Here is a 54062-nt window from a genome sequence, read left to right as displayed (position 1 = left end):
TTTCAATATTTATTTGTCCATGACCCCACAAATTTCCGTGAAGAACCAAAAAAAGTGCCCCTATCTTCCAGGCACAAAAAATCCCTCAAAAGGGAAACACCCCTTTTAAGGGAAATACCATCTCTTCAATTATTTTTTTCTGCCAGTTTTGCATATTTCATGGCCGTATAGACGCCGTGCTGAAGCGTGGCAAGAATGCCCATACTTCCTTCAAGAAAGCCGCCTTGGAGAAGATAGACCTTGAGCATGCCCAAAAGGGCGTGGCTGGCTGCTTTGCCGTAGCTCGCCTTTTTTCCTCGGGCGTAGGCGTCATCTGCCCAAATGGTCGTATACTGATCGGATTTGCGCCACCAATCGGCAAAGGCCGCATAGGTGTAATGATCCAGACTTTCTGAAAGGGCCACAAGAGGCACGCTGCAGACGGCATGTTCGTGGACCTTTCCCTCCCAGTGGACCGCTGTTTTCGGGAAAAGACGTACAACCCGATCCGGTCCAAAGGCACCATGATGGAAATGATGACCGAAGGCAATATTTTCCCTGCGGAAGGAGTAATGATGATTGGGGACTTCCTTTTTGATGGCAAGGACCTTTTGGATGGCTCCAGCTGTGAGCCGTTCGTCGGCATCAAGATAGAGTACCCAGTCACCATGGGCACCTGTCAGGGCAAAATTACGCTGGGCGGCAAAGTCCCCGTCCCAGGCCCGGTAAATCACAGAAGCACCGCTTTTTTTTGCGATTTCCACGGTCCCATCGTCACTTCCAGAATCAACGACAAGGAGTTCATCGGACCAGGACGCTGCATTTTGAAGGGCGCCAGGGAGATTTTTTTCTTCATTTTTAGTGAGGATGATGCAGGTTATGCTGCCCATGACTATTCTTCCTTTCCTAAAAGTTCCGGATGGCGGACAAGGTAGCCCGTAAGATCCATATACCCTTCCCTTTCCTCACGGTACGGCTGGGGGCCTTCCCGGAGGGCTTCCGGGCCAAAGCCGTCTCCCAAGGGCTGATAAAAATCGTTGCTGTAGGTCCCGTAAGCATTCTTTCGCAGCCAGTGATAGGGCGACACGACATGATCGATGGGATCCATGAGGCTTGTCATGAGGGAATAGTACGTAAAGCCCTTTGGCGCAATGAGTTCAAAAATCGTCGGCAGGATGTTCATATGACCGCCAATGGTATTTTCCCCAAAAAGGGACTGGTCGATTTCAGGATGATGGAAAAACAGGACCGGACTATGGCGTTCCCGCAGGTTCGCGTCCCGCTTCATGAGGCTTGTTTTCCCAAGAACGGCACTCATATCGTAGGAGTGGTCGCCTGTCACGATGAAGAGGCTGTCTGGATAGGCTTCCTTCATGGTGCGCAGGAACTTTCCAATCGCCTGGTCCGAGAACCAGAAGGTCCCCAGATTCTTTTGCAGGCTCTTGTTGTTTTTGATGTCTTCCGGGGCATCCGGCATGACACGCTCCGTATCATAGCCATATTTTTCAAGAGGAATCTTGAAAGGTCCGTGATAGCTTGTCGTATAAAGAAAATGGAACTGATATTCCCCACGCGCTTCGTCCCCAGAAAGAATCATGTCCGCTGCTTTTTCCAGAAAGAGGTTGTCATAGACGCCGACCCAGGTCTTTGGCGCATCAGGGCCGCAAAAATCCGTCGCCGTTTCCACTTCGTCAAAACCGCAGCTGGGGGCAAACTGGTTAAAGTTTCCGTATGTGACATTGCCGCCATACCAATAGGTGGCGTGATAGCCCAGTTTCTTCAGCTGCCGCGGCAGGGCCGTAGGGAGTTTGTTCGTCCAAAAGCTTTCTTTTTCGTTGAGCTCAAGACCAGCGTCAAAGATACCGCTCATGAGGCTCACAATGGACGGTCGGGAAATGATGCCTGCTGAAAGGGCACTCGTAAGCTGCGCGGTGTGGGGATCATCCTTGAGAAACCGCCCGCCCGAGACAAGGTTCAGTGAGGCAAAGGCTGGATCAAAGAACTGCTGCAGGTAGGTCTCCCCCACGAGAAGGAAGATATGGCGGGGTTTTGTGATGCGTGCGCCCTTTGCCGTACGGCAGAAGGCGCAGACAGGATTGGAGAAAGCGGAAAGGGGCGCTTTTACCGGCACTAGCGGTTGAATGGCGGCAAGATCCTCTTCATCCGTATGCTCATAGGCTTCATTGAGGTCATGCTTCATCACCTGTTCCAAGGCCACAAGGTCATCCACGGTAGCCTTGGCAAAAAAGATATCCTTTTTCACAAGGCTCGGGATCGTATCCCATTCAGGCTTATCGTCATGCCAGAAGGTTCCGCCATACCGGAACCAGTAGAACGCAGCGATGCACAAAAGAAAAATAGCTGTGTTGAAGGCGCAGCGAAGAAAAGGCGAAGCAATGTCCGGATAGGAAAGACTGGGAAGCCCCAAAAACGCCAAGAGGGCAAGGCGGCACAAATACAGATAGGGCGCAATGCCAAGAAGGATCCATGCGCCGTGGTCCTGATGGAAGAAGATATCTACGAGGTTGTGCTTTTCCGCATGGGCGCCAAGCTTCATCGTCTGGTTGTAGATGTCATGAAAATGGCTGTAATAGATCATCTTTCCCATAAAGGCAAGATAAAGGACAAGGGCATAAAGAAGGCCGCCTGCAAGACGCAGCGTATCGCCCAAGGCAAAATAGGCGGGGAAAAAGGCACCGGGCAGGCTCACAAGGACCAGAGGAATCAGGAATACATAGGCATTAAAGTCCATGCCCCACCAAAAGCCGTACCGGAAGGTGTGCCAGAGAATCTTTCCCTTCCCCGCAAAAGTGGGATAAGGACTGTAGACCTTGATAAAGATGGCCCGAAAGAGGGCGCAGAGGATGGGGAAAAACAAAAAGAGTTTAGCATCCTGCTGCAAGGATACAAAAAATTGACTGAACATAATGAGCTCCTTTGCTTCTATCTGCTCTTAGTTTATCGATTCTTTGCGTGAACTGCAAGAAAAAGCACAAAAATCTTGTTTTTGCGCAAAAGAAAAAGCCCCTCCCCTGCCGCAAAAAAGCAGGAAAAGGGCTGTCCTTCCAAAATCAGAAGGGGCCGATCTGGACGGCCGTTGCGTAAAACAGGACCACAAAGGCAACAACCCACCAAATGCCCAGCATGGGAATAGCAAATTTCCACCAGCGGCGCAGGGGAATGCCGGCAATGCTGAGGATGGTCATGGTCGTACCGCTTGCAGGAGTGACGCTGTTGGTGAAGGCATCACCCATTTGGAAGGCAAGCACAGCCGTCTGACGGGTAATACCGATGAGATCTGCCAGCGGCGCCATAATCGGCATCGTAATGGCAGCCTGACCGGAACCGGAAGGAACCACCATGTTGAAGATATCCTGGACAATGAACATCCCAATGCCAAGCATGGATTTTGGCACGGCGTTCAGGGAGTTTGCCAGATAGTAGATGATGGTATCAAGGATATGGCCATTATCCAGCAAAATGGTTACGCCTTTGCACATACCGACCATCATGCAGGGAAGCGCCATACCGGCAACACCCTTGATGAAAGCATTGGCGACCTTGTTCGCATTCATGCGGGCTACAATACCGGTGTAAACGATAAGGGCAATGAAGAGAGCCGCAATCTCATCCATATAGAAATCAAATTTTAGGACACCAATAAGGATGCCAGCTACGACAAGACAGAAACCAAATAGAACAAGTTTATGGGTTTGGGTCATATTGCCCGTTTCACCCATGATGGATTCGATGTTCATCTTTTCTTTATAAATCTGGTCATAGTCATACATGAAGCTTTTTTCCGGATGCTTCTTGACCATACGGGCATAAAGGTAGAGTGGGATGACCGTGACAATAATGAGGACTACAAGCATCACAAGACGAATCTGGATGCCAGAGAACATGGGCAGCCCGGAAATGCTCTGAGCCACACCAACCGTGAAAGGATTCGTCACACCGGCACCGTAGCCCGCGCCAACAGCACAAAGGAACATACCGGCCGCTACGATGGAGTCAAACCCTAAGGCATAGCACACGGCTGTCATAAGGGGAATGAAAGCAATATATTCCTCACTGCAGCCAGCTGTCGCGCTAAGGCAGATGAAAATAGGCAGAAGGACGGGGATGATCAGCGTTTCGTGGCCTTCCATCTTTTTGACAACGTGGCCCATGAAAGCGTGGATGGCGCCTGTTTCTGCCATGACATTCAGGGCACCGCCGATGATCATGAGGAAGCCAACAATGCTGGCCGCGCCTTTGATGCCTTTTGGAATGGACATCAAGAAGTCAAGGAGCTTCGTTGGTTTCTGGGCAATGAAATGGAACGAGTTCGGATCAACAATCATTCGGCCGCTGGCTGCATCCTTGATGCGGGCAAATTCACCAGCCGGTACGATATACGTAGCGATGGCACTTAAAACGAGAATGACCGCAATGATCATAATGGGACTCGGAACCGAGACTTTTTTGTTCTGGACAGGCTTCGCCGCCTGCTGAGGATTTTCGCTCATCGTGAGTTCTCCTTTTTTTCTTATAGGGTGACATCCGTAAGTTTCAGGATGGTACGGACCAACATAGCCGTACGGGTAAAGAGGCTTTCAAGAACGGCATATTCCTGCATAGTGTGGGCATGATCGCCTTCGGGGCCCAAAGAATCAAGGATGGGGATTCCCGCCTTTGCAAGGTACGAGGCATCAGAGCAGCCGCCCGGATGGTAAGGGCCAAAGGGCTCAATGCCAAATTCCGCCGCAGATTCATTGTAAAGAGCAAGAAGTTTGAGGTTTCCTTCCGTCTTTTCAAAAACGGGCATCTCCGTTGGGAACTCCACCTCTGCTCTTGTGTTCGGCACGTCAAGATGCTCACAAATGGCTCGAATGGCCGCTTTAAGTTCTTCCAGATCCTTATTGAAGTCGACACGGCAATCCGCTTCGATGCGGCAAAAATCAGGGACGGCGTTTGAAGCCATGCCGCCGGAAATGACATCGGTACTGACGATGCGCCCTTTTTCAAGGTCCGTCAAGGCCCGCATTTTGGTGATAATGCCGGCCATGGCTTCAATGGCGTTGGCCGACGTTGTGTAGGCATTGCCGACGTGACCGCTTTTGCCGTGGACCTTGACCCACACATCCATGCACCCTTTACGGGCGACCGTGAGTACGTGGTTCATACGGCCTGTTTCCATATTGAAGGCACAGAGACAGCCTTCCGCTTCTTCGGTGAGCATCTGATCGGCCCGGGATCCTACATGGGTCGTTTCCTCATCTCCGACAAGGACAACCTTGAAAGGATGGTCCTTGTATCCCAGATCCGTCAAGATCTTGATGACATATAAAAGCATGACGACGCCGCCCTTCATGTCGGCGCAGCCCGGTCCATAGACCTTTCCGTCTTCGATACGGAAAGGATGATCTGGATAGGACCCACTGGGAAATACCGTATCGACATGACCACAGAAGAGGATCGGTTTTCCCGGTCGATCATCGCCCAAAGTTGCCCGCAGCATGGGGATGGTGCAGCCCGTATCAAGGATTGTCGCCGTAAAGCCCTCCTTAGTGAAACGGTCTGCCACTTTTTTTAGGAGGGCGGTAATGAGATCCCCTTCCTTGCTGCCCGCCTGATCATTAACAAGGTCTTTCCAATATTCAATCATATCCTCACGGTATGAGGCCACTTTATTTTTGATGGTTTCCTGAAGATCTCCCATAAAACCTCCTCATAGATTTGTGTCTTCTTTGTGAAAAAATGAATATAAATACATTTTACTCCACAATTATACAGCACGCAATACTTTTTTCTAAAATTCCAGGTTGTACAGTCGTTAAACTTCCCTGAAAAACAAAATCGTTCCAGTCCGGTTAATTATTCATCTCCAATGAAAAAAAGCACCCCACCCAAAGGTGAAGTGCTGCCTCAAGATAAAATCGTTACCTTTTTATGCCCCAGCCAAATAATGAAGGGCAAAATATGCATATACACCAGCCCCATAGGGGAGCGTTTCCTCATCAATGCAAAAATCAGGATGATGGTGAGGATAGATTGCTCCCTTTGCTTCGTTACGAGTTCCCAAAAAGCCAAAGACCCCAGCCGTTTTTCCCATATAAACAGAAAAGTCCTCCGCCCCCATCTGCTTGCGCATAGGAACAAGGGCATCGTCCCCAAGCATATAGCGATACGCTGCCCGGCCGATTTCATTGAGCTCGTGATGACTGTTATCGAGAGGATCAGGGCCAAAGAAATAGGTCAAATCTGCCGTACAACCATAGGCTTTGACAAGATTCTTTGAAAGGGTCTCAATGAGACCGGGGATCTTTTTACGGAAGTCGTTAACAAGAGCCCTCGTAGTCCCCACAAGTACCGTTTTATCAGCAATGATGTTGCTTTGGGTTCCCCCATTCATCATTCCTACAGTAAGGACAAAGGTATTCTTCGGATCATTGACACGGCTTACAAGGGTCTGAAGGCCCATGACAGTGGCTGCTGCAGCGACGATGGTATCATGGCCATTTTGCGGTGCGCTCCCATGCGCGGCCTTTCCGTGAATCGTAATGGTAAAACGGTCACTGGACGCCATGCGGGGACCGTCTTCGAGATTGGCAGTCCCAACGGGAAGAAGTGTCCAAATATGCTGACCAAAAATGGCGTCCACATCATCCAAGGCGCCCGCTTCTACATAATGGCGCGATTCGGTGCCGATTTCCTCTCCCATCTGAAAAAGCAGTTTGACGGTACCACAGATTTCTTCCCGCCGCTCTACAAGGAGACGGGCGGCACCAAGGAGCATGGCCGTATGGGCATCGTGTCCGCAGGCATGCATGACCCCAGGGTTCTGCGAAGCATAGGCCCTTCCGCTGGCATGTTCCGTAATGGGGAGCGCATCAATATCAGCGCGGAGCATAACTGTCTTTCCAGACTGTTTGCCCCGGATGATGCCGACACAGCCCGTCATTCCGGAGAAAGTTTGCACTTCAACGCCAATAGTCTCCAAGGCTTCTTTGATGTGCGCCGTCGTTCCCAGTTCGTGACAGCCCAGTTCCGGATGGCTATGGAAATAACGGCGTTCCTTGATGATATAGTCCTTCAATGCAAGGGCATCTTTTTTCAGTTCATCCATAAGTCAGCCTTCCTTTCCCAATACATTCAGTGCAAAACCGGCATAAATTCCAGCCCCGCGAGGAAGGACCGCATCATCAATACGGAACGTATTGCTGTGAAGTGGGGACTTATCGGTGTCTGTACCCGTTCCCAAATAGGCGATTACGCTGGGAACTTTATCCATGATAAAAGCAAAGTCTTCTGACGCCATCATAGCCGGCATGGTGATAAGGGCTTCCTCACCCCAGAGGGAAACAGCAGCTTTGGAAGCTGCGTCGAGGAGCGCTGGATCATCATTGCTGCACAGTGGCTCGTGGGTGACAACGTCCATCTTTGCATGGCAGTCCATGGCTTCCGCCGTGCCTTGCGCCAAGGCTTCCAACTTTTTGGGAATCCCTTCAAAAAGGTCCCGGTCATAAGTCCGAATGGTGCCTTCCAGTTTCACCTCGTCACAGATGATATTGAACTGTTTTCCAGCCGTCACCTTTCCGATTGTCACAACAAGAGGATCCAAGGGATTGCTGATGCGACTCACAAGGGTTTGGATATCCATGACGACCGCGCTTGCCGCCACGATTGCATCGTGACCGAGATGAGGCGTTGACCCATGGGCCGAAGTTCCCGTAATGGTCAGGTCAAAGTTGGTGCAGGACGTGGAGCGGAGACCTGCATCAAGGGAGATGGTTCCAAGGGGCAGACCAGGCTGCACATGGATTGCAAAAGCTGCATCGACATCCTTTAAGATGCCGTTCTTAATGTAAAAGGGCGCCCCATCCCCCGATTCCTCAGCCGACTGAAAAAGGAGCTTCACGGTCCCCAAAAAATTTTTAGATTCCTCTTTAAGGACCTTTGCTGCGCCAAGAAGCATCGCCGTATGGGCATCATGACCGCAGGCATGCATAACACCTATATTTTGGGAAGCAAAGGAGACGCCGCTTTCTTCTTTTATGGGAAGGGCATCAATATCGGCCCGCAAAAGAACGGTCTTGCCCTGTGCTTTGCCCTCAATGGTCCCGACTAAACCATAATAGGAGGGATAGCGCGTCACAGGAATTCCCATGCTTTCCAGTCTTTTAGCAATATATTCCGTTGTTTTCGCTTCTTTAAAGGAAAGTTCCGGATGCTCATGAAGTTCATGTCTGTCTCTTGTGAGCATTTCTGAAAGCTCACAGACTGCCTTATGTAAATCCATAAAATCACCTTTTCTTTAACTTTTATAAACAGCAAAAGAGGGTCCTGCCAAAATCGGCAGGACCATTGCTTCAACTCAATGAGAAAGGAGAATCGGACCGCCAGGGCCAAGGGGAATATTGAAGATGACCCAAATGGCGATGAGGACAATCCAGCTAATGGCAAAGGACAGGGAATAAGGGATCATATTGGCAATGATGGTCCCCATGCCTGCATCTTTTTGATACTTCCGGACAAAACCAAGGATCAAGGGGAAGTAGTAGAAGAGCGGAGAAAGGGGGTTCGTAATGGAATCCCCAATACGATAGGCCGCCTGGGTTAGAGCAGGATCGTAGCCTAAGAGCATCATCATGGGTACCATGACTGGGGCTAAAATTGCCCATTTTGCTGACGCGGAACCAATGAAAATATTGACGATGCAGGACACAATAATAAGACCGATGATGAGCGGCACACCTGTAAAGTTCCAAGTCTTCAAAAGATTTGCCCCATTGATAGCAAGGACTACGCCAAGATTCGACCAAGCAAAGAACTTCGTAAACTGTGCACAGAAGAAGCAAAGTAGAATGTAGGATGATACGTCTTTGAAGCCCATGGAAATATCGGCGAACATATCCTTATCATTCTTGTATTTCCCACTGGCAAAACCAAAGACAGCACCAGGAACGAAAAGAACCAACGTAACCATGAGGATGATACCCGTCATGAAAGGCGATTTAGGGTCAAGGACGGAATGGGTCTTTGGGTTTCCTAAAATCGGATCCTCACCGATGCACATGAGACCAATGACGATAATCGTAAGGAGCGCACCAATACAGGCTTTTTTGACAGCTGACACCTTTTCTGGCGTGATGTTTGTCAGGTCCTTATCAAGTTCGTACTGACTCAGATCTTCCCCAGCAAAGCGGGGAATCATGAAACGCTCCGTTACAATAGTTCCAACTAGACTAAGAACAATACAGGATACAACCATGAAATAATAGTTGATGGCAGGAGAAGCTTGATAATTTGGATCGATGAGGCGGGCGGCCGCTTCCGTAAAGCCATACGCCAAGGAATCAGACATACCGAGCATCATGTTAGCACAAAAACCAGCAGCAACACTGGCAAAAGCGCAGAATACGCCAACCAAGGGATTCCTTCCCAAACTAAGGAACACAACACCCGCTACAGGCGGCAGGACAACAAAAGCAGAGTCGCCGGCCACATTGCCATTAATTCCGATAAAAATAATGGCAAAGGTAACAACAGCCGGAGCGGCTTTGCCAAGGGCTACCTGCATAAAGGTGGCCAAAAAGCCACTTCGTTCAGCAAGGCCTGCGCCGATGACACAGACAAGAACCATGGCCAAGGGTGCAAAACTTGCAAAGTTATTGACAGCTTGGCTCCAAATCATCCGGAAGCCATCAAGAGTCATAAGATTGAGGACTTTGATGGTCTTTCCCGTACCAGGGTGAACGGCAGAAGCTCCCATACTTCCAAAGATCGCCGATAGAACCAAGGTAATAAGTGCGAGGATAATAAAAAGAGAAGCTGGATCGGGAAGGGCATTTCCTACAGTTTCTACAAAATTAAGAAACCGATCCATAAAAGTCTTTTTCTTTGTTTCCATAATCATTCTTCCTTTCTTTATGTGGATTAGATACAGACGACTAAAAAATACTCCCCCTTTCTTTCTGTTGAAGCATCGGGAACTAGTAAGCATACGGATCCAGATTCGATAAAAATCGGGCATCCCTTTATTTTCCGCATGTAATTAACATTAAGTTTTCTATTATTCGAGATAACTCGAATATTACTCCTTTCATTCGCCTTTATTGTTTTAGTTTTACCACATTCGTCATGGCTTGTAAATTCATTCACCATCCAACTGCTAATTTGGATGAAAACTGTAATAATTGAAAAACTTTTATTGATTTCATTTAGTAAATTCGTATAAAAATTCATCACGAATGCTGATTTTATTGCATGCAAAAACACCCTCCCGAGGGAAGGTGTTTGGATAAATAATTATGTTTGAACCTCTCCCGCTTATAGAAGTGGGAGATTCTTGAGAAGTTTGACATATGGACTAACGCCTGACACCATACCCCGAAGGAGTTCGTTGTCAGGATACCCTTATTCTCAAAGGGCTGTCCAAAAGCCCTCTACACAGTTCCTCGAAATCGAAGTTCTGCTTACTTTTTCTGAGTATGTTGGCTGCACCGTTTACGTCGGCATTAATCGTCCTCCCATCGGCAGACTGATACAGCCCGCGATGGACTCGTTTTCCACGGAAGGCTCCCGTATACGGTTGTCCAGGATGGTAGACAGGAATATCGTCCAAATCCAAACAGCTTGCCTTGGAGTGTAAGATTCTTCCTGCTCGATGTACGTCATGCCGTAACGCTCGCAAAGCCCTTCCAATGTCTTACGCAGACTGCCGAAGCTGATTTGCGTGAACTGCTGATTGGTCATCTTACCAAGATCCATGCTACGTTTGAAGTCGCCATTGTAGCCGCAAACGATGGTTCCGATACGGTGTGCAATGCAGTAGTTGATGATGTAGCGGGTAACCTTGCGGATATAGTCCTGTGTCCGATGGTTACGTTTCTTAGCCAAGGCATGGAGTCTGTGCGTTTTCTTCTGCCCCTGCTTGTCGGCGATACTCTGGTAGTAGGCTTTCTGCTTGTTCCAATACTGGTTCATTGATTTCAGTTTACGTCCGTCCATGATGAACGCCGTCCCGGTACTAGTCACGCAGGTCGCCAGATTTTCAAGGCCGATGTCGATGGCAAGCACATTGTCGGCAGAAACGTCCTGAGGTTCTGCCTCTTGAAGATAGCAATACTGTATTTTGAAGTACATGCCACTATGTATGGGGCAGATACGGACTTCCTTGATTGTCTTACCTTCAAGCCTTTCAGGAAATGGAATTTTGATTGGTCTACCTCCGTGCAACTTGGAGAACTCCCTGCTCATAGGAATCGTCAGAAATCCATCCTTGATGTTTATGGCATTGGTGGACAGAATCAGGTTGAACATGCCGCCTTTTTCTCGATAGCGGGGCATCTTAATGTCCTTGAAGCGATATTCACCTGATTTTGCTTTCTTTATGAGATTGAAGAATGATTTGAAGCTGCGGTCCGCAACCTTCAACGTCTGCTGGGAAACGCCAGCCTGCAACAGGCTATAATTTTCATTTTCTTTGCAGACATGATAGTTCTCCTCGTATTTCAGAAACTTTTTCTCTTGGAAATAGTATTGTCTGATATTATAGAGAGCCACGTTATAGAGATTGTTGCTATACCGGCACATTTCCCGCAGAATTGAGTATTCTTCTTTGGAAAGACCTCTGATGATATTGGATTGGGTTCGATACATCTTGTTCACCTCCTCTTACTATATAATAATAGTATACCAAAAGAAGAACATTGGCAGGATTATCCACGTGGATTTGTGGCTTCTATGGGCATCGAGTCCACTCAGCCACCCGCCATTCATCTCATACCTAAGAGGAAAGAGTCTTCTGGCGGATTAAGATAAAACGAACCCCCTGTCCAAAGACAGAGGGTTCGCACAGAGTGAAGTTGGTGGGCCCACTAGGATTCGAACCTAGGACCAACCGGTTATGAGCCGGGGGCTCTACCGCTGAGCTATAGGCCCAATGCAAAAATTATACTCCAGAAAAAGATTCGCTGTCAACGTTTCTTACTCAAGGAATTCCTTGAGCGGTTTGCTCCGTTTCGGGCTTCTCAACTTGCGCAGGGCCTTGGCTTCGATTTGACGAATCCGTTCACGGGTCACGCCAAAGTACTGGCCAACTTCTTCGAGGGTACGCGTACGTCCATCAAGGAGGCCAAAGCGCAATTCGAGGACACGCCGTTCACGGGGGCTCAAATGTTCCTGAAGGACTTTTCCCAGCTGCTCCTGAAGCAACGTATAGGAAGCAGCTTCTGCTGGTGAGGGAGCTTCCTGATCCTCAATGAAGTCGCCCAAATGGGAATCTTCTTCTTCGCCAATCGGCGTTTCAAGGGAAACCGGTTCTTGGGCAATCTTTTGGATTTCCCGAACCCTTTCAACAGGCACATCCATTTCCTGGGCAATTTCTTCTGGAGTCGGTTCACGCCCCAGTTCCTGCAGGAGCTGGCGGGAAACGCGCACCAGTTTGTTGATGGTTTCAACCATATGAACAGGAATACGAATTGTACGGGCCTGGTCAGCAATGGCACGGGTAATGGCCTGACGGATCCACCAAGTTGCATAGGTACTGAACTTGAATCCCTTATTATAGTCAAATTTTTCAACAGCCTTAATGAGGCCCAAGTTGCCCTCTTGGATCAGATCAAGAAAGAGCATGCCCCGGCCTACATACCGTTTGGCAATGGAAACAACAAGCCGTAGGTTGGCTTCAGAAAGGGACTTCTTTGCCTTTTCACCGCACATAGCGGCCCGATGCAGAACACGGGTGAAACGCTTGCGGTCCTCTTCAAGGCGGGTACTCAGGGATTCGTCCGGTTTTATTTCAAGTTTTTCAGAAACAGCGGCAAACAGATCATAGAGCTCAGGCAGATAGGACTTGTCGTCCACGTCCTCATCTCCGCTGCCAGCCTTGGGCGAACGGGTCAGATGATATCCTTTTTCAAGAAGCAGCCGCTGCAGGCGCTTGCGTTCATCGATCGTAAAGGCCGGACTGTAGGCTTCAATAGCCGCTTCATCAAGGCTTGGATTATCCTGCGTTTCCGCCAGGATAAAGCGATAGACGATGGATACGTTCCTGCTGTCACACCAAATTTCCTCTTCCTTGAGGTGCTGCTCGATCGTATCGAGGAGCTTTGCCGCGCTCAGGCGCTTATTGACAGGTTCCCGTTCAACTTCCGGGGACTGACCGTCCAAAATGACGGCGGCCTGATTGCCTTTATCGGTCCGTTTGGCCAGCTTGATTTCGTCATTTCCTGAAAGCAGGGGTACGCGGCCGATTTCCTTAAGATACATACGGACAGGATCATCGACGATGACCCCCTCTGGGACGGACAGATTGGACAGCTCCGACTCTTCAATGGTCAGATCCTCGTCGTCCATGTTTTCCGGTTCTTCCTCTTCGGCATGGTCATCAACGACTTCAATATTCTTTTCTGCCAGTTTGGAATAAATTTCATCCATTTCATCAACGGAAATGGAATCTGTATTCTGCATGCGATCCTGGATTTCCTTATAAGTGAGAACGCCTGAATTCTTTTTTGCCAAGGCTTCGAATTCAGTAATCCACTCAGCGGTGGTCTTTTGCGGCGCTGCATCTTTCTTGGGAGCAGCTTTCTTACCACTGGTCTTTGTTTTAGCCGTGGCTGATTTAGCGGACGATTCAGCCGCCGTTTTCTTCTTTGCAGCCGGTTTCTTTTCGGTTGTTTTGGTTCCCTTCACCTTTTTCGTTTCCAGCTCCTTTGTTTTTTGATCAGTCATTTGAGCGTTCCCTCCTTCCCCTCATCATCAAAAGTGCTACGGTCACCGGATGGGTCCCGCACTTCTTAAATTTCGTATCTCCATTCTTATTCGTCGGCATTCCTGTAATTCCTCTAAAAATTTTTCATTACCTTCTTTTTCATAGCGCTGGGCCAGTTCACTGTGCCGTTCATATTCTTTTTCAAGCGTTGCTGTCTGCAGCCGGAAAAGACAGTCTCGGAGCACTTCCGCAAGGGTTTCTTTAGGGATTGTCGAAGCAAGGATGGTCGATAGTTCCGCGGCTCCTTCTTCATTGACATCCTCAAAAAGATCCCGGCCCTCATGAAAAGTACCGGCTCCCTTGCGGGCACAATAAGAGGTAAAGATGGCTCGCCTTGCAGCAGTTGAAAAAGCGTCCGTGTGAGCAAAACCAGCTTGATCGGGAGCGATTTCCTCCCCCATGAGAAGTGCATAGAGTACGCCCCGCTCAGCCTGTTGGGTCGGACTTTCAATTGCGACCTTCTTTTGCAGCAGCCATTCAGGATTAAAGGACCGTCCACTCCCATTGGGGCGGACAAGCTTTTGGTACTCACTTCTGATTTCACCCTCATCAAGGACAAGGCGCCTTGAAAGATCGCGGATGCGTTCACCCACTTCCACATCGGAGCGGCAATCCTTAAAAAAGGGCAGGATTTCCGAAACGGCCCCCACTTTTCCTGAAAGCGTCGTTACATCGCTCCGGGAGAGCACCGTATCGACTTCATAATCAATGCCGCCCTTGGCCTGGTTCATGAGGGCAAGGAAGGCATCCTGTCCCTCCTTGCGGATGAATTCATCCGGGTCCTTGCCGTCTGTAACGTGCATGACACGGCATTCAAGCCCCACAGCAAGGGCAATGGGAATGGATCGCATGGCTGCGCTGCGCCCAGCATTATCACTGTCAAAACAAAAGATGACTTCCGGCGTGACGCGCTTTAGGAGCTTTGCCTGGTATTCCGTAAAGGCCGTGCCCATGGACGCCACAGCCCAAGTAACGCCTGCCGCATGGAGACTGATGGCATCCATATGACCTTCGACGATGAGGGCCTGGCGCCGCTTCCTGATGCTGGGAAGGGCCCGGTCCATGCCAAAGAGCAGACGCCCTTTATGGAACCAGCTTGTCTCCGGTGTATTCATGTATTTGGCCGGTGAAGCATCCTTGCGCAGGATGCGGCCCGTAAAGCCAACAACTTTTCCTCGTGGGTTCTTGATAGGAATCATGACCCGCTCACGGAATTTGTCATAAATCCGACCTGAATCGGACCGACCTACGAGCCCGGCCTTAAGAAGCGTCTTTTCAGGGATTCCCCGCTTTTCAAGGGCCTTGTGAAAAGTCTGGGCATCCGGTGGGGCAAGTCCCAGTTCAAAGGACTCGACAATATCCATGCCAATGCCGCGGCCGGCAAGATAGGTCAATCCTTCCTTCCCGTATTGGGTCTTTGTCAGACACGCATGGAAGAACCGGGCCGCCAGCTCATTGGTACCGAAGATTTCCTTTTCCTCCTGCTCCCGGCGGATTTCCTCAGCCGTCTTTTCCGGTTCCGGAATGGGGATTCCATATTTATTGGCTAGGATCCGTTCCGCCTCAACAAAGGAAACGTGATCCCGTTTCATGACGAAGGTGAAGACGTCACCGCCGGCGCCGCAGCCAAAGCAGTGAAAGAACCCTTTTTCCGGATTCACGGTAAAAGAAGGTGTTTTTTCCGAATGGAAAGGACAGCATCCCCAAAAACGGCGTCCTTTTTTCTTGAGGTCCACCGTTTCGGAAACGACGCTCACAATGTCAGCGGCCTGACGGACCTGTTCCTTGAAGCTCTCATATTTTTCCTTGAGATCTTCCATACCGTCACCGCCTTTCCTAAAAAAGTCCATCGTCCATCATAAAAATAAGGGAAAACCTCCGCAGACGCCTTCCCTCTGTTTTCCTTCGCTATTTATCTTATTCTACACAGGTGACGATTTTCCTTTCTAAGCGTAAAATGTTTCTCGGTAGGGAAAAATAGTCCTTGCAAAATAAAGGGGAGACCCCTATTGTTAAGATAGTGTTGACGACACGAATATCAAAACAAAGGAAGGTCTCCCATGGAAAAGATTGTATCAGATGTCATCAAAATAATAAAGGGGTCTAAGAACGAAATTGAGATGGAGAAGGTCCTCTGGACCTTCCTCTTTTGTAATGATATTTTCTTCAAGATAGCGTATAATTAATTGTTATTTAGTATGGAAGAACCAAGGAAAGGCCCTTTGTTTTTTCTGCTGTTTTTTTCTTAAGGAGGCGTCGCCGATGCTGAAAAAAATTCTTTTATGCTGCTGTCTTCTCATGACTTTTCTTTCCCCTTCTTTGGTATCAGCGGCACCAGAAATCACATATGATCATCAGGAATTTGATCCTGATACGCTGACTTACCGTCTTTCCGGCCATGTTGCCGTAAAAACAGGGAAACGCACCATTACGGCTGACCGAGCAGAAGTTTCGCTTCTCACCAACGAAGTACGGGCTTGGGGAAACATCAGCCTCATCGACGGAGACATTACGTTTCGGGGAACATCCACCATCGTCCGTCACAGCGATCATTCGGCCGATGTAAAAGGACCTGTCATCTTTGAAGAGGCAGATACGGACATCCGGGCCCAGCAAGGACATTTTGACTGGGAGACCAAACTTGCCACCTTTACGGGAGACGCAATTTATGTAAACCGTAAGACCGGCGAGCGCATCGAAAAAGACTCTCTGACCTATAATGTGAAGACGAAGAAAGTTGTCGATTTTTAGGTCGGAGCAGAAATCGCTCCGATTCGATGCAGTTCCGTACCACAATTTCATTTCAAATGGGCCAATCTGGAGCCATATTCGAAAAAGGGGAATGGGGAAAAAGATGACAAGGTAAAAGACCGTTACGCCAGCGCCAAAGTATCCCGACCGGAGGGCGCCGAATAAATTTTTCGATTACACGGTCCGTGAGCCGAATCACGTTGGCAGCGTCTTGCGATGAGCGGTTTTGGCCCATCAAAAAATGCTCCTTGCTAGCCGCTCGTAAGGAGACGTCGGCCACAAACCGGCCTCCTCATCCACCACCCACTCCTGCAAGCAAGCCTTTTTGGTAGATACCCACGCCTTGTAAGGCGGAACGGCATTCGCCGTCTCTAAGGCAAAAAGCAGGCACTGCTGTGAATTAAAGAAACGTTGCTAAGTGATACAATCGTGCGCAAACCTATGAAAAAAGAACATCATCCACAGGGCATAACAAAAAGCCTTAACTCGAAAACGCGCTTTGATTCGTGAAATGTACCCTCTTTACTGGACACCCAGTAAAGAGGGTACATTTCACATTTCTTCACAGTCTTTTTTTAATAGTCAAAATTAAAATTCTTGCGCAGATACTCCAAAATGAGGCTGGCCGTTTCTTCAATGGCTCGGTTCGAAACATTGATGATCATGCAGTGGAGCCGCTGCATGATGGCTCGGGCATAATCGAGTTCCTCTTCAATACGGCGCAGGTCCGCATAGTTTGCTGTATCTCCAAGCCCCATCGCCTTAAGGCGGGCAATCCGGATCTCATTGAGTTTGTGTGGATCGATGAGGAGCCCAATGATGCGGTTATTCGGGACCTTGAAAAGCTCCTCAGGCGGTGGAATCTCCGGCACAAGGGGAACGTTGGCCACTTTGAGCTGCTTATTGGCAAGGTACATGGAAAGGGGCGTCTTCGAGGTACGGGATACCCCGATAATGACAAGGTCCGCTTTCGTAAGTCCCCAAGGATTTTTTCCGTCATCATACTTGATGGCAAATTCCACGGCGGCAACGCGTTTGAAATATTCATGATCCAAGGCATGGATGAGGCCGGGCTGGTTTTTGGGCGTAAGGCCGCTGGTCTTTTCAATGGCCGTCATGACTGGTCCCAAGATATCAACCGCGGTCACATTCAGTTCCTGGGTCTTATGAGCAACTTCAGCCCTGATTTCCGGAGATACGATGGTATAGCAGATGACCGCATTGGACTCCTTTGCTTCTTGGACGATCTTATCAATCTGTTCAATGCTGTTGACATAGGGCACACGGATGATATCAAACTTTTCCTGCACAAACTGGCTCGTTGTAGCACGGACAACCGATTCACTGGTCTCCCCAATGGAGTCAGAAATGGCATAGATGATGGGTTGATTAGCTATGATAGGTCCCTCCCTTTCCTTCGGCAAGTTCTGCCAAAAGTCTCGTCATATTGGTCTTGGAGACGCGGCCAACAAGTTTCCATTTGCCCGTTTTTTCGCCAAAAGGAAGAACCACGGGCAGACAGTCCACTTCCCTTTCGATAAGGCGTCTGGCGGCAGCAGCCGCTGGTTCATGGGGCTTAGAAAGGACAATCTTGGATAGTCCCGTCATGACCATCGCAAGGGGCAGATTACGCAGGTCTGCGCCCTGGCTGAGCGACGCCTTGAGAAGATCCTTGCGGGAAATGACCCCAAAAAGGCATCCCTTCCCATCCACCACAAAGAGGGTCCCTACATCTTCCAAAAACATGGTGATGACAGCATCATAGGCGCTTTTGCTGGCACTTACGACAATGGGGACACTCATGATATCTTCGACGGTAATAGAAGACAGTTCCTCCACCAGCATACCCAAAGTACTTTTCCCTGTATAGAAATAACCCACGCGAGGCCGGGCGTCAAGGATTCCGCCCATGGTGAGGATAGCAAGGTCACTGCGCAGGGCAGCCCGCGTAAGACCTAGTTCCCCGGCAATTTCCGTTCCCGTAATAGGGCCGCTCCGGCGAACAATTTCAGCAATTTTTTTCTGTCTATCACTTAGTGGAATGGGATCCACCCCCTTTCTTCCACATTACAAAAAAAGCGTACCTAATTTTCGTGCATCCGTCAAGAACATTTCCCTGTATTCTCCCCTCTTACAGGAAAAGGCTGCTGCCGCGCGGCAGCAGCCTTTCATGCAGGAAATGTTACCAAGCCAGTTCTTCGTCGTTCTTATTGCGGCCGCGGCCTGTCAGTTTATCAAGGATGATCCGCTGCTCGACCTGGGCTACCATCTTTTTGGTGAATTTCACGGCGTCAGGGTTGACGGACATACTGTCAATGCCGCTTTCCACAAGGAATTCAGCAAATTCCGGATAGACGCTGGCAGCCTGCCCGCAGAGAGAAACGGTCTTGCCATCCCTGTGGGCCACTTCGATAAGGTGGCGCACCGCGCGGCGCACGGCCAGATTGCGTTCATCAAAAAGATGGGAAATGACATCATTGTCACGGTCACAGCCCAGCGTCAGCATCGTAAGGTCGTTGGAACCGATGGAATAGCCATCGACATATTGATTGAATTTGTCGGCAAGGATGATGTTTGCCGGGATTTCCGCCATGAGCCAGACCTTGAAGTCCGGTCCGCGATGAAGTCCTTCTTCTGCCATGATGGAAACGACCTTGGCACATTCGTCCACGGTGCGGCAGAAAGGAATCATGACGTTGAGATTCTTGAGACCATATTCTTCACGAACCTTGCGGACTGCCTGGACTTCCAGACGGAAAGCAGCCGTATATTTCGGGTCGTAGTAACGGGAAGCCCCTCTCCAGCCAAGAAGGGCACTCGGTTCATGGGGTTCAAATTCTTCCCCGCCCTTAAGGTCGCGGTATTCGCTGGATTTGAAATCACTGAAGCGCAGGGTAACAGGGCGCGGAGCCATGGCCTGGGCCACCTTGCGGAAACCTTCGGCAAGGGCTTCGACAACCTTTTCCGGATGACCCGTCTTCAGAAGGTAAAGCGGATGTTCATGGATATAGGTCGTCCAGATGAATTCCTCGCGCATGAGGCCAATGCCGTCACAGGGCAGGCTGGCGTATTTATCGGCAAGGGACGGATCGCCTAGATTCATGTAGATCTTGGTCCCCGTTACAGGGAAGGTTTCTATAGCGGCAGCCGCTTGCGCCGGCGCGGCGGCAGCTTCCGCCTTCTTTACCTGAAGATTGCCTGCAAAAACGACGCCGTTCGATGCATCAACCGTGATTTCCTCGCCGCCTTTAAGGACTTCCGTAGCTGCTTCACCGCGGGATTTGGTGCCAACGATGCAGGGAATGCCCAGTTCGCGGCTGACGATGGAAGCATGGCAGGTCATGCCGCCGCTGTCCGTGACGATAGCCTGTGCCTTTTTCATGGCAGGTACCCAGTCCGGAGCGGTCATTTCCGTAACGAGGATTTCCCCGTCCTTGAATTCGTCAATATCCTTCGGGTCGCGGATGGCATGGGCCTTGCCATAGCCCTGACCCGGACTTGCGGGAAGGCCCTTCAAAAGGACCTTGGCCCCTTCCATGGACCCGACTATCTGTTTTTCTTCGTTTTTCTTTTCCTTGTTGCGGCGGGACCAAACAGTTTCCGGGCGAGCCTGAAGGATCCAGATCTTGCCATCCCGTTCATCAATGCCCCATTCCATATCCATATAACAGCCATAGTGGGCTTCGATCTTCTTGGCGTATCCTGCAAGTTCCATGATCTGTGCATTTGTCAAGGTCTGCTTCCTGCGGTCTGCTTCAGGAACTGGCACTTCCATGGTATCGCCGCCAGGCTTACGGATGAGCATCTTATCCTGTTCATTGACCGATACCGAAATGAGCTTCATTCCGTCTTTGGAAACGACGTAGCTGTCTGGCGTAACAATGCCGCCAACCACATATTCACCAAGGCCATAGGCCCCTTCAATCATGATATTCTTGTCATCACCGTTTGCCACATTCACCGTGAACATAACGCCGGCAGCTTTGGAAAAGACCATCATCTGGACAACCGCAGAAAGGGCAAGGGACAGATGGTCATAGCCCTGTTTTTCCCGATAGTAGACAGCACGGTCCGTAAAGCAGGAAGCGTAGCATTCCTTGACCTTACGGATGACCTGATCGGCACCGTGGACATTAAGGTACGTATCCTGCTGGCCGGCAAAGCTGGCATCAGGCAGGTCTTCAGCCGTGGCACTGGAGCGGACGGCTACATAAGGTTCGTCTTCATTCATCTTGTGAGCCAGCTCTTCATAGGCACTGCGGATGGCATCCTGAAGATCCTGGGGCATTTCCTGTTCCATGATGGCCCCACGCAGGCGCACGCAGACCGAAGAGAGAAGTTCGCTGTTTTCTACATCCGTCAGTTCGGCAAGGATGCTGCGCATCTTTTCGCGCAGGCCCGTCTGGTCAATGAAATACCGATAGGCATGGGCCGTCGTAGCAAAGCCATACGGCACGGGAACATCGGTCTTGGAAGTCATTTCCCCAAGAGAAGAAGATTTGCCGCCAACAATGTCGACGTCTTTTCTTTCCAGTTGTTCAAACCACAGCAAATAAGCATTTGATTTATCCATGTTGGGCTCCTTTTCAGCAAGACTTGAAAACATCATCTCAATTTAGTATACACTATATCACCATTACGACGCATATTCAACCCTCTTTTTCAAAAAACCAACATAGGGACGTTTAGGCGAGCGCCGCCTTGTCTCCGAATAAAAACAGGCCCCATCCTTTCCATCAAAAGAAAGGAACAGGGCCTTTAATTAGTGTATACTATTAGTCGGGCAGTCCCAAGAACATGGCAATGGGAATCGTAATGAGGATGGAAAAGACAACCCGTTCAAACCAGATGATGACGATATCCCGCATATTAAGAGGAATATCGGTCCCCATGATACAAGGGATACTGGCAGAAAAGAAAAGAATTTCAGAAATGCTTACAACGGCAATGACAAACTTTAAGAGCATTGTACCCGATTCCTTGATGAGGATGGACGGCAGAAACATTTCCGGAAGACTCAAAGCTGCCGCTTTGCCGGCAAGGACGGCTTGGGACACACCGAAAAGTTTGAAGAAAGGGACAAAAAGATAGCCAAAATAATCAAAGATAGGTGTAAACTCAGCTAGAAACAAACCCAGGAGCCCAATGGACGTAATGGAGGGAATGACGCCAAAAGCCATCTTGAGACCGCTCATGAGATTTTCCGTACAGAGCTTCAGGACAGGGGGCTGGGCCGCAGCTGTTTCAAGACCGAGCTTCCAAGCCCGTTCGAAGCGGCTTCCCTCTTCTTTTTGCACAGCGGCGTTTTCGCCCGTAAAGTACGTATCAGGAATGGCCGAAAGAGGCCAAAGCCGCGCCGTAATTGCTGTTACAATAAAGGTTACAAGCATGGAAACAAAAAAATAGGTCGTCCATAGGTCCATCAGCCCCAGTGTACGTGCCACAACCAGCAGGAAAGTAACAGAAACCGTCGAAAAACCAGTAGCAATGATGGCGGCTTCTCGTGCCGTATAGCGACCGGCGCGGTAGACACCATTCGTGATGATAAGGGCAATAGAATAGCTTCCAACAAAGGAAGCCACGGCATCAATGGCTGAGCGGCCCGGAGTACGAAAGATAGGACGCATAAACCCATCAACAAGGACACCGATGAATTCCATGAGGCCAAAACTGGCAAGGAAGGCTAGAAAAAACGATCCGATTGGGATCACAAGGCCTACAGGGATAGCGAGCTTATTGAAAAGGAAAGGCCCGATATCGCCTCGCCACAGCCAGATATGATCCTTCATAAGACCAAAATAGAGGATAGTTCCAATCAAGGCGCCGCAAATTCTCGCAAGGGACATGAATCGATCCATGAGGGACTTGTTCCATGTCTTTGTGAGAAAAGGCCGAATGGCTCCGACATACATGACGCCTAGGATAAACAGACGCACGGCGGGCATGGCGTATTTCTGGAGACTTGTGACGATGAAGTCTACAGGAACGCTTTTCATTGCCGGACTGATCCACTGGAGGTCAAAGAAGAACATAAAAACACCAAAAAGACTGTACACAATAAACCGAGTAAGCGCATCCTTGCGTCCCTTTGCTGCTTGACCGTTCATGAGAGTCACCTGCTTTCCAAATATAGATTGGTTCCGTACTAAAGTCGGTCCACCTTCAGTATAATATGAGAAGCGGTGAATGAAAAAGAAAAAGAAGGACCCCCGCTCATCAAGGGGCAAAGATGTAAAAAAGGTTGCAAAAGGGGCCGTCTTCCTTTTAACTCGGAACACAAATCACTCGGGCAATATATCGCCCCCCCGTCTCACCTATCAAGGAGAACGTCTTTTCAGGCATTCCATAACAATCTTTAAGGCCGGACCCAAACCGCCCCCCAGCGGGGGAACGGATCCGAAATGATTCGCCCTTGAACATGTTTCTCGGACTTTTGCATTTGCTTCCAAAGTGTCCTTCGAAACTCCGAGCAAATGGTCCTCACTGCCGCTTGCAGGAAAACGGCACTGTGCGGCCTCATCCACCACCAAAACCGGGAAATCCTAATTGAATAAAATGAGATTGTGGTACGTAATTTCTTACGAATCGTCATACCATCCTTGCTCTCAAAAGGATCATTTCTCAAGCAAGGATGGCAAGTAACTGCATTGAATCGGCGCGATTTCTGCGCCGAGTAAAAATAAAAAGAACGCCCAGGCGTAAGCTACCCCCAAACGTGGGACGGTCCATCCTACGATAGGCCATGAGGTCATTGTTTCCTCAAAACCTTTTTAAGAAGTGGCCTCACGCCCTTCATCAAATCAGCCCGATTGTTGGGCTGACTCAAAAAGGACCGACGAAGGCATATTTCGGGCGTCTTTAACATGAGATTGTGTATCGCAACATTTTACGATGCGCCATGCCTTCATTGCCATCTCAATAAATCTTTTCAAAGGCAATGAAGGCACTTCGTGCAGAAAATCGGCGCGATTTGTGCGCCGAGTAAAAAGAAAGGGGAGAAGCGCCCAGGCGTAAGGTATCCCCTAATCAGAAATGCAACATTGTATGAATCGTCATGCCTCCATTGCATCTTCTAAATAGAAAATTAAGCAATGGGGCACGCTGCTCTGGAGAAGCGGGGCGATTTTTGCTTCGGCCAAAATCTTTTCTTGACATCCATCTTCTAATAATGCTATAATTCAAAATTTGACATTATTTAAATATTATGTTAAACTACTAGCATGGGTATTTGACCATGTGGTCAAATTGGTTGATTTTTGTTAGGAGGAGGTGGCTTACATGTTTACCGTAGGGGACAAGGTGCTCTATCCGATGCACGGTGCGGCCGTGATTCGAGACGTTGAACAAAAAGTAATCGATGGCCGTCAGATTGACTATTTCGTGTTTGATATGCTCCTTAGCAACATGAAAGTCATGGTTCCTGCCGGTAATGTTGAAAAGGTGGGCATCCGTCCTATTGTTGATAAGTCCGTCATGCCCAAGGTGGAAGAGGTTCTCAAGTCCCGTCCGGAAAATAAGATGAAGCGGATTACCTGGAACCGCAGGTACAATATGTACATCGATAAGATGAAAACAGGCAGCATCTTTGAAGTGGCCGATGTGGTCCGTACGCTGGCCGTTCAGGAAGAGGACAAGAAGCTTTCCACGGGGGAACGGCGTCTTCTTTCGACGGCTAAGCAGATCCTTTTGAGTGAGGTCATGCTTGTTGAATCCGTTGACGAAGAAAAAAGTGAAGCTTGGCTTGAAAAATTCATCTGACACTGCTTGACCATAAGCACCCTTTCGCCTTGTGCGAAAAGGGTGTTTTTCCTTTATGGTTCTAATTGTTCAGCCGGTCCTGACCTCATTTTTTATCTTTTCATTCAGAGTAGAGTATAGTACAATAAAGGGATGAAATTTACAAAAGGAGGTGATTTTATGCTTGAAAAGATTTCCCGGTTCCTCATTATCCTTGTCTTTGCTATTTCAGGCCTGCTCATTATGGAAGTTGCAGCACCCTTTTTATCCCAATTTGTGAGCAATGAGTACCTCAAGGTCGGCTTCCTCGGTGTTACGCCGCTGCGCCTTGTCCTGGGACTATTGGGTCTTGTTGTCTTTGGCTCCTTGGGAAAATGGGCCGCTCCCTTTCTCATGAACCTCACCATGCGTTTTTCTGAACGGATGGCCATGTACCTTGCGGATCTTCCTACCAGTGATATTTTTGTCCTTGCCATTGGTGTAATCTTGGGTCTCATTGTAGCAGCCTTGCTAGGAACCAGTTTTTCCCGTCTGCCCATCATCGGACCGTATATTTCCCTCATCTTCAGCATCCTTGGCGCTATTGTGGGGGCTAAAGTGGCACTGAACAAGCGGACTGATATCGTATCCTTTTTTAATCGGATCTGGTTTTCTTCGCGTGTAAAGGAAAGCTCGAAAAAGACCGCATTCCATGTTTCCCGCACTCATAAACTTCTTGATACCAGTGTGCTCATTGATGGCCGGATCCTTGAAATCATTCGCTTGGGGTTTCTTGAAGGGACCATCATCATTCCCAAATTCGTCCTGGAGGAACTGCAGAAAATTGCCGATTCAGCTGATACCCTGAAACGCAATCGAGGCCGCAGGGGTCTTGATATTGTGCAGGAAATCAAGGACCTTAAAAATATTTCTATCGAAATCGTCGATAAGGATTTCGATGACTTGACGGAAGTTGATGCAAAGCTGGTCCGCCTTGCGGCCCAGATGAAGGGTGTCCTTGCGACAAATGATTTCAACCTCAGCAAAGTGGCCAAGATCCAAGGCGTGCCGGTCCTGAATGTCAATGACCTTGCCAATGCCCTCAAACAGGCCGTGCTGCCTGGGGAAGAGCTGCGGATCTTCCTTGCTAAGGAAGGCAAGGAACAAGGCCAGGCCATCGGCTATCTTGATGATGGCACCATGGTCGTTGTCGAAAATGGCAAACGATCTGTCAACCAAACCGTGCCCGTCACTGTGACAAGCGTACTGCAGACATCGGCGGGACGGATGATCTTTGCAAAAATGAAATGATGGGAGAGACGGATGGAAGAACAGCTTTATGGAATCATTGCCGCGGCTGGCATGGGAAAACGAGCCCAGTTGGGGTATAATAAGAATTATGCACCCCTTGGCCATGTGCCAATCTTGGTACGCAACCTTCATGCGTTGAGCGGCATTGCCTTTCTTACCCATGTTGTCATTGCCGTTGCCCCAAAGGAACTGATAGAAGCCCGGGCCCTGCTTCAGGAATATGAAGCGGCTTTTTTCCCCACCTTATCCTGGTCCCTTGTACCAGGCGGCAGGGAGCGGCAGGATTCCGTAGCCTGTGCTTTACAGACTTTGCCCGAAACCGCTTCTTGGGTAGCCGTTCATGACGGGGCAAGGCCCTTTGCGGATGCAGCCTTATTTGAACGCGTCTTTTTGGCGGCTAAGCAAAGCGGGGCTGCCGTTGCCGCACTTCCCGTCAAGGACACCATCAAGGTTTCCGCTAATGGGAAGGAAACCCTACAGACCTTGAAACGCAGCGAACTTTACCGCGTTCAGACGCCGCAGATCTTTGACGCGGCACTCTTGCGGCGGGCTTTTTCCTATGTGAAGGCCCATGATCTTGCCGTAACCGATGACGCCAGTATGGTGGAGGCCTTGGGGCATCCCGTTTCCCTTGTTGAGGGTCTGGAGGAAAACTTTAAGATTACAACGCCGGAAGACTTGATTCGCGCCGAAGGCGTTCTTAAAAAGGAGCAGATTGCCATGGATTTTCATGTAGGATCAGGCTATGATGTTCATCGCCTTGTCCCTTGTCGGCCGCTCATCCTCTGCGGGGTCACTATTCCGTATGAACTGGGCCTTGAAGGTCATTCCGATGCCGATGTTGCCCTTCATGCCCTGATGGACGCAATCTTAGGCGCCGCTGGCATGGGGGATATTGGCCGCCTCTTTCCAGATTCCGATGATGCTTATCTGGGGGCCGACAGCAGGAAGCTGCTGCGGGAGGTCATCGGCCGCGTCGGAGAAAAGGGCTGGCATGTTCATAATGCCGATGTAACCATCATCTGTCAGCGGCCTAAACTGATTTCCTACGAAAGGGCCATGCTGAACAATCTTCAAGAAGACCTAGGTCTTTGCGGTGACACAGTGAATGTCAAAGCTACGACAACGGAAAAACTTGGCTTTACAGGAAGAGGCGAGGGGATTGCCGCAGAAGCGGTTGTCCTCCTTAAGAAATGAGATCAATCAAGATTTTTGTTAATCAATTTGGAGGCGTATATCAATGGAAAAAGAAATGAGAGTACGTTTTGCACCGAGCCCGACTGGCCCGTTCCACATCGGCGGCGCCCGTTCCGCACTTTTTAACTGGCTTCTGGCTAAACGCATGGGCGGTAAATTCGTACTGCGCATTGAAGATACGGATCGGAAACGTTCCACGCCGGAATCAGAAGAAAACATCAAGGCCGCTTTGAAATGGCTCGGTATTACGTGGGATGAAGGGGCGGACGTGGGCGGCCCTTACGGCCCCTACCATCAAATGGAACGGCTCGATATCTATAAGAAATACACAGACCAGCTGCTCAAGGAAGGCAAGGCCTACTATTGTTACTGTACGCCGGAAGAGCTGGAAGAAGAACGGCAGACCCTCCTCAAGGACGGCAAGATGCCCCGCTATATGGGCAAATGCCGCCACCTGACGGAAGAACAGAAGGCCCAGTATGAAAAAGAGGGCCGCAAGCCTTCCATCCGTCTCAAAGTTCCGGAAAATGAAACCATTGTCGTCCATGATATGGTCCGCGGCGATGTTGAATTTGATTCAAATGGCATTGGTGACTTCGTCATTGTAAAAAGTGATGGGATTCCTACCTATAACTACGCCGTGGTCATCGACGACTATCTGATGCATATCACCCATGTCATCCGCGCGGAAGAACACCTGTCCAATACGCCGCGTCAGCTCCTTGTCTACGAAGCCCTTGGCTTTGAAAAACCGGTCTTTGCCCATATTTCCCTGATTCTTGGCACAGACCACACGAAGATGAGCAAGCGTCACGGTGCGACGAGTGTTGACGCCTATCGGCAGCAGGGATATCTGCCGGAAGGCATTGATAACTTCCTGGCCCTCCTTGGCTGGGCTCCCCAAGGTGAAGAAGAAATCTTCAGCATGGAAGAAGCCTGCAAGGTCTTTTCCATGGACCGTGTGGCTAAGAACCCTGCAGTCTTTGACATCAAGAAACTTAACTGGATCAACAGCCAGCACATCCGTAAACTGACGGCGGACGCCTTTTTTGAACTTGCCAAACCCTTTATGGTGAAAGCCGGCTACATGACGGGCGACGAAACAGGAGAAAAGCTTGACTGGCTGAAACGCGTTGTCGCAACGGCCCAGACCCAGGTCGACTATGGTGCCCAGGTGCCGGAAAAGGTTGCCCTTTACTTCACGGATGACTTTGACTTCGAAAATGAAGAAGTTGCTGCCGTCCTCAAGGAAGAAACGGTGCCCCTTGTCATGAAAGCCCTTATCGAAGGCTTCCATAGCTTGGACGAACTGAACCATGACAGCGTCAAAGGGGTCTTTAAAGCTGTCCAGAAAGGCAACAAACTGAAAGGCCAGCAGGTCTACATGCCATTCCGCGTGGCTCTCACGGGGAACCAGCATGGACCGGAACTGGCTGAAATGATTCCTCTTCTTGGCGCTGACCGTGTTGAAAAACGCATCATGAAGAGCCTCGAAAAGGCCCATGTGAGCCTCTAAGAAAGGAGCATGACATGAGTACCATCCGTGTATATAATACAATGACCCGCAAAAAAGAGGAATTCGTTCCTCTTCATCCGGGGAAGGTGGGCATCTACGTCTGCGGCGTCACGCCTTACAACCATCCCCATATTGGCAATGCCCGTCCTTTCGTTGTGTGGGACGTTATCCATCGTTTCCTTGAACATGAAGGCTACGATGTGACCCATGTACAGAACTTCACCGATGTGGATGACAAAATCATCCGTGAAGCCAATAAAGAAGGCGTGACGTGGGACGTCATTGCTAACCGCTATATCAAAGCCTATTTCGAAGTCATGGACAAGCTCCATGTGCGCCGCGCCCACGTTTATCCCCGCGTCTCCGACCATATTCCGGACATCATCCATACGGTGCAGCAGCTCATTGATCATGGGTACGGCTACGTCGTTGACGGCGATGTCTACTACCGCGTGGAAAAGTTTGAACATTACGGTGAACTGTCCGGCCGCACGCTGGACGATATGATGGCCGGTGCCCGTGTTGACGTGGACGAACGCAAGGAAAACCCCATGGACTTTGCCCTTTGGAAATCGGCCAAACCGGGCGAACCGTCCTGGGACAGCCCTTGGGGTAAGGGCCGCCCGGGCTGGCACATTGAGTGCTCGACCATGAGCACGAAATATTTGGGGAGCTCCTTTGATTTCCACGGCGGCGGCAGTGACCTGATTTTCCCGCACCATGAAAACGAAATTGCCCAATCTGAAGGCGCTACGTGCTGTCATCCTTTCGTGCGCTACTGGGTCCATAACGGCTTCATCACCATCAATGAAGAAAAGATGTCAAAATCCCTGGGTAACTTCTTCACTGTTCTTGACATCCTGAAGGAATATGAACCGGAAGTACTCCGCTACTTTATCCTTCAGACCCATTACCGCAGCCCCTTGGACTTTTCCGATGTGCGCCTCAAAGAAGCTAGCCGCAGCTTGGAACGGCTCCGCACGGCGGCGCAGAACCTCACCGAACTAAAGGGCGTCATCAGCGTTGGTCCTGATGAGGATAGTCTTGCCCTGCGGGAAAAGGTGACGGGCTTTGTGGAAAGCTTCCTCGAAGCTATGCGGGACGACTTCAATACCTCACTTGCCATCAGCTATCTCTTTGCCCTCGGCAAGGAAATCAACATTCTTCATCAGGCTGTCTTGACCGGCGGCCAAAAGCCGGATGGTAAGCTTGTCGATCTGATGGATAAAGCTTGGAAGGAAATGACCTCTATCATCGGTATCCTCGAAGAGGAGCCTGGCGCCAAGACCGAAGCCGTAAAAGAAGCAGACGGAGATGCAGCGGTCATTGAAGCCCTTATTGCGGAGCGTCAGGAGGCGCGGAAGGCAAAGGATTTCAAGAAAGCCGATGCTATCCGTGACGAACTTGCTCAAAAGGGCATCATCCTGGAAGATACGCCCCAAGGCGTACGGTGGAAAAGACAGTGAGATTTGAAACGTACAAAAAGATGCGGGACCACGCCCTTGCCGTCTGTGACGGACCTCTGCCGGACGTGGACCCCCATCTGATAAACCCCATTGAGCTGGCCTATATTGGCGACGCCGTTTTTTCCCTGTATGTGAGAAAGCGTCTCTTGCCCGTGTCCGGTCACGTCCAGGTCCTTCATGACCTGGCGGCCCGTATGGTTTCTGCTGTCATGCAGGCAAAAGCCATGGACGGCATTGAACCGCAGCTTACGGAAATAGAAGCCCAGGTCGTGCGCCGCGGACGCAATACGAAATCGACAGTTCCCAAAAGCGCGACTGTCCGCGAGTATCGGCAGGGGACGGCCTTTGAAGCCCTCATGGGATGGCTGTACCTTACAGGGGAAACGGCGCGCCTTGAAACGTTGATGAAGGCGTCTTTTACCCTGATTCAGCATGCCATGATGAACGAAAAGAGAGGATAACCTTATGATCAGCTGTAAATTGATCCGCCATACACCGGATCCGGACCGTACCGTTGCCATGAGTGCCCATCTGTGCTATTCCCCCATTGGGGCAGCTCAGATTGAAGAAGACATGACGGATGACCAGGTACGCCGTCTGGTGCGTCAGCTTGCCCGCATGGGGCATACATCCACGTTTGAACACGTAACGTTTACTTTTGCCATTGAAGGCGTATCCCGGGTGCTGACCCATCAGCTTGTCCGTCACCGGATTGCGTCCTATTCGCAGCAGAGTCAGCGCTACGTGAAGGAACATGACTTCGAAACCATCGTTCCGCCGACCATTGCTAAAGATCCGGCCCTGAAAGAAAAATTCGATGCGCTCTGCGGCAAGATCCAAATCCTTTACAATGAGCTGACAGAAGCGGGTATTCCCGCCGAGGATGCCCGCTATATCCTGCCCAACGCGACGGAAACCAAGATTGTCGTCACCATGAATGCCCGCAGCCTGCTGCACTTTTTTGAGCTGCGCTGCTGCAATCGTGCTCAATGGGAAATCCGGAACCTGGCCAACATGATGCTTGAAGAAGTGAAAAAAGTGGCCCCTATTCTCTTTGGAAATGCTGGACCGACCTGCATTACCCAGCGTGTGTGCCATGAAGGCAAGATGAGCTGCGGCCGTCTTGAGAAACTGTTGGAAATGGACCGTCAGAAGGCCCAGGATAAATAAGGAAATGCATCGCTTTTTCTGATCATAAAAAAGAAAGGACCGTGAACGTGTTCGCGGTTCTTTTTTGAAGGAGCAATGAGATGGGATACGATTCAATCGAAGAAATCCAGAAACAGACCCATGAATGGGCTTTTATCAAGGAACTGCCGGAGACCATGGGCGTTTTCAAGAAGAAAATAACGGATTACATAGAAGGTCAGATCCTGTTTATCTGCCGTTATGAAGCCCCTGAGCTTAGGGCGAGTGTCGATTTAACGTATTCGGCAGAAACCTTTGATTATATCTTGGTGCGGACCATGGGGCTCAATTCCTTCCGTGATGTCCGCCTGATCTATAAGGAACGGAACGTCTTTGAAGAAAAGACCAAGAAATACCTGCCCCTCGTCATCAGCAATATGGAACATCCGGAACAGGTGAACCTGGGTGAACTGTATGAAGCAAAAAAGGTCGATGATTGGGAGTACGGCAAAGCGCTGCCTCAAAAAATCGGGTCTTTTGAGCTTTACATCAAACCTAGCCGCGCCATTGAGCATATCAACGGGTCCATTATCCTCATCGACTATTCCGACTTTGTGCGACGGGATCAACTCATCATCATGTATAACCGCCTGCGTGACGAGTTTTTCGGTGAACTCAAGGTGAACAGTGTTTTCCGTACAACAACGAGCTTTGATGGACGGAACGTGAAGGAACTGGAAGAAAAACTCAAGAAGAATCTGGAACCGACCCTCAAGTGGATCAGTGAAACAGATCATACGATTTAGGAAAAGATAGAAAAGAAAGAGCGGAGCGCAAGCTCCGTTTCTTTTCATGCTAGGGCTTTACTAAGTCGAGTCAAAGGCATTTTTGAGGCATATAGAAAAAGAATAGAGAAGGAGAGCCCCCAACGGAACAATTGATATGTATTCGCTTTGGGGGCTCTTAAGAATTTTTGGGATTCAACTTTATGCTAAATGTAGAACGGAGTACTGAGAACAGACCCGATTGCCTTACCGTCGTCTTCGTCTCAACAAGAAAAGGAACTTAGAGAACAATATGAGCGCTTTGCACTGCGGAATTTTCCCCATGTCCTTTTTCATATTTGGCTCATTTGGATGTAGATGGGTCCAGATAGGAGAAACTTCTGGCCTCGTGCAGAAAATCGGCGCGATCTGTGTGCCGTTCAAAACGCCCCTTCCTAAAATTCTGTATCCATGGTACACTATAGACTGAATTCTCTGCGAAAACGATGGAGGCTTTTCCCTTGAACAGACATCTGAAGCGCTATCTTACGATTACAGCCGGTACCTGCGTTTCCGGTATTGCCATGAACGCGTTTTTCCTGCCGAACCATCTTCTGAGCGGCGGCATTACAGGGCTTGGCATGATCTTATACTATCTTTTTGGTTGGACCGTAGACGTGACGAACATCGTCTTTAACATTCCGCTCTTCATCCTTGCCTATAAACTGATGAGCCGGGAATATTTCGTCAGCGGTATCTACGGAACCTTCGCCCTTTCTTTCTGGATTCGCGTCTTTTCTTTCCTAAATGGCGCCGTTCCCGTCACTGACCCGATGCTCTGCAGCATTGCTGCCGGTGTCCTTCACGGCATCGGCCTTGGCACCCTTTACCGCGTTGGCGGCAGTACGGGTGGGACGGATATCATTGGCGGCATCATGCAGAAGTTTTATTCCATCAGCATTGGTACGACAGGATTCATCATTAATCTCATCCTACTATCCATTGGTGCCTACTGCTTTGGGCTGGCTCCGGCCATGTACACCATTGTTGCCTATTTTGGCGTGGCCAAGATGAGCAATGTCGTCAATGACGGGTTCAATCACAAGAAAAATGTTTTTATTATCAGCAATCAGAGCAAGGAAATTGCCGAAGCCATCATCAATCGGCTGGGCCGCGGGGCGACCTATATCGATGGGGAAGGCGCTTATACCCACGAAACGCGGAAGGTCATTTTCTGCGTTGTGAAACTTACTCAGGTGGCGCGCCTCAAAGATCTAGTCTCTCAGCTTGATCCTGACGCCTTTATGATTGTTCAAGATGCGCGGGACGTTATGGGGCGGGGCTTTACCAGGGAAAAGAACCACAACATCAAGCGGCCCATCGATTTGCAGTAAAGGAACGAAAACGCTTTGCTTCTTTACGGGATTTGTGCCAACAAGATTGGTTTCCTGTGAGGATTAAAAAAAACAAAGGGAATGAGGCCCTGCCGCAAAGAGCATAGCCATGAACGACGAATAGAGACTGTGAGCATAACGACTCACAGTCTTTTTCATAGGCTGCCCCCTCTTGAAAAATGTCAAAAAGTCAAATATAATAAGAGAAGATCATCAGCGGAGAGGGCTCTTTGGGTCCTTTTCCTTTTTCCAACCTTTATCAAGGAGGCATCAACATGAGAAATATCGCCGATGTCATAGAACAATTTATTATCAGTGAGCTTTTTGCCAATGAAGAGGATTCCATCAATGTCAAAAGAAGCCAGCTTGCGGAAAAGCTTTCCTGCGCGCCCAGTCAAATCACCTATACCCTGACAACGCGTTTTACCCCGGATAAGGGCTTTGAAGTGGAATCCAAACGGGGCAATGGGGGATTCATCCGTATTGTCCGTCTGCCTCAGGAGCGAAGAGCTAAAAAAATATCCCTGCCGTCTCAGAGCGAGTCGGCCGAAGGCATGGTGGACGCCCTCGTGGAGCATCGCATGATTACGATGCGGGAAGGCCGCCTTCTATCTTATTTCCTTTCATTCCTTGGGGATCACGTGACGGAAAAGGATAAGGAAAAGATGATTGCGTCTGCTTACCAGTCCCTGACCAAAGGAGCCTGACCGTGGCTAAATCCGTAACCAAGTACGTCTGCCAAAAATGCGGCTACGCGTCCGTCAAATGGCTGGGAAAATGTCCGGAATGCGGGGCCTGGGATTCCCTTGTAGAAGAAGTGGATGCACCCGTTGACCGCCATCGCCCGAGCTATCTCAAAACAGCAGAACACGTGGCGCCCAAGACGCTGCGTGAAGTAGATAAGGTCAAGGTCAGCCGCATACCCACGGGCATCAGCGAATTTGACCGGGTTCTTGGAGGCGGCATCGTCCCGGGATCCCTCATCTTGTTAGGGGGCGCACCGGGCATCGGGAAATCAACCATTACCCTTGATGTATCGATGAAAGCAGCCAATCGCGGGATTCCCGTCCTTTATGTATCCGGCGAGGAATCAGAGGCCCAGACGGCGATGCGGGCTGAACGCCTTGGCACGGCGTCCGATGCCTTAAAAGTCATGACCGCAACGGAGCTTGGCACCATTTTGGTCGAAGCAAGAAAGGATGCGCCCAAACTGTTGGTCATCGACTCCATCCAGACCATGTACAACAGCGAGCTTGAAACGGCCGCCGGAAGTGTGGGGCAGGTACGGGAGTGTACGGCTAAGCTCCTTAATTTTGCCAAGGAATCAAATATCGCCATCATCATTATCGGTCACGTGACAAAAGAAGGCAACATTGCCGGTCCCCGCCTTCTGGAACATATGGTGGACGTCGTCCTTCAATTTGAAGGGGATCGTTCCTATACATATCGCGTCCTGCGTGCCCTCAAGAATCGCTTTGGCTCGACAAGTGAATGCGGCATCTTTTCCATGGAAGCAGAAGGCCTCCAGGAAGTGAGCAATCCGTCGGGACTGTTCCTTGAGACAAAGGAAGCACCCGTACCGGGGTCCGTCATTACCGCCACAATCGAAGGCAACCGGCCCATTCTTGCTGAAATCCAGGCCCTGGCCGCCCATACGCCCTTTGGCATGCCGCGGCGGACCGCTGTAGGCGTTGATTATAATCGGGTCAACATGCTCATTGCCATTCTTGAAAAACGCATGGGTATGAACTTTGGGGACCAAGATGCTTATGTAAGTGCCGTTGGGGGCATGAAAATCACGGAACCGGCAGTAGATCTTGCCATTGTGGGTGCCCTTGTTTCAAGCTACCGCAATGTGCCCGTTGGGCCAGGCATCCTCTGCTTGGGGGAAGTGGGGCTTACAGGCGAACTGCGCCGTGTAGGGCTTACGGACCGGCGCATCAAGGAAGCAGCCCAGCTGGGCTTCAAGCGCTTCATCGTGCCGCGGGGTAGCTTTATGAAAGGCAAAAAGGCACCCGCTGGTGTGGTCGAATGCCGGACTGTTGAAGAAGCCATTGGGGCCATGTTCCAATGAGCAACAAAATAAGGACGGAGGCTCATCGCACAAACGCGTGGCTTCCGTCCTTTTTTCACTTACTCACCAAAAAATTCCACAATCTCGTGGATGGCAAGAGCCATCTGCTTGGGGTTCTGGAACGGGTGGTTGGCTCCTTCGACAGGGATAAAGGTAATGACGTTATTTTCGGCAAAGGTCTTTGCTTCTTCAAAAGGAATCATTTCATCCTTTGTGCCATGAAGAATGATGAGATCATCGGCGAAGTCAAAGAATTCGCTTTTCCGTACATCATGGGTCTTAAGATCATCCAGAAAAGCCTGATCGATTTTCATCTTGCGGTCAAAGCCAACCAGGATTTCCTTGCCTTTTTTGAGGGCTGATCGGTCCGCTTCCGTAAGGTAGCGGTTCATGCTTTCATCAATCGTGACAGCTGGCGCACGCAGGGCAATGCGGGAAAAAGGATTGCCTTTACTGAGGAGAAACCGCAGCGTCACATAGGCCCCGAAACTAGTGGAATAGTTATAGACTTTTTCCGCGCCCAAGGTCTTTTTGGCATAGTCCGTGACGATGGCAAGGTATTTCAGGCATTCGTCCATGAGGAGCTTTTTGCGTGCGTCCTCGCCATGACAGGGAAAATCAAAGGCAATGACCGCATCGTCCTTATATTTGCTGGTCAGGTGCTGCGCAAAATTCGTGATGCCTGCCGTGTCCTTGCTGCTGCCAAAACCGTGGGTCACAACGGCAGCCCGCTTAAAGCTGCGCTCGTTCTTGCGGCTGTCATGGCAGAAAAAGCGGCAGCGGATACTGCAGCCTTCCTCGTTGATCTGTAGTTTCTTTTCGATCATGATGATCCTTCTTTCCTTGTTGGTTCAAGGGACATTATACTCGCCGCCAGCTGATTCGGCAAGGAAGGCGCGCTGCAAAAGAGCACGCTTATTTTGTGTCGTTGACAACACTGCGGCCGTATAGTATATTTATTTTATATGAGTGTGAAAGATAATCGCGGCAGCGCAAGCTGATGAGGAAAGTCCGAGCTCCATAGGGCAGGATGCTGGATAACGTCCAGTGAGGGTGACCTTAAGGAAAGTGCCACAGAAAACAAACCGCCGGCTCGCCGGTAAGGATGAAACGGTGCGGTAAGAGCGCACCAGCGGCCAAGTGATTGGCCGGCTTGGTAAACCCCATCCGGAGCAAGACCAAATAGGGAAGGGATGAAGCGGCCCGCTGATCCTTCCGGGTTGTGTCGCTTGAGTCCATAGGCAACTATGGAACTAGATAAATGATTATCGTAACAGAACTCGGCTTACTGATCACTCATATCCATTTTCGAATTGTACAGGAGGAATCTTTATGGAAATCATCAATATCTCTGATAAAGCAGCCTTTGATCAACTTGTTAAGGAAAGCACGAAACCGGTCATGGTTGATTTTTGGGCGACCTGGTGCGGCCCTTGCAAGATGGTGGCGCCCGTGATTGCGCAGATTGCAGCAGAACGGGATGATGTGCAGGTTGCCAAGGTTGATGTGGATCAAGTTCCTGATGTAGCCAGCGAATTTGGTATTGCAGCCATTCCGACGGTTGTTTACTTCAAGGATGGCAAGGAGGCTCATCGCTTTGTCGGCGTCCAGTCGAAAGCCGCCTATTTGGATCCTCTTCAAAGCCTGTGATTTGTATGATGAAAAAACTATCCATTGTAGTTCCTGTCTTTAATGAACAAGAAAATATCCATGAGTTTTACAGGCGCGTTACGGAAGTAATGGCGCCTTTATCTTATGATTATGAGCTTCTTTTCATCGATGATGGTTCCCGTGACCAAAGCGCGGCCATGATCCGTGAACTGGCAGATAAAGATCCTCACGTGGAAGGCTATCTGTTTTCCCGTAACTATGGCCATCAGCTGGCCCTTACCTGCGGCCTGGAACATGCCAAGGGGGATGCCGTCATCTCCATGGATGGAGACTTGCAGCATCCGCCGGAAATGATCCCGGAACTCCTTTCCCTCTGGGAAGCGGGGTATGAGATTGTACAGACCGTCCGCAAAGCGACGGAAGACGCCACCTTCTTCAAGAACATCACGTCAAGCCTTTATTATAAGCTCATCAATACCATGAGCGAAGTGCGGATTACCCCGGGAGGTTCTGATTTTCGGCTCATGGACCGGAAAGCGGTGGACGCACTTAATTCCTACCATGAAAGGGCCCGTTTTATCCGTGGGATGGTGAATAATCTGGGCTTTCGGACGACGACCCTGCCTTTTGTGGCACCGCCGCGTTTTGCTGGTCATTCCAAATTCAGCCTGAGGAAAATGCTGCGTTTTGCCTTGGATGGGATTACGGGCTTTTCTCGGGTTCCCCTGCGTCTTGCCTTTTATGCAGGACTCATTTTTGGCATCGGCAGCCTGCTGCTCCTTCTCCATGTCCTTTATGCCTGGATTATGGATGAAGCCGTGCCTGGATGGACGACCCTTGCAGCCGCCGAGTTCTTTCTCGGCGGAGTGGAACTGATGGGCATTGGTATCGTTGGTGAATACGTGGGACGCATCTTTGAGGAAGTCAAGCATCGACCCCTTTATATCGTGCGGGAACATATCAAACACGGAAACAAAGCGGTGGACGCAATCGCGCATATCATTAAAAAGTAAGAGCCAGAACTGCGAAGAAACAAGAAATTTCTCCGCAGTTTTTTGGTAGGGGAAGGGGAGAGGCGGCAATTGGGGAAGGATAAAAGGCACACACTGCTGACCGAAGAGAGCGGAGCATAGAATGGCGCCTTTTGGTCCCTTGACTGAGTATGGAGAAGAAACGGACCTACGGTTCCCTTATTGGCGCCGTCAGTACAATCTTTTGCCATTTTACTCTTTCAGCTTTACAGCCAGTACCACAGGCACTGACCAAATGCGTTTTTTTTCTCCTATTTCTTGAACAAAATGTGACATATTGGACTTTTTTTCCTTCCATTGCTATAATGTGAAGTGCAGAAATCGTTAAATTAATAAAACCGAATCGTAGGGATACGAACGGAGGACCCAATGTTGGGGTGAATTTCCTTTCTTTTAGGAATAGGGTGTCTCGACCCGAACCCGGCAGCTAACTTCGTAGGTGAATCGAGAGGGTGTGTTCATTATTTTAAAACGGATGATGCTGGGGGCTGTTGCCGCCTTTATGCTGAGTTTTGCTGCCGTCCCTTTCCAGAGCGCGGATGCAGCGGCATTTCATCAAGGCGAATCAGGGCCGGAAGTGGCCGCGATTCAGGAAAAACTGCTCATGGAAGGGTATGATATTGGGATTCCTGATGGGGTCTACGGCGAAAGGACCGTTGAAGCCATCAAAAAATATCAAGCCAGCATGGGCCTTGAAGTAGATGGCATCATTGGTGATTCCACGTACATGAAACTTATGGGAAAAAGGATGCCCCAGTATGCAGGATATGGGGTAAGCCGCGGACGTTCCTATCGTGGCAGCGGGGCAGCCAGAAGACTGATTTCCCGGGCCTTTGAGTACGTAGGTGTACCCTATGTCTTTGGAGGAACAACGCCGTGGGGGTTTGACTGCTCCGGCTATACGCAGTATGTCTTCCGTCAGATCGGCGTCAGCATCCCCAGAACAGCGGATACCCAGTATTACAGTTATCCAAAGGTCTCTTCTCGGAACCTTCAGCCTGGTGACTTGGTCTTTTTTGAAACGTATGAACCAGGTCCTTCCCATGTCGGGATTTACATTGGCGATGGTAAGATGCTTCAGGCTGGTTCCAGTACGGGCGTGACCGTTTCCGATGTGTTCGGCGGCTATTGGGGTGCTCGCTATATTGGGGCGGCCCGGGTCCTTTAAGCTGCAAGCGGTAAACGGTAAACTCAATCCTGGTTTTCAGGGTTGAGTTTTTTTATGTCTTCTCTTGAAATACGATGCAAAAGAAAGGAACGTTATGGAACCTTGTACCCTTTGCCCTTTTGCCTGCGGCGTTGTGCGTCCGCTTCATGAAGGCGGACCTGGCCAGTACGGTGTTTGTCGCTGCGCCATGACGCCTAAGGCGGCACGTGCGGCTCTCCATCACTGGGAAGAGCCTTGCCTCAGTGGGGAAAATCCTCAAAAAGGCGGCAGCGGTGCGGTCTTTTTTTCAGGCTGCACGCTTCATTGCGTCTACTGTCAAAACAGTGAAATCAGCACGGAAAACCACGGCTGGGAAGTGACGGCGGATCGTCTCCGGGCCATTTATCAGGAGCTGATTGACCAAGGCGCCTATAATATTGACCTTGTGACAGCAACGCAGTATCTGCCCACCATCCTGCCATCGCTTACGCCGACCCTTCCGGTCCCCGTTGTCTATAACACAAGCGGCTATGAACGGGTGGAGACCTTGCGGCTGCTTGAAGGAAAGGTCCAGATCTATCTTCCTGATCTTAAATACCATGATGATGCCCTGGCCCAGCGTTACAGCCGCTGCAAAAACTATTTTGCCACAGCGTCCAAGGCCATCCTCGAGATGTTCCGCCAAGTGGGGCCTTATGAGCTTGACGAGCGGGGCATCATGCAAAAAGGCGTCATCATTCGCCATTTGATCCTTCCTGGTCACGGCGAGGACAGTATGCGCCTCATCGACTGGATTGCCGATACCTTTTCCCCCGGCGACGTCATGGTAAGCCTCATGCGCCAATTCATCCCCTGCGGCACGGCTGCCCAGTACCCGGAAATCAATCGCAAGCTCACAGATGAGGAATATGAAGAAGTGGAACTGCATTTTCTGGAAAGCCGCATCGAAGACGGTTTTATTCAGGAAAGTCCCGCCGCTGATGACAAGTTTATTCCGGCCTTTGATGGTACGGGCATCTTGCCTTAAGGATGCGGCTTTCTATCTGCTGCCGCCTATGGTAAGATAAAAAGAGAATGAACTTCCCTTTTGGGGGAAGAGGTGAGGTGTCTTATGCAGAGAGTCCCCTTAGATCGTCTCATTGTTAGTCACAACCAAGAAGACCAGCGAATCCATCCCTACTATGATGGGATGGTCACGGAGGAGCATGGCCTGCCCCTTGACGTTTATTACGAAATCATTTGGAAAAAGCGGCTCGGCTTCAGTAACTGGCATTGGCATGAAAAAATCCAGATTCTGCTTGCCATCCAAGGTGATATGGCAGTGATGCTGACTGACCAAAAATTTGAACTTCATCCTGGGGAAGGGCTCATCATGAATGCTGGGCAGCTTCACCGCGTGATTCCTCGGCAGCAAAAATCAGGCATCCTTGTGTGCCTGAACCTGAGCCCCAGTACCCTAGGTCTTCGCAGTGGATCGTATATAGACCGGAATTTTGTCGAGCCCTATACAAAAAATCCGGAATTTACGGCCGTCCATCTTCATCCCCTGATTCCTTGGTGCAAGAAACTCATGGACGAGGTGCAGGGCGCGTATCTTATCAAGCGGGGAGGGGAGATGGGCTGCGAAGTGGACCTCATGAGCGTCATGTATCGCATTTGGTCCCTGTTCATCAAGAATGTGACCTTTACCAAGGCCAAAAAATCCACATCAGCCCGTCATCAGTCCATCACAAAGACTCTTATGAGCTATATCAAGGCCCATTACCATGAAAACTTCGCCATTACAGATCTTGCAGCCTTTACAAGTTACAGCGGCAGCGAGTGCTGCCGGATTTTCAAGGAAACGGTCCACGAAACGATTTACCAGTTCCTTAATAAATACCGCCTTGAAAAAGCTGCGGTCCTTCTGCGAAATACGGAGCTTCCTGTCAGTGCTGTCGCACAACGAACAGGATTCAGCTCGACCAGTTACTTCATCAAATGTTTCAAACTCCAGACCATGCGCACGCCGCTGCAGTTTAGAAAAGAGCTTCATAAGTAAATGAGTTCCTATCCTGGCCCCCAATTGAGTGATTCATTCACTCAATTGGGGGATTTTTTTGCGTAAAAAGGCGGCACGAAGAGAACAATAAAAGCCTATAATGTTCGGATAATACTAGTGACTACAACATACCTAATCCAATCACCACACGACCCATCATAATTACGGATTGTGTCAATAATCTTTCGCAAATTCATTTTCAGCCGTCGGTGTACAGGGTTAACTGGCAGTGAACTGGTCATCTGCCTGGCGTTGAAATTCAAGTTCAAACAGATGGTCCATATTCAGGTATCTCTTGGATCCCCAGTCTGTTGCTGCTACATGGCGCAACCGGGTACAGACCAGCATCAGAGCGCTCTGGCCATCTGGAAAAGATCCAATCGCCTTTGTACGGCGCTTGATTTCCCGATTGACTCGTTCCGTGGTATTGTTGGTTCGGATTCGATTCCAGTGTTCGCTAGGATAGTCCATATATGTTAAGGTTTCTTCGATGCCTTCTTCCACTTTCTTGGCAGCCGCAGTTAGCTTCAATTTCCGAAGCTTCTCAGCAACCAGTGCAGCCTTTTCACGGGCTGCGGCTTTACTTTCCTGAGAATGGATTGCCTTCACCATCATAGAGACTGTACGCATCTTTGTTCTGGGCGTGACGGTAAATACATTTCTGTAGAGGTGTACAGTACAGCGGTGATATCGCGCATCAGGGAAGACCTCAGGAATGCTTTCCAGCATGCCAATGTACTTATCTCCAATGATGAGGCCAATGCCTTTAAGGCCTCTTTCCTTGAACCAAAGTTCTTCCAGCTTTCACGGTCTTCTTTCATGCCCTCGGCGGCACCCAGGATCTCTCGATAACCTTCATGATTCACGCCAATGGCTACGAGAATGGAATCGTTTTGAATCTCACCGCCCCAGCTTTGCTTTAGCTATACACCGTCAACGTAGACGTAGGGGTACTCCTCTGTAAGCGGGCGAGAACGTCATTCTTCGATGTGTTCATAGGCTTTCTTGTTGAGATTACTGATGGTTCCCGGAGACACCCTGGTTCCCCAAAGAGCTTCTGTGATGTCCGCTACTCGGCGAACGGAAACACCGGCTAAGTGCATCTCGATCAATGCCTCTTCAACGGAGCATTCACGACGCTTGTAACGCTCTATGATGGCAGTTTCGAACTGAATGCCCTTGAGCTTGGGAACCCTGAGAGTCGTATCACCTGAAGTGGTTGAGAAGTTTCTCTCATAATGACCAGAGCGGTAGCCCTTTCGGTCACCGGAACGCTCATACTTTTCTGCGTTGACGAGTTCGTCAGCCTCATGATCGAGCAGAGCATTAAGGGTCTCTTCGACGTTACTGCGTACTAGATCTTTGAGATTGTTCTTTATGAGATCCTCATTGAATTGTATGATACTATCAGATATAGCTATAGCCTCCTCGGTGGGTTTTGTGTGGTAACTTAATTTTACCGACGGCAATGGACTATGTCTATTTTTATATGAAACTGAATTTGCGAAACTTATTATACGTTATCGCCCTAAAAAGACAGTACGTCAATCTCCGACCGATTTTGAGAGCTCTCTGTGCCTTAGCAATAGAGGAGCAAAAAACTTGACCGGGCGCTAAAATGATCCGCCTTACCAAGGCGGGGGTATCCACCAAGCAGGCTTGGTGGGTGGTGGATGAGGAGGGACGTTTTTTGCCTCGACGTCTCCAAACGAACGGTAGTGAGGAACATTTTTCGATGGTTCAAGGCTGCCTAGCACAGCTTGCTGTGCTAGGCAGTCCGAAGAACCGTGTTATCGAAAAATCAATTCGGCGCCTACGACCGATAGGGAGGTTTGGGACGGCGTGTTCTGTTCGGGTCTTTTTCCTTATTTGTCCTTATTATCCTTTATCGTCACACAAAACCTACATCTTGAATCAACACGCACTTTATAAATTAATGAAATAAAATGATGTTTTTCATGATCTATTTCATATTTAATAATTATTCTTGAAATTATGAGTGATTTGTGTCCGTTTTAATGGACTTAAAAAGCTTGATTAAAATAATTGGAGGCGTATAATGGTGATTAGAAATATGTACGGAAAACAACAATCTGATGAAGCAAGATGAATTGATAGAACAAGGAAGGTGATCAGCAGCTATGGCTTTTTCGGACATGCTTCCTCTGGCAGCCAAGGCAAGTCGTCAGTCGCGTACGGAATGGCTGCCATTATGGATGCACCTGCGTGATACGGCAGGTGTCATGGAGTATCTTGTTAATCAGTGGCTTCCTTGTTCTATAAAAAAAGTAATTTTCCCACAAGAGGAGGACCCTATAAGAAAAATTGCGGTCTTGTTAGGAGCAACCCACGACCTTGGTAAGGCAACAGCCCTCTTCCAGAGTATGATTCTTAGGAATTTAGATGGCGTAAAAGAGCGTCTTCAAAAGATGGGCCTTCCTATTTCAGATAACCGCATTTTCAGGGAAAAAGGTAAATCTAGACATCCAATTGCTGGGGAAGCTATTTTATTGGAAGCGGGATTTCCCCTCTGGTTTGCTTCCATCGTGGGGAGTCACCATGGAAAGCCCCATGAGAAAGGACCGTCTAAATGGTTCGAAACCCAGCTGGATCCATTTAGCAGTACCTATGTAAATTATTTTGATGATCCGAGAAAAGATGTAGAGGATAAGTGGAAAACGTTTCATAGGCAAATCATTGAGGAAGCACTAAATTTATCAGGTTATGACAGCCCTGAATCACTTCCCAATCTATCGATGCCTGCGCAGATGCTTTTAAGTGGGTTATTGATTATGGCAGACTGGATTGCCAGTAATACTGAATTCTTTCCTCTTATTTCTATCGATGATCGAGGAAAGGAATCAGATTATCCTACAAGAATCGAAAGGGGACTCGAAAGGTTTCAATTGCCTTCTGTATGGAATCCAACATGCTTTGGCATGGATGACCAAGGGTTCCAGACTCGGTTCGGGTTTACTCCAAATGCGGTACAAAAAGAAATGCTTACTGCCGTGCAGGAGTCAAAAGATCCAGGTATCTTTATATTGGAAGCACAAATGGGCGTTGGAAAAACAGAGGCGGCACTGGCAGGTGCTGAGCTATTAGGAACATTACATCAATCCGGAGGATTGTTCTTTGGGCTGCCTACACAAGCAACGAGTAACGGTCTTTTCCCTAGAATCAAGCAGTGGGCGACAGGAGAAGCAAACGCAGATGAGGAAGTCTTGAGTATTCGTTTGGCTCATGGTGCAAAGGACCTGAACGCAGATTACCAAAAAGTGTTTCACGGCAAAGCTGTGGTCGGCGAAGACTGTGAAGAAGATTCTCTTATGGTTCATCCCTGGTTTGAAGGAAATAAACAAGCCTTATTGGCAGACTTTGTTGTTGGAACCGTTGATCAGTTGCTCCTTAGTGCCCTTAAGCAAAAACATGTGATGCTGCGGCATCTCGGAATCGCAGGAAAAGTTGTTATTGTAGATGAATGTCATGCCTACGATACGTACATGAATCAATTTCTAGAAAGAGCCCTAGTTTGGCTTGGCGTATATGATGTCCCTGTGATTTTGCTTTCTGCTACGCTGCCATACGAACGCAGGACTCGGTTGATTCAAGCTTATCTAGGCCTTCGTGATCAGGCTGCTTCTAAGCAAGAACGAGAAGCGTGGATGACAAACAAGGCCTATCCTTTATTGACCTGGACTGATGGAAAAACAGTAAGGCAAAAACAGATTCAGGGTCATTTTGAAAAGAAAAAAATATCTTTATATCGTATCCATGATCAGGAGATTGTCACACTGCTTGAAAAGCAATTAGGAGAGGGAGGATGCGCTGGAATCATCGTGAATACGGTGCGGCGCGCCCAGAAAATCGCCGCTCTTCTAAAAGAAAGTTTAAAGAACTATGATATACTATTATTTCATGCAGGCTTTACACGAGGCAGAAAAGCACTTATAGAAAAACAACTGATCAAGAGAATTGGGAAAAATTCTTCTTTCGAAAGAAATCATTTCATCGTTGTAGGAACACAAGTGATGGAACAGTCTCTTGATATTGACTTGGATCTTTTGATTACAGACTTGTGCCCCATGGATTTACTGTTCCAAAGAATCGGAAGAGTGCACCGGCATAAAAGAATCCGGCTGGACAATTTGAATTCGCCCAAAGTCTATATTCTAGGGGCAAATGATAAGGAACTTCTGGAAGAAGGAACAAGTGCCGTATATGATGAATTTCTTCTGGAAAGAACAAAAACAATATTGCCCAATGAGTTCGTCATCCCTGACGAAATATCGGAGTACGTACAAAAAGTCTATGATGAAACCTATGAAATCCCCATCAAAAATGAAGCCGAGATTGTAACCGCCTATAAATTGAAATTGAAGAAGAAAAAGGATGCAGCTCAATCCAATTGTCTGAAATTACCAAGTCGTTCCAAGTTATTTGCTGGTCAAGACACGTTAGAAGGGCTGTTGACCAATTCTTCCAACTATAATGATGTACAGGCTGAAATGAGCGTACGGGATGGCATTGACAGTGTTGAAGTGATTTTGCTAAAGCAAGGCACTCAAGCAAATGAATGGCTTGATCCCAATGGGGGAACCATATCTTATTATTCCGACGATGGCCTATCAGATGAAGAGGCCACGCAGATTGCCAATTTCAAATTGCGTTTGCCGACCTTATTTGGAAAACCTTACATGATTGGTCAAGTGATTCAAAGTCTGGAACATAGTTCGGCTAATAGATTTAAGCTATGGCTTCATCATCCCTACCTATCAGGGAATTTATTTTTGACCTTGGACAACGCTGGAAATGGTGAACTCGTTGGATATCAAGTGAGTTATGATGGAACAACCGGATTTCAGTATAGAAAGGTGGAAGAAAATGAAGGAACGTGAGTTTAATCTTATTGAGGAGCCTTGGATTCGGGTCATGAAAGAAGATTTGCAGGTGGATACACTTTCTCTGAGAGATACATTATTTCGATGTCAGGAATATATGGATTTAGGCGGTGAAAACCAACCTCAAAACTTTGCCATGCTGCGTTTTCTCCTTGCCCTGACCTATACCGTATTTTCACGAGTTGATGAAAAGGGTCATGAAAATGATATCAGCGAAATTGCAGATCCCGATGAAGCAAAAGATGAGGTCTTGTGCAGATGGCGTGAGTTATGGAATTTGGGCCATTTTCCACGGGAACCGTTGGAAGAATATCTTGAAAAGTGGCATGATCGGTTTTGGCTTTTTGATCCTAAAAGACCTTTTTGGCAGGTACCTCAGATTGATAAGGGAACTCAGTATACAGCCTCTAAATTAGTTGGTGATGTATCGGAAAGTAACAATAAGGTGCGCATATTTGCGGCGAGAGCAGGCTCTGGGATTCGCTCTGTTCCTTATGATGAGGCAGCCAGATGGCTTCTTTATGTGAATGGATTTGATGATACGTCCGCAAAACCGACGAAAAAGAATCTACCTTCTCCCGGGGCTGGTTGGGTCGGTAAACTTGGAATGATTTATACTGTTGGGGAGAATTTATTTCAAACCATTTTGTTGAATCTTACATTGTTGATTGATGGAGAAGAACTATGGGAAACTTCAGCTAATCCAACATGGGAACAGGAATTGCGAACAGAAGAGAGAGTTCCAATCAGTGTTCCCGGAAATCTTGCTGAACTTCTTACCGTTCAGTCCAGAAGATTGCACTTGCGAAGAAGTAATGGTGAAGTGAATGGTTATTCTTTGCTTGGGGGTGATTTCTTCTCGAATAGTGGAAAAGATGGAGCTTTTAAAGAGCAGATGACGCTGTGGAATTCGCCAAGAGATTTGAGCAGAACGCCCTTTCATCCTCAGAGAATTTCTGTGGGAAAACAAGCATGGCGTGATTTTGGTAACTGCTTTGTTCAGGAGAACCAAGAAAACAACAAAATCAATCGGCATACGCCAGGGATTGTCGGCTGGATTCGCACGTTACAGGAAAAAGGCCTCTTGGTAGAAGATGTTCCTCTTTATTTTCGACTGATTGGAATGGAATATGGAGATAAGGACTTCTTTATCAATGATTTTAGCAGTGATACACTGGCCATTTTTCCTAAAATTATTTCCAGTAAGTATATGACAATTCGGGTGGAAATAGAAGAACAAGTGAATAAATGTCAAGAAGCATCAAATGCTCTGAGTCAATTACTTGAGCAAATCAAAATTGCATCAGGGGGAGATGCTGAAAAGTCATCCCCTAAATCAGATTCTCTATTTTATTATGCCGTTGATATTCCGTTTCGGAATTGGCTTTTGAAAATTCATGGACCTGTAATGGATGATAAGTCTGCGTTTAGAGAACTTATAGATGAATGGGAGAATCAAGCAAGAGAAATTGCACTCACAATTGCAGCAAAGGAAGAAGAGAAAGCGGACTTAAAATCTTATGTGGGAAAAGTCGTCAATGATTCAGCAAAGGGCACGAAACGTTTGTATTCGCTTCCTTTAGCGGATCAATTATATAAAAGAAAAATCTATAAAATTTATCCGAAAGTAGGTGATATGCAGTGACTGTGACGAATGATGTAGTAACTTGTATCGAGAGAAAATTGGCCTATTATCAAAAAAACAGGGAAAGCAGCACGGTCAAATCTGAACTTGCCCTATTGCGACATGGCATTGGAAAATTCCCCGGTGAAGTCCCTCAGGTGTGTGGGATGGTTTTTAAGGATTTGCCTGAAAGCCTGCAGGGAAAGGGAGAAAATCCAAGTTATGCCGAGTGGGCCTTATATGCAGCACTGACCTTATTTTCCTTTCATCAACAGGGAAAAAGTAGTTTTATGCATGCTAAGGGGGTCACGCTTGGTAAAGCTATTCGCCGCTTAGTTCCTTACGGAGATCAGGAGGCGGAAGAACGAACCTTACGAAGGTTTAACCAAATGGCAACATCATCGGATATGGATGAACTCTCTCATCATTTGCGCGGGATGATCTCCCTTTTGCGAAGCCGTGATATCCCGCTAGATTATGCTGCACTGGCACGTGATTTATTTCTGTATCAAACCATCGAATTACAACCCAAAGTACGTCTGAAATGGGGACGTGACTACTATTACTATCAGAAAGAAACCAAGGAGGAAAATCATGAATAATAATGTATATGTCGACATCCACGTACTGCAGACTGTTCCACCGAGCTGCATTAATCGGGATGATACGGGAAGTCCTAAAACTGCTGTTTACGGAGGCACAACAAGAGCCAGAATTTCTTCTCAAGCTTGGAAGCGTGCCGTACGAAAAGAGTTCCATAAGCGCTTTCCAAATGAAGAATTAGGACTCAGAACGAAACGAATCGTTGAGTTAGTGAAACGAGAACTTCAGAATTCAGATAGCTCTCTTTCTGATGAAAAGGCTGTAAAAAAAGCCGTTGATGGGTTGGAAAAAGCAGGACTCAAGATAAAAGATCCTTCAAAGGGGACGGATGCTCTTTTCTTTATTAGCATGGGGCAAGTACGCACCATTGCAGATTTGATTATTTCAGGTGAAGAAGATAAAAAACAGTATAAAAATGCATTGAAAGAAGTCCCCTCCATAGACATGATTATGTTTGGCAGAATGGTTGCAAGTGATCCGTCTTTAAATTATGATGCAACGGTACAAGTAGCTCATGGCATTTCAACTCATACTGTACATAACGAGTATGATTACTTTACGGCTGTCGATGACTGCAGTCAAGATGAAGAAGCAGGCGCTGGTCATTTAGGAACTGTTGAATTTAATTCATCGACCATGTACCGATTTGCAACGATTAACGTTCCTGAACTTTCTGATTATGTAGGCACTGAAACAGGAAAAGCCGTACGCGAGTTTCTCGAAGCATTCATTTATTCAATGCCAACTGGCAAAGAGAATACCTTCGCTAATAGGACGCTTCCATTTGCCATCTATATTACCGTAAGGAATGACCAGCCAATCAACCTGTGCGGGGCTTTCGAAAGACCTGTAAAAGCTGGTCAAGATGGCTATGAAGAAGCTTCTGAAAAAGCCTTTGTAGAATATGCGAAAGAATTATATACCAAATATGGAAACGCCCCTGCTTATTCCTTTGGAATGGGCACCCAGATTTCTTCTTTGACAGAGACTGCCTCCGTTCCTGCTATTTTGGATAAGCTGGAAAAGGTCATTAACGAGCAAGTGGGGCCGGAAAAATGAGTACCTTGTTATTGAGATTCGCTGGCCCGCTTCAATCTTGGGGAGATGATTCTCGTTTTAATCATCGGCGTACCTATTCGATTCCTACAAAAAGTGCAGTCATTGGTATGATAGCGTCTGCCTTGGGAAGAGATAGAAGTGCCAATGTAGAAGACTTGGTTGCACTGCAGTTAGGAATCCGCGTTGATCAGCCAGGTGAAATTATTTCTGATTTTCAAATGGTGCATGGACCGAAGCAGGCTGATGTAACTAATAGGGATTATATCAGCGATGCCATCTTTCTCGTAGGACTGATGTCGGAGGATAGGGGGCTTTTGCAGCAAATTATAAATGCCTTGGCTCATCCTAAATATCCCTTGTTTTTAGGAAGAAGAGCTTGCCCACCTAGTTATCCCTTAATTATTGGGATCAGAGAAAAACCACTGGAAGAGGCTCTTTTAGCTGAGCCTTGGCTAGCATCTACATGGAGACAGCCTCAACTTAACAGTGAATTAAGAATCGTATTGGAGGGTAACGCAGATTCGATTGACAGCCTCCAGCATCGTCTTCGTGATATTCCTATTTCCTATGATCCACGGAACCGAATTTATCAATATCGGTATGTTAGGGAGGCGGGTCATGTGAATAAAAACAAGACTGCCCAAACAGAACATGATGCTTTTGAGGAATTGGAGTGATGCTGATGTATATGACAAGAGTAAAGTTAAATCCAGCAAAGAGAAAAACATTGTTTGCTCTCTCTAACCCCAATCTCATTCATGGCGCTCTGTGTCAAGCCTTTGATGATCCTCGTGAAAAAAAGTTGTGGCGCATTGACCAACTTGCAAGTGGTGTCTACTTGCTGATTATTTCTTCGTATAAACCAGAATTACAATCTTTTGTCGACCAATTTGGCTTTGAAGGGGCAGCCAATAGTTGGCAATGTAAGGAATATGACCCTTTTATTGACAAGTTGAAAGAGGGCAGTAAATGGCACTTTCGTTTAGTTGCATGCCCTACCCATAGCGTTATGGATAGAGAAAATCCAGACTCTAAAAGAGGAAAAGTCTACCCACATGTAACGCCTAAATATCAAAAGCAATGGCTTCTTGATCGATGCGAAAAACATGGAATGGAGTTGAGTGATGATTCTTTTCAGATAATGGCTGACAGAACCTTTTCGTTTAAAAAATTAAGTTCAAATCAAAAAGTGACGTTGCTTTCAGTTACATTTGAGGGCACTTTGAAAATAACAAATGTTGACCTCTTTAAGGAATTATTGATTCAAGGAATCGGGCGCGGAAAAGGGTATGGATTGGGCCTTTTAACAATTGCTGGGCAAATAAAATGAAATCCAATATTCCCGGAATGAAACGACCTGAATTGCAGACTTTACCTCAAATCAAGGACCGTATGACGTTTATTTATATAGAACACGCAAAATTAAATCGAAAAGATAGCGCTATAACGGTATTTGACAAGTCTGGTATAATCTACCTCCCCGCAGCTTCCATTTCTGTGCTGATTTTAGGTCCAGGCACCGATGTTTCTCATCAGGCGATGGAATTAATGGGTGAATCTGGTATTAGCACAGTTTGGGCGGGAGAACACGGTGTGAGATATTATGCTAGTGGTGCTGCTTTGACACATCGATCCGCTTTGTTGATTGAACAGGCAAGATGTGTTTCGAATCAGCGCCTGCATCTTGATATTGTGAGAAAGATGTATCAGCTTAGATTCCCAGATGAAGATGTATCAAAATTGACCATTCAACAACTTAGGGGACGTGAAGGTAGCCGTGTTCGCAACATTTACCGTAAAATGTCTAAACTGTGGAATGTTGAATGGCATGGAAGAGAGTATGACCACGATGATTATGAAGTGGGGGATACTGTGAATAAAGCCCTTTCCATGGCGAATACTTGTCTTTATGGATTAGCACATGCTGTAATATGCGCATTGGGCTGCTCGCCCGGTCTTGGATTCGTTCATGTAGGCCACGATTGTTCGTTCGTATATGATATTGCCGATTTGTATAAAGCTGAAATATCTATTCCTGCCGCTTTCGAGGCTGCCTCTGAAAACCGTGATAATTTAGAAGGTTTTGTTAGGCATCTAGTGCGGGACTTATTAGTGCGCAAACATATTCTTGAAAGAATGGTAAAGGATATTCAGTATTTGTTAAGTGAAACATCTCCCTCTCATTCTGACGAAATTCAAGCGGTTTATTTATGGGATGATAAGGTCGGAGTCGTATCCAATGGAAAACAGTATTCGTCTGAACAGGAATAAAAATGGTTGTTGTAACAGTAACAAATTGTCCTCCCGGCTTACGCGGAGATTTATCTAAGTGGCTTTGTGAAATCAATGTGGGTGTCTATGTTGGAAATATTTCAACAAGAGTTAGACAAAATCTTTGGACTAGGATATGTGAAAATCTTAGTAGTGGCCAAGCCACTATGGTCTATCCTGCCATGAACGAGCAAGGACTTGATTTTAAGTCGTGGAATTCTACCTGGCAGGCAGTTGACTATGATGGCATCAAATTGATGAAACATCCCTTGTCGTGTGAACCAAATGCGAATAAAGGGAAAAACTATCATAGCACCGCTTATAGTCATTTGCTTGCAAAAAGAAAGCTGGCTAACGACAGGAAAGAATATTCCCGTTTGAATTATACTGTTGTCGATATAGAGACAACAGGGCTTGATCCCACAAAGGATCAAATTCTAGAACTGTCAGCTGCTAAAGTAAGAAAAGGAGTGATTGAAAGTAGTTATTCTCAACTTATTGGAGTAACTTGTTCCATTCCAGCAAATATCTCACAGTTGACAGGAATATCAAATGAAATGATTGAAGCAAATGGTGTTGAATTAAAGTCTGCTGTAGAAAAATTCTTGACTTTTATTGATGATGACCAGCTTTTACTATTCAATGCATCGTTTGATTTGAACTTCATTAATCAAGCGTGCAAATTATACGATTATCCTATCATAGAAAACCATATTATTGATCTGTATAAAGAAGCTCGCAAAACTTTTCGATATTTATCAAACTACAAGTTGGAAACAATTGCTGCTTTTCTGGGACTTTCAGAACAAAAACATCGAGGTCTAGATGATTGTATTTTGATGCACAACGTATTTCATCAGTTGAATGAAAAACTGATTGCATCAAAAGAAAAAACGTGATTAGTACTACATTTTTTTAGTGTATTCCCCGCGCATGCGGGGATGAACCCAAGGTCCAGCAAGTCCTGCGTGAAGTCGACGAGTATTCCCCGCGCATGCGGGGATGAACCTTCTTTTTTGAGCAGTTGGCAAAAAGGGCAAAGGTATTCCCCGCGCATGCGGGGATGAACCTGTGGCCACCATAATGGTAAAACCATAGATATAGTATTCCCCGCGCATGCGGGGATGAACCTGCTCATTATTACCTATCTCCTTTCATACTTCTGTATTCCCCGCGCATGCGGGGATGAACCGTTGCTCAGTCTTACCAGTTTGTCAGTCGCCATGTATTCCCCGCGCATGCGGGGATGAACCTATCCGTAGTAAGCACTACTGATGGCTCCTGGCGTATTCCCCGCGCATGCGGGGATGAACCTCGGCGGGGCATCTGCCGAGAATCATAAATTTGGTATTCCCCGCGCATGCGGGGATGAACCTCTTAGATGGACTAAAAGGAGGGTAAACAATGAGTATTCCCCGCGCATGCGGGGATGAACCCACGCTGAAACGTCCCACAGCGCTGATGGCTTTGTATTCCCCGCGCATGCGGGGATGAACCCTATGCTCCTCTCTTATCCATCGGAAAGAACAAGTATTCCCCGCGCATGCGGGGATGAACCCAGAAACATGGGCGTGTGCAGGCAGCTCTGCCGGGTATTCCCCGCGCATGCGGGGATGAACCTATACTCCAAGTCAACGGCTGTCCACAAATCCAGTATTCCCCGCGCATGCGGGGATGAATCAGAGGTGGTCATCATGGAATCCAATTCAAAAATTACGGCTTTACTTGGTTTGTTAATGGCACTTCCCATCACACTTTTTTGGACAGGCGTATCTGGACTTGGCATCACACTCGTTTGTCTTGTGATTTTCCCTTCAGAATATTTTTTACAAGCAGCACTCCTTTTTACCACACTCTTTTTTATCATTCTAAACGTCAATGGCTGGCGTGAACTACGAAGGTAGGCTGTTTACAAGCTAACCACTCCATAAGTATTCTCCGCCCATGCGGGGATGAACCTGTAGGTGTTAATCGACGACGAAATTTGAAGAGTATTTCCCGCGTATGCGGGAATGAACCCCATTTTCAGCATTTGGGAATGGTAGCGGCTCGAATGGGGATGGGCTGTCTAGCCAAAGCACTTTTAGTGATGAGGTTGTTATTATCTTGAACAGGGGGGCGACGTTTTTGATAACGAAGGTTGAAAAATACACAAATTCAGGTAAGATATACATTGACCTTGAAGTTATTGATAGCCAAAAATAAGGGAGGACATCTATGAAGAAAGAAAATCTTAGCCGTTATGATAGCGAAGTATGGAGCGACAACTCCAAAAATTGCGAGCAATGCAAAGACTGTATTTTTACGACGATTGAGGAATACCAAAAATGTACTTGCGAGATATACACTGATATGTATGATGACCCAAAACCCAATGACGTTATATTCAAAGGAACTCCGTGCAAGTATCATCAGCGTTGCGAGTATTCCCCGCGCATACGGCGATGAAACTTTTTCGCCTAGACGTTCGGCTTCCCACAGAAAGTATTCCCCGCGCATGCAGGGGTGTCACCATGCTGTCTGATGTACTTGTCCGGAGTCATCGGGTATTCCCCGCGCATGCAGGGGTGTCCCTTGTACTAAACCTAGACTTAGCAGCGAACTCCTGTATTCCCCGCATCTGCGGGGTTGTTCTTTTTGAGAAATGTATGAAAACTTAATGGTTGATTGCAATAGCAAATAGGACACTAGACAAAAAGTTTATGAGGACGTTTTC

The 54062-nt window shown here is 48.1% G+C and carries 40 protein-coding genes, 1 tRNA gene, 1 other RNA gene, 2 pseudogenes, 1 CRISPR repeat array and 1 riboswitch; of the genes and pseudogenes, 27 read left to right on the top strand and 17 right to left on the bottom strand.

Features of this window, described 5'->3' with window-relative positions; genetic code table 11:
• Positions 1–125: 125 nt before the first annotated feature.
• The 11 genes and pseudogenes from QZQ08_RS03310 to dnaG all read right to left on the bottom strand — a co-directional run bounded on the left by QZQ08_RS03310 (position 126) and on the right by dnaG (position 15591).
• Positions 126–869: a glycosyltransferase family 2 protein gene (locus QZQ08_RS03310; protein ID WP_296327825.1), complete on the bottom strand. Its 744-nt coding sequence runs from the start codon at positions 867–869 to the stop codon at positions 126–128.
• 2 nt (positions 870–871) lie between these two features.
• A complete protein-coding gene (locus QZQ08_RS03305; RefSeq protein WP_296327823.1) occupies positions 872–2905 on the bottom strand; it encodes an LTA synthase family protein in 2034 nt (677 codons plus the stop codon).
• Positions 2906–3050: 145 nt separating this feature from the next.
• Entirely contained in the window at positions 3051–4490 is a 1440-nt protein-coding gene (locus QZQ08_RS03300) for a YfcC family protein (protein ID WP_296327819.1), read from the bottom strand.
• 20 nt (positions 4491–4510) lie between these two features.
• A complete protein-coding gene (locus tag QZQ08_RS03295) occupies positions 4511–5683 on the bottom strand; it encodes a M20 family metallopeptidase (protein ID WP_296327816.1) in 1173 nt (390 codons plus the stop codon).
• 228 nt (positions 5684–5911) lie between these two features.
• Positions 5912–7090, bottom strand: a complete 1179-nt coding sequence (locus QZQ08_RS03290) for a M20 family metallopeptidase (protein ID WP_296327814.1) — start codon at positions 7088–7090, stop codon at positions 5912–5914.
• Positions 7091–7093: 3 nt separating this feature from the next.
• Positions 7094–8263, bottom strand: coding sequence for a M20 family metallopeptidase (locus QZQ08_RS03285; protein WP_296327811.1), 1170 nt, complete (start codon positions 8261–8263; stop codon positions 7094–7096).
• Positions 8264–8338: 75 nt separating this feature from the next.
• The gene (locus QZQ08_RS03280; RefSeq protein WP_296327808.1) at positions 8339–9874 is read right to left on the bottom strand and encodes an AbgT family transporter; all 1536 of its coding nucleotides are present in this window, start codon (positions 9872–9874) and stop codon (positions 8339–8341) included.
• A 495-nt stretch (positions 9875–10369) separates the two neighbouring features.
• Positions 10370–11625: pseudogene (locus QZQ08_RS03275) on the bottom strand (RNA-guided endonuclease InsQ/TnpB family protein).
• 207 nt (positions 11626–11832) lie between these two features.
• Positions 11833–11907: transfer RNA gene (locus tag QZQ08_RS03270), tRNA-Ile, on the bottom strand.
• Positions 11908–11952: 45 nt separating this feature from the next.
• Complete coding sequence (gene rpoD / locus QZQ08_RS03265) at positions 11953–13701, bottom strand: RNA polymerase sigma factor RpoD (protein WP_296327802.1); 1749 nt, start codon at positions 13699–13701, stop codon at positions 11953–11955.
• 42 nt (positions 13702–13743) lie between these two features.
• Positions 13744–15591, bottom strand: a complete 1848-nt coding sequence (gene dnaG, locus QZQ08_RS03260) for a DNA primase (RefSeq protein ID WP_296327799.1) — start codon at positions 15589–15591, stop codon at positions 13744–13746.
• Positions 15592–16003: 412 nt separating this feature from the next.
• On the opposite strand from dnaG, the gene QZQ08_RS03255 reads away from it, so the two are divergent.
• Positions 16004–16492 (top strand): LptA/OstA family protein, encoded by a 489-nt coding sequence (locus tag QZQ08_RS03255; RefSeq protein ID WP_296327796.1) that lies wholly within the window; start codon positions 16004–16006, stop codon positions 16490–16492.
• Positions 16493–17067: 575 nt separating this feature from the next.
• Here the strand turns inward: QZQ08_RS03255 and QZQ08_RS03250 are convergent.
• The 4 genes from QZQ08_RS03250 to QZQ08_RS03235 all read right to left on the bottom strand — a co-directional run bounded on the left by QZQ08_RS03250 (position 17068) and on the right by QZQ08_RS03235 (position 22599).
• Complete coding sequence (locus QZQ08_RS03250) at positions 17068–17916, bottom strand: pyruvate, water dikinase regulatory protein (protein ID WP_296327793.1); 849 nt, start codon at positions 17914–17916, stop codon at positions 17068–17070.
• Positions 17882–18544, bottom strand: coding sequence for a helix-turn-helix transcriptional regulator (locus QZQ08_RS03245; RefSeq protein ID WP_296327790.1), 663 nt, complete (start codon positions 18542–18544; stop codon positions 17882–17884). Before QZQ08_RS03245 ends, QZQ08_RS03250 begins: the two co-directional genes overlap by 35 nt.
• Before the next feature lie 130 nt (positions 18545–18674).
• The gene (gene ppsA, locus QZQ08_RS03240) at positions 18675–21065 is read right to left on the bottom strand and encodes a phosphoenolpyruvate synthase (RefSeq protein ID WP_296327787.1); all 2391 of its coding nucleotides are present in this window, start codon (positions 21063–21065) and stop codon (positions 18675–18677) included.
• Positions 21066–21267: 202 nt separating this feature from the next.
• Positions 21268–22599 carry a YjiH family protein gene (locus tag QZQ08_RS03235; protein WP_296327784.1) on the bottom strand — a complete coding sequence of 444 codons (1332 nt, stop codon included), beginning with the start codon at positions 22597–22599 and terminating at the stop codon, positions 21268–21270.
• A gap of 1171 nt (positions 22600–23770) precedes the next feature.
• Between QZQ08_RS03235 and QZQ08_RS03230 the strand changes: the two genes are divergently transcribed.
• From QZQ08_RS03230 to radA, 11 genes are all read left to right on the top strand, one after another.
• Positions 23771–24250, top strand: coding sequence for a CarD family transcriptional regulator (locus QZQ08_RS03230; RefSeq protein ID WP_296327781.1), 480 nt, complete (start codon positions 23771–23773; stop codon positions 24248–24250).
• A 159-nt stretch (positions 24251–24409) separates the two neighbouring features.
• Positions 24410–25519: a PIN/TRAM domain-containing protein gene (locus QZQ08_RS03225; RefSeq protein WP_296327778.1), complete on the top strand. Its 1110-nt coding sequence runs from the start codon at positions 24410–24412 to the stop codon at positions 25517–25519.
• Positions 25520–25531: 12 nt separating this feature from the next.
• Entirely contained in the window at positions 25532–26716 is a 1185-nt protein-coding gene (ispD, locus tag QZQ08_RS03220) for a 2-C-methyl-D-erythritol 4-phosphate cytidylyltransferase (RefSeq protein WP_296327775.1), read from the top strand.
• Positions 26717–26759: 43 nt separating this feature from the next.
• Entirely contained in the window at positions 26760–28232 is a 1473-nt protein-coding gene (gltX, locus tag QZQ08_RS03215; protein ID WP_297898807.1) for a glutamate--tRNA ligase, read from the top strand.
• Positions 28233–28246: 14 nt separating this feature from the next.
• Positions 28247–29698: a cysteine--tRNA ligase gene (cysS, locus tag QZQ08_RS03210; RefSeq protein ID WP_296327769.1), complete on the top strand. Its 1452-nt coding sequence runs from the start codon at positions 28247–28249 to the stop codon at positions 29696–29698.
• Positions 29683–30159 (top strand): Mini-ribonuclease 3, encoded by a 477-nt coding sequence (locus QZQ08_RS03205; RefSeq protein WP_296327767.1) that lies wholly within the window; start codon positions 29683–29685, stop codon positions 30157–30159. The genes cysS and QZQ08_RS03205 overlap by 16 nt, the downstream gene beginning before the upstream one ends.
• Before the next feature lie 4 nt (positions 30160–30163).
• Complete coding sequence (gene thyX, locus QZQ08_RS03200) at positions 30164–30868, top strand: FAD-dependent thymidylate synthase (protein WP_296327763.1); 705 nt, start codon at positions 30164–30166, stop codon at positions 30866–30868.
• Positions 30869–30948: 80 nt separating this feature from the next.
• Positions 30949–31632: a hypothetical protein gene (locus QZQ08_RS03195; protein WP_296327760.1), complete on the top strand. Its 684-nt coding sequence runs from the start codon at positions 30949–30951 to the stop codon at positions 31630–31632.
• A gap of 479 nt (positions 31633–32111) precedes the next feature.
• Positions 32112–32984 (top strand): YitT family protein, encoded by an 873-nt coding sequence (locus QZQ08_RS03190; RefSeq protein WP_296327757.1) that lies wholly within the window; start codon positions 32112–32114, stop codon positions 32982–32984.
• 275 nt (positions 32985–33259) lie between these two features.
• Positions 33260–33691, top strand: coding sequence for a CtsR family transcriptional regulator (locus tag QZQ08_RS03185; RefSeq protein WP_296327754.1), 432 nt, complete (start codon positions 33260–33262; stop codon positions 33689–33691).
• Between the two features lie 2 nt (positions 33692–33693).
• Positions 33694–35058, top strand: a complete 1365-nt coding sequence (gene radA, locus QZQ08_RS03180; RefSeq protein ID WP_296327751.1) for a DNA repair protein RadA — start codon at positions 33694–33696, stop codon at positions 35056–35058.
• A gap of 59 nt (positions 35059–35117) precedes the next feature.
• Here radA and QZQ08_RS03175 read toward each other — a convergent pair whose 3' ends face one another.
• Positions 35118–35885, bottom strand: a complete 768-nt coding sequence (locus tag QZQ08_RS03175) for an alpha/beta hydrolase (protein WP_296327746.1) — start codon at positions 35883–35885, stop codon at positions 35118–35120.
• A 139-nt stretch (positions 35886–36024) separates the two neighbouring features.
• Here QZQ08_RS03175 and rnpB point away from each other — a divergent pair.
• From rnpB to QZQ08_RS03145, 6 genes are all read left to right on the top strand, one after another.
• Positions 36025–36361: RNase P RNA component class A (gene rnpB, locus QZQ08_RS03170), an RNA gene on the top strand.
• 29 nt (positions 36362–36390) lie between these two features.
• Positions 36391–36708 carry a thioredoxin gene (gene trxA, locus QZQ08_RS03165; protein WP_296327742.1) on the top strand — a complete coding sequence of 106 codons (318 nt, stop codon included), beginning with the start codon at positions 36391–36393 and terminating at the stop codon, positions 36706–36708.
• 5 nt (positions 36709–36713) lie between these two features.
• Entirely contained in the window at positions 36714–37682 is a 969-nt protein-coding gene (locus QZQ08_RS03160) for a glycosyltransferase family 2 protein (protein WP_296327739.1), read from the top strand.
• Between the two features lie 344 nt (positions 37683–38026).
• Positions 38027–38156: riboswitch (cyclic di-AMP (ydaO/yuaA leader) on the top strand.
• Entirely contained in the window at positions 38155–38868 is a 714-nt protein-coding gene (locus QZQ08_RS03155; protein WP_296327736.1) for an NlpC/P60 family protein, read from the top strand. Its footprint overlaps the riboswitch before it by 2 nt.
• Before the next feature lie 94 nt (positions 38869–38962).
• A complete protein-coding gene (locus QZQ08_RS03150) occupies positions 38963–39874 on the top strand; it encodes a 4Fe-4S cluster-binding domain-containing protein (protein ID WP_296327733.1) in 912 nt (303 codons plus the stop codon).
• An 84-nt stretch (positions 39875–39958) separates the two neighbouring features.
• Positions 39959–40888 carry an AraC family transcriptional regulator gene (locus tag QZQ08_RS03145; protein WP_296327730.1) on the top strand — a complete coding sequence of 310 codons (930 nt, stop codon included), beginning with the start codon at positions 39959–39961 and terminating at the stop codon, positions 40886–40888.
• A gap of 219 nt (positions 40889–41107) precedes the next feature.
• Here QZQ08_RS03145 and QZQ08_RS03140 read toward each other — a convergent pair.
• Positions 41108–42303 (bottom strand): annotated as a pseudogene (locus tag QZQ08_RS03140) (IS256 family transposase).
• A gap of 726 nt (positions 42304–43029) precedes the next feature.
• Here QZQ08_RS03140 and cas3 point away from each other — a divergent pair.
• The 9 genes from cas3 to QZQ08_RS03095 all read left to right on the top strand — a co-directional run bounded on the left by cas3 (position 43030) and on the right by QZQ08_RS03095 (position 53250).
• Complete coding sequence (gene cas3, locus QZQ08_RS03135; RefSeq protein ID WP_296327727.1) at positions 43030–45786, top strand: CRISPR-associated helicase Cas3'; 2757 nt, start codon at positions 43030–43032, stop codon at positions 45784–45786.
• A complete protein-coding gene (gene casA, locus QZQ08_RS03130) occupies positions 45773–47434 on the top strand; it encodes a type I-E CRISPR-associated protein Cse1/CasA (RefSeq protein WP_296327726.1) in 1662 nt (553 codons plus the stop codon). The genes cas3 and casA overlap by 14 nt, the downstream gene beginning before the upstream one ends.
• Before the next feature lie 38 nt (positions 47435–47472).
• Positions 47473–48015, top strand: a complete 543-nt coding sequence (gene casB, locus QZQ08_RS03125; RefSeq protein WP_296327723.1) for a type I-E CRISPR-associated protein Cse2/CasB — start codon at positions 47473–47475, stop codon at positions 48013–48015.
• Positions 48008–49075, top strand: a complete 1068-nt coding sequence (gene cas7e, locus QZQ08_RS03120) for a type I-E CRISPR-associated protein Cas7/Cse4/CasC (RefSeq protein ID WP_296327721.1) — start codon at positions 48008–48010, stop codon at positions 49073–49075. Before casB ends, cas7e begins: the two co-directional genes overlap by 8 nt.
• The gene (cas5e, locus tag QZQ08_RS03115; protein WP_296327718.1) at positions 49072–49752 is read left to right on the top strand and encodes a type I-E CRISPR-associated protein Cas5/CasD; all 681 of its coding nucleotides are present in this window, start codon (positions 49072–49074) and stop codon (positions 49750–49752) included. The genes cas7e and cas5e overlap by 4 nt, the downstream gene beginning before the upstream one ends.
• 5 nt (positions 49753–49757) lie before the next feature.
• Positions 49758–50405: a type I-E CRISPR-associated protein Cas6/Cse3/CasE gene (gene cas6e, locus QZQ08_RS03110; protein ID WP_296327716.1), complete on the top strand. Its 648-nt coding sequence runs from the start codon at positions 49758–49760 to the stop codon at positions 50403–50405.
• Entirely contained in the window at positions 50402–51346 is a 945-nt protein-coding gene (cas1e, locus tag QZQ08_RS03105; RefSeq protein ID WP_296327711.1) for a type I-E CRISPR-associated endonuclease Cas1e, read from the top strand. The genes cas6e and cas1e overlap by 4 nt, the downstream gene beginning before the upstream one ends.
• 2 nt (positions 51347–51348) lie before the next feature.
• Positions 51349–52245, top strand: a complete 897-nt coding sequence (gene cas2e, locus QZQ08_RS03100) for a type I-E CRISPR-associated endoribonuclease Cas2e (protein WP_296327707.1) — start codon at positions 51349–51351, stop codon at positions 52243–52245.
• A gap of 21 nt (positions 52246–52266) precedes the next feature.
• Positions 52267–53027: direct repeats of the CRISPR family, unit length 28 nt; unit sequence GTATTCCCCGCGCATGCGGGGATGAACC.
• Positions 53028–53040: 13 nt separating this feature from the next.
• Entirely contained in the window at positions 53041–53250 is a 210-nt protein-coding gene (locus QZQ08_RS03095) for a hypothetical protein (RefSeq protein ID WP_296327703.1), read from the top strand.
• Positions 53251–54062: the final 812 nt, after the last annotated feature.

It is taken from the genome of uncultured Acidaminococcus sp. (genome assembly GCA_900538365.1).
In the GTDB taxonomy this organism is placed as follows: Bacteria; Bacillota; Negativicutes; order Acidaminococcales; family Acidaminococcaceae; genus Acidaminococcus.
The sequence above is the reverse complement of the archived record's forward strand: the minus strand, read 5'-3'. Positions and strand labels throughout refer to the sequence as shown.

Coding starts and splice junctions, on each gene's coding strand:
- QZQ08_RS03310 (WP_296327825.1), bottom strand. CDS start 869: ATGGGCAGCATAACCTGCATCATCCTCACTAAAAATGAAGAAAAAAAT.
- QZQ08_RS03305 (WP_296327823.1), bottom strand. CDS start 2,905: ATGTTCAGTCAATTTTTTGTATCCTTGCAGCAGGATGCTAAACTCTTT.
- QZQ08_RS03300 (WP_296327819.1), bottom strand. CDS start 4,490: ATGAGCGAAAATCCTCAGCAGGCGGCGAAGCCTGTCCAGAACAAAAAA.
- QZQ08_RS03295 (WP_296327816.1), bottom strand. CDS start 5,683: ATGGGAGATCTTCAGGAAACCATCAAAAATAAAGTGGCCTCATACCGT.
- QZQ08_RS03290 (WP_296327814.1), bottom strand. CDS start 7,090: ATGGATGAACTGAAAAAAGATGCCCTTGCATTGAAGGACTATATCATC.
- QZQ08_RS03285 (WP_296327811.1), bottom strand. CDS start 8,263: ATGGATTTACATAAGGCAGTCTGTGAGCTTTCAGAAATGCTCACAAGA.
- QZQ08_RS03280 (WP_296327808.1), bottom strand. CDS start 9,874: ATGGAAACAAAGAAAAAGACTTTTATGGATCGGTTTCTTAATTTTGTA.
- rpoD (WP_296327802.1), bottom strand. CDS start 13,701: ATGACTGATCAAAAAACAAAGGAGCTGGAAACGAAAAAGGTGAAGGGA.
- dnaG (WP_296327799.1), bottom strand. CDS start 15,591: ATGGACTTTTTTAGGAAAGGCGGTGACGGTATGGAAGATCTCAAGGAA.
- QZQ08_RS03255 (WP_296327796.1), top strand. CDS start 16,004: ATGCTGAAAAAAATTCTTTTATGCTGCTGTCTTCTCATGACTTTTCTT.
- ppsA (WP_296327787.1), bottom strand. CDS start 21,065: ATGGATAAATCAAATGCTTATTTGCTGTGGTTTGAACAACTGGAAAGA.
- QZQ08_RS03235 (WP_296327784.1), bottom strand. CDS start 22,599: ATGAACGGTCAAGCAGCAAAGGGACGCAAGGATGCGCTTACTCGGTTT.
- QZQ08_RS03230 (WP_296327781.1), top strand. CDS start 23,771: ATGTTTACCGTAGGGGACAAGGTGCTCTATCCGATGCACGGTGCGGCC.
- QZQ08_RS03225 (WP_296327778.1), top strand. CDS start 24,410: ATGCTTGAAAAGATTTCCCGGTTCCTCATTATCCTTGTCTTTGCTATT.
- ispD (WP_296327775.1), top strand. CDS start 25,532: ATGGAAGAACAGCTTTATGGAATCATTGCCGCGGCTGGCATGGGAAAA.
- gltX (WP_297898807.1), top strand. CDS start 26,760: ATGGAAAAAGAAATGAGAGTACGTTTTGCACCGAGCCCGACTGGCCCG.
- cysS (WP_296327769.1), top strand. CDS start 28,247: ATGAGTACCATCCGTGTATATAATACAATGACCCGCAAAAAAGAGGAA.
- thyX (WP_296327763.1), top strand. CDS start 30,164: ATGATCAGCTGTAAATTGATCCGCCATACACCGGATCCGGACCGTACC.
- QZQ08_RS03195 (WP_296327760.1), top strand. CDS start 30,949: ATGGGATACGATTCAATCGAAGAAATCCAGAAACAGACCCATGAATGG.
- QZQ08_RS03185 (WP_296327754.1), top strand. CDS start 33,260: ATGAGAAATATCGCCGATGTCATAGAACAATTTATTATCAGTGAGCTT.
- QZQ08_RS03175 (WP_296327746.1), bottom strand. CDS start 35,885: ATGATCGAAAAGAAACTACAGATCAACGAGGAAGGCTGCAGTATCCGC.
- trxA (WP_296327742.1), top strand. CDS start 36,391: ATGGAAATCATCAATATCTCTGATAAAGCAGCCTTTGATCAACTTGTT.
- QZQ08_RS03160 (WP_296327739.1), top strand. CDS start 36,714: ATGATGAAAAAACTATCCATTGTAGTTCCTGTCTTTAATGAACAAGAA.
- QZQ08_RS03150 (WP_296327733.1), top strand. CDS start 38,963: ATGGAACCTTGTACCCTTTGCCCTTTTGCCTGCGGCGTTGTGCGTCCG.
- QZQ08_RS03145 (WP_296327730.1), top strand. CDS start 39,959: ATGCAGAGAGTCCCCTTAGATCGTCTCATTGTTAGTCACAACCAAGAA.
- cas3 (WP_296327727.1), top strand. CDS start 43,030: ATGGCTTTTTCGGACATGCTTCCTCTGGCAGCCAAGGCAAGTCGTCAG.
- casA (WP_296327726.1), top strand. CDS start 45,773: ATGAAGGAACGTGAGTTTAATCTTATTGAGGAGCCTTGGATTCGGGTC.
- cas7e (WP_296327721.1), top strand. CDS start 48,008: ATGAATAATAATGTATATGTCGACATCCACGTACTGCAGACTGTTCCA.
- cas5e (WP_296327718.1), top strand. CDS start 49,072: ATGAGTACCTTGTTATTGAGATTCGCTGGCCCGCTTCAATCTTGGGGA.
- cas6e (WP_296327716.1), top strand. CDS start 49,758: ATGTATATGACAAGAGTAAAGTTAAATCCAGCAAAGAGAAAAACATTG.
- cas1e (WP_296327711.1), top strand. CDS start 50,402: ATGAAATCCAATATTCCCGGAATGAAACGACCTGAATTGCAGACTTTA.
- cas2e (WP_296327707.1), top strand. CDS start 51,349: ATGGTTGTTGTAACAGTAACAAATTGTCCTCCCGGCTTACGCGGAGAT.
- QZQ08_RS03095 (WP_296327703.1), top strand. CDS start 53,041: ATGGAATCCAATTCAAAAATTACGGCTTTACTTGGTTTGTTAATGGCA.